General features: G+C 50.6%; 45 protein-coding genes and 1 pseudogene (2 of these 46 running past the window's edge). 24 read left to right on the top strand and 22 right to left on the bottom strand.

All coding sequences use genetic code 11. The features are described from left to right. The 15 genes in view from BMW93_RS04525 to BMW93_RS04460 are tightly spaced (at most 47 nt apart) and all read left to right on the top strand, a layout consistent with a single transcriptional unit that may run on beyond the window. On the top strand, positions 1 to 599 hold the 3' end of the coding sequence (locus BMW93_RS04525) for a phage tail sheath C-terminal domain-containing protein (protein WP_090374023.1). 1,153 nt of this gene lie to the left of the window's left edge; the window shows 599 of its 1,752 coding nt (coding positions 1,154-1,752); its start codon lies off the left edge, out of view; it ends in the stop codon at positions 597 to 599. Between the two features lie 32 nt (positions 600 to 631). Further along, positions 632 to 1,108, top strand: coding sequence for a phage tail protein (locus BMW93_RS04520; protein ID WP_019945384.1), 477 nt, complete (start codon positions 632 to 634; stop codon positions 1,106 to 1,108). 10 nt (positions 1,109 to 1,118) lie between these two features. After that, positions 1,119 to 1,559 (top strand): phage tail protein, encoded by a 441-nt coding sequence (locus tag BMW93_RS04515; RefSeq protein ID WP_090374022.1) that lies wholly within the window; start codon positions 1,119 to 1,121, stop codon positions 1,557 to 1,559. After that, a complete protein-coding gene (locus tag BMW93_RS35375; protein WP_177194000.1) occupies positions 1,556 to 1,732 on the top strand; it encodes a DUF5908 family protein in 177 nt (58 codons plus the stop codon). The genes BMW93_RS04515 and BMW93_RS35375 overlap by 4 nt, the downstream gene beginning before the upstream one ends. Positions 1,733 to 1,734: 2 nt before the next feature. After that, entirely contained in the window at positions 1,735 to 2,487 is a 753-nt protein-coding gene (locus tag BMW93_RS04510; protein ID WP_090374021.1) for a hypothetical protein, read from the top strand. Positions 2,488 to 2,499: 12 nt separating this feature from the next. Further along, positions 2,500 to 4,281, top strand: a complete 1,782-nt coding sequence (vgrG, locus tag BMW93_RS04505) for a type VI secretion system tip protein VgrG (RefSeq protein ID WP_090374020.1) — start codon at positions 2,500 to 2,502, stop codon at positions 4,279 to 4,281. Beyond that, positions 4,278 to 4,574 carry a PAAR domain-containing protein gene (locus BMW93_RS04500; protein ID WP_090374019.1) on the top strand — a complete coding sequence of 99 codons (297 nt, stop codon included), beginning with the start codon at positions 4,278 to 4,280 and terminating at the stop codon, positions 4,572 to 4,574. The genes vgrG and BMW93_RS04500 overlap by 4 nt, the downstream gene beginning before the upstream one ends. Before the next feature lie 47 nt (positions 4,575 to 4,621). Continuing rightward, on the top strand, positions 4,622 to 5,053 hold the full coding sequence (locus BMW93_RS04495) for a GPW/gp25 family protein (RefSeq protein WP_090374018.1): 432 nt from the start codon (positions 4,622 to 4,624) through the stop codon (positions 5,051 to 5,053). Positions 5,054 to 5,068: 15 nt separating this feature from the next. Then, entirely contained in the window at positions 5,069 to 8,776 is a 3,708-nt protein-coding gene (locus BMW93_RS04490) for a hypothetical protein (protein ID WP_090374017.1), read from the top strand. Between the two features lie 6 nt (positions 8,777 to 8,782). Then, complete coding sequence (locus tag BMW93_RS04485; protein ID WP_090374016.1) at positions 8,783 to 12,100, top strand: hypothetical protein; 3,318 nt, start codon at positions 8,783 to 8,785, stop codon at positions 12,098 to 12,100. A gap of 5 nt (positions 12,101 to 12,105) precedes the next feature. Next, positions 12,106 to 14,037, top strand: a complete 1,932-nt coding sequence (locus BMW93_RS04480; RefSeq protein WP_090374015.1) for a hypothetical protein — start codon at positions 12,106 to 12,108, stop codon at positions 14,035 to 14,037. A 10-nt stretch (positions 14,038 to 14,047) separates the two neighbouring features. Then, positions 14,048 to 15,343: a contractile injection system tape measure protein gene (locus tag BMW93_RS04475; RefSeq protein ID WP_090374014.1), complete on the top strand. Its 1,296-nt coding sequence runs from the start codon at positions 14,048 to 14,050 to the stop codon at positions 15,341 to 15,343. Positions 15,344 to 15,363: 20 nt separating this feature from the next. Then, positions 15,364 to 20,115: a DUF4157 domain-containing protein gene (locus BMW93_RS04470; RefSeq protein WP_090374013.1), complete on the top strand. Its 4,752-nt coding sequence runs from the start codon at positions 15,364 to 15,366 to the stop codon at positions 20,113 to 20,115. Positions 20,116 to 20,119: 4 nt separating this feature from the next. Beyond that, positions 20,120 to 20,689, top strand: a complete 570-nt coding sequence (locus BMW93_RS04465; RefSeq protein ID WP_090374012.1) for a hypothetical protein — start codon at positions 20,120 to 20,122, stop codon at positions 20,687 to 20,689. Between the two features lie 5 nt (positions 20,690 to 20,694). Then, positions 20,695 to 22,113 (top strand): ATP-binding protein, encoded by a 1,419-nt coding sequence (locus tag BMW93_RS04460; RefSeq protein ID WP_090374011.1) that lies wholly within the window; start codon positions 20,695 to 20,697, stop codon positions 22,111 to 22,113. A gap of 267 nt (positions 22,114 to 22,380) precedes the next feature. On the opposite strand, the gene BMW93_RS04455 is transcribed toward BMW93_RS04460, so the two are convergent. The 16 genes and pseudogenes from BMW93_RS04455 to BMW93_RS04380 all read right to left on the bottom strand — a co-directional run bounded on the left by BMW93_RS04455 (position 22,381) and on the right by BMW93_RS04380 (position 37,834). After that, positions 22,381 to 23,082, bottom strand: coding sequence for a hypothetical protein (locus tag BMW93_RS04455; RefSeq protein WP_090374010.1), 702 nt, complete (start codon positions 23,080 to 23,082; stop codon positions 22,381 to 22,383). After that, positions 23,058 to 23,864, bottom strand: a complete 807-nt coding sequence (locus tag BMW93_RS04450; RefSeq protein ID WP_177193999.1) for an urease accessory protein UreD — start codon at positions 23,862 to 23,864, stop codon at positions 23,058 to 23,060. Before BMW93_RS04450 ends, BMW93_RS04455 begins: the two co-directional genes overlap by 25 nt. Then, entirely contained in the window at positions 23,861 to 24,496 is a 636-nt protein-coding gene (ureG, locus tag BMW93_RS04445; protein WP_090374008.1) for an urease accessory protein UreG, read from the bottom strand. The genes BMW93_RS04450 and ureG overlap by 4 nt, the downstream gene beginning before the upstream one ends. Before the next feature lie 2 nt (positions 24,497 to 24,498). Next, complete coding sequence (locus BMW93_RS04440; RefSeq protein ID WP_090374007.1) at positions 24,499 to 25,185, bottom strand: urease accessory protein UreF; 687 nt, start codon at positions 25,183 to 25,185, stop codon at positions 24,499 to 24,501. Between the two features lie 7 nt (positions 25,186 to 25,192). Continuing rightward, positions 25,193 to 25,693, bottom strand: coding sequence for an urease accessory protein UreE (locus BMW93_RS04435; RefSeq protein WP_090374006.1), 501 nt, complete (start codon positions 25,691 to 25,693; stop codon positions 25,193 to 25,195). 35 nt (positions 25,694 to 25,728) lie between these two features. Continuing rightward, positions 25,729 to 27,465 (bottom strand): urease subunit alpha, encoded by a 1,737-nt coding sequence (gene ureC / locus BMW93_RS04430; RefSeq protein ID WP_090374005.1) that lies wholly within the window; start codon positions 27,463 to 27,465, stop codon positions 25,729 to 25,731. 59 nt (positions 27,466 to 27,524) lie between these two features. Continuing rightward, positions 27,525 to 27,830, bottom strand: a pseudogene (ureB, locus tag BMW93_RS04425) (urease subunit beta); the annotation flags it as partial. 11 nt (positions 27,831 to 27,841) lie between these two features. Further along, positions 27,842 to 28,144: an urease subunit gamma gene (ureA, locus tag BMW93_RS04420; protein ID WP_090374003.1), complete on the bottom strand. Its 303-nt coding sequence runs from the start codon at positions 28,142 to 28,144 to the stop codon at positions 27,842 to 27,844. An 81-nt stretch (positions 28,145 to 28,225) separates the two neighbouring features. After that, positions 28,226 to 28,891 carry a response regulator transcription factor gene (locus tag BMW93_RS04415; protein ID WP_090374002.1) on the bottom strand — a complete coding sequence of 222 codons (666 nt, stop codon included), beginning with the start codon at positions 28,889 to 28,891 and terminating at the stop codon, positions 28,226 to 28,228. 35 nt (positions 28,892 to 28,926) lie between these two features. Then, entirely contained in the window at positions 28,927 to 30,762 is a 1,836-nt protein-coding gene (locus BMW93_RS04410) for a PAS domain-containing protein (RefSeq protein WP_090374001.1), read from the bottom strand. Between the two features lie 83 nt (positions 30,763 to 30,845). Further along, positions 30,846 to 31,556 (bottom strand): urea ABC transporter ATP-binding subunit UrtE, encoded by a 711-nt coding sequence (gene urtE, locus BMW93_RS04405; protein ID WP_177193998.1) that lies wholly within the window; start codon positions 31,554 to 31,556, stop codon positions 30,846 to 30,848. A 3-nt stretch (positions 31,557 to 31,559) separates the two neighbouring features. Further along, positions 31,560 to 32,315, bottom strand: coding sequence for an urea ABC transporter ATP-binding protein UrtD (gene urtD, locus BMW93_RS04400; protein WP_090374000.1), 756 nt, complete (start codon positions 32,313 to 32,315; stop codon positions 31,560 to 31,562). A 50-nt stretch (positions 32,316 to 32,365) separates the two neighbouring features. Then, positions 32,366 to 33,472, bottom strand: coding sequence for an urea ABC transporter permease subunit UrtC (gene urtC, locus BMW93_RS04395; protein ID WP_090373999.1), 1,107 nt, complete (start codon positions 33,470 to 33,472; stop codon positions 32,366 to 32,368). A 23-nt stretch (positions 33,473 to 33,495) separates the two neighbouring features. Further along, a complete protein-coding gene (urtB, locus tag BMW93_RS04390; RefSeq protein WP_218147656.1) occupies positions 33,496 to 35,133 on the bottom strand; it encodes an urea ABC transporter permease subunit UrtB in 1,638 nt (545 codons plus the stop codon). A gap of 47 nt (positions 35,134 to 35,180) precedes the next feature. Further along, on the bottom strand, positions 35,181 to 36,485 hold the full coding sequence (urtA, locus tag BMW93_RS04385) for an urea ABC transporter substrate-binding protein (RefSeq protein WP_218147655.1): 1,305 nt from the start codon (positions 36,483 to 36,485) through the stop codon (positions 35,181 to 35,183). Between the two features lie 71 nt (positions 36,486 to 36,556). Then, a complete protein-coding gene (locus BMW93_RS04380) occupies positions 36,557 to 37,834 on the bottom strand; it encodes a hypothetical protein (protein ID WP_090373998.1) in 1,278 nt (425 codons plus the stop codon). Between the two features lie 428 nt (positions 37,835 to 38,262). On the opposite strand from BMW93_RS04380, the gene BMW93_RS04375 reads away from it, so the two are divergent. From BMW93_RS04375 to BMW93_RS04365, 3 genes are all read left to right on the top strand, one after another. After that, on the top strand, positions 38,263 to 40,884 hold the full coding sequence (locus tag BMW93_RS04375) for a GEVED domain-containing protein (RefSeq protein ID WP_090373997.1): 2,622 nt from the start codon (positions 38,263 to 38,265) through the stop codon (positions 40,882 to 40,884). Between the two features lie 156 nt (positions 40,885 to 41,040). After that, positions 41,041 to 41,601: a DUF4304 domain-containing protein gene (locus BMW93_RS04370; protein ID WP_143061589.1), complete on the top strand. Its 561-nt coding sequence runs from the start codon at positions 41,041 to 41,043 to the stop codon at positions 41,599 to 41,601. A gap of 344 nt (positions 41,602 to 41,945) precedes the next feature. Then, the gene (locus tag BMW93_RS04365; protein WP_090373995.1) at positions 41,946 to 42,734 is read left to right on the top strand and encodes an alpha/beta hydrolase-fold protein; all 789 of its coding nucleotides are present in this window, start codon (positions 41,946 to 41,948) and stop codon (positions 42,732 to 42,734) included. Between the two features lie 75 nt (positions 42,735 to 42,809). On the opposite strand, the gene BMW93_RS04360 is transcribed toward BMW93_RS04365, so the two are convergent. Further along, positions 42,810 to 43,283: an SRPBCC domain-containing protein gene (locus BMW93_RS04360; RefSeq protein WP_090373994.1), complete on the bottom strand. Its 474-nt coding sequence runs from the start codon at positions 43,281 to 43,283 to the stop codon at positions 42,810 to 42,812. Positions 43,284 to 43,678: 395 nt separating this feature from the next. Here BMW93_RS04360 and BMW93_RS04355 point away from each other — a divergent pair, with 395 nt between their 5' ends. The 3 genes from BMW93_RS04355 to BMW93_RS04345 all read left to right on the top strand — a co-directional run bounded on the left by BMW93_RS04355 (position 43,679) and on the right by BMW93_RS04345 (position 46,888). After that, positions 43,679 to 45,085: a PLP-dependent aminotransferase family protein gene (locus BMW93_RS04355; protein ID WP_090374486.1), complete on the top strand. Its 1,407-nt coding sequence runs from the start codon at positions 43,679 to 43,681 to the stop codon at positions 45,083 to 45,085. Positions 45,086 to 45,171: 86 nt separating this feature from the next. Then, the gene (locus BMW93_RS04350) at positions 45,172 to 45,489 is read left to right on the top strand and encodes a hypothetical protein (RefSeq protein WP_090373993.1); all 318 of its coding nucleotides are present in this window, start codon (positions 45,172 to 45,174) and stop codon (positions 45,487 to 45,489) included. Between the two features lie 205 nt (positions 45,490 to 45,694). Beyond that, complete coding sequence (locus BMW93_RS04345) at positions 45,695 to 46,888, top strand: MFS transporter (RefSeq protein ID WP_090373992.1); 1,194 nt, start codon at positions 45,695 to 45,697, stop codon at positions 46,886 to 46,888. 104 nt (positions 46,889 to 46,992) lie between these two features. Here the strand turns inward: BMW93_RS04345 and BMW93_RS04340 are convergent, their stop codons facing one another. Further along, the gene (locus BMW93_RS04340) at positions 46,993 to 47,841 is read right to left on the bottom strand and encodes a glycerophosphodiester phosphodiesterase family protein (RefSeq protein WP_090373991.1); all 849 of its coding nucleotides are present in this window, start codon (positions 47,839 to 47,841) and stop codon (positions 46,993 to 46,995) included. 230 nt (positions 47,842 to 48,071) lie between these two features. Between BMW93_RS04340 and BMW93_RS04335 the strand changes: the two genes are divergently transcribed. From BMW93_RS04335 to BMW93_RS04325, 3 genes are all read left to right on the top strand, one after another. Beyond that, entirely contained in the window at positions 48,072 to 49,100 is a 1,029-nt protein-coding gene (locus tag BMW93_RS04335) for an aldehyde reductase (RefSeq protein WP_090373990.1), read from the top strand. Between the two features lie 28 nt (positions 49,101 to 49,128). After that, positions 49,129 to 49,935, top strand: a complete 807-nt coding sequence (locus BMW93_RS04330; RefSeq protein ID WP_090373989.1) for an AraC family transcriptional regulator — start codon at positions 49,129 to 49,131, stop codon at positions 49,933 to 49,935. Between the two features lie 459 nt (positions 49,936 to 50,394). Next, a complete protein-coding gene (locus BMW93_RS04325; RefSeq protein ID WP_229240206.1) occupies positions 50,395 to 51,096 on the top strand; it encodes an MBL fold metallo-hydrolase in 702 nt (233 codons plus the stop codon). 180 nt (positions 51,097 to 51,276) lie between these two features. Here BMW93_RS04325 and BMW93_RS04320 read toward each other — a convergent pair whose 3' ends face one another. The 4 genes from BMW93_RS04320 to BMW93_RS04305 all read right to left on the bottom strand — a co-directional run. Next, positions 51,277 to 53,022 carry a RagB/SusD family nutrient uptake outer membrane protein gene (locus tag BMW93_RS04320; protein ID WP_090373987.1) on the bottom strand — a complete coding sequence of 582 codons (1,746 nt, stop codon included), beginning with the start codon at positions 53,020 to 53,022 and terminating at the stop codon, positions 51,277 to 51,279. Positions 53,023 to 53,068: 46 nt separating this feature from the next. Beyond that, the gene (locus BMW93_RS04315) at positions 53,069 to 55,996 is read right to left on the bottom strand and encodes a TonB-dependent receptor (protein ID WP_229240202.1); all 2,928 of its coding nucleotides are present in this window, start codon (positions 55,994 to 55,996) and stop codon (positions 53,069 to 53,071) included. A gap of 346 nt (positions 55,997 to 56,342) precedes the next feature. Then, on the bottom strand, positions 56,343 to 57,203 hold the full coding sequence (locus tag BMW93_RS04310) for an NAD(P)-dependent oxidoreductase (protein WP_090373985.1): 861 nt from the start codon (positions 57,201 to 57,203) through the stop codon (positions 56,343 to 56,345). A gap of 85 nt (positions 57,204 to 57,288) precedes the next feature. Next, positions 57,289 to 57,671: the end of an AraC family transcriptional regulator gene (locus BMW93_RS04305; RefSeq protein WP_229240200.1), read on the bottom strand. Its footprint extends 481 nt past the window's final position; 383 of the gene's 864 nt are visible here — the last part of the coding sequence; its start codon lies beyond the right edge, outside the window; the stop codon is at positions 57,289 to 57,291.

The raw sequence follows: 57,671 nt of genomic DNA, 5'->3' as shown, positions 1-57,671 counted from the left end.
GGGACTTACCTGTACTCATGCCGCCTACCTCGGCTATCGCGGGCATTATGGTGCAGACGGACGCCACCCAGGGTGTGTGGCAGGCGCCCGCGAACGTCGGGGTTGCCGCTACCATTGCCCCCGCCATCGAGATCGACGACGACCTCCACGCTTCACTCAATGTCGACGCTACTTCCGGCAAGTCCATCAATGCGATCCGTTCGTACGAGGGCCGCGGCGTGCTGGTGTTCGGGGCGAGGACGCTCGCGGGCAACGACCTGGAATGGCGGTACATTTCGGTGCGCCGTACTTTCTGCTTTATCGAAGACGCCATCGGACGGGCCATGCAAAATTTCGTCTTTTCTCCCAACACCCGCGACACCTGGATCAAAGCCAAAGCGATGATCGACAATTTTTTAGTCCAGATCTGGCAGGCGGGCGGTCTTTTTGGAAATACAACCAATGAAGCATACCAGGTGAATGTAGGCTTGCCCGAAACCATGACGGATGTCGATATTCTGGAAGGCAAGATGATCGTCGAAATCAAACTGCGCGTGGCAAGGCCGGCCGAATTCATTATCCTGCGCTACGAGCACAAGTTCCAGGCAAATGCTAACTAATCGTTCCACATCCATTATTTATCATTCAAATCATGGCTACTAGCGTTTCTTACCCGATAGCGAAATTCCGTTTCAAAGTAAAATGGGAGGGATTATCCAAAGAAAATGAAATCGGTTTTACCGAGGTTACCGGCCTGGACTATCAGATCGATGTGATCGAATACCGTGACGGCACAGACCCGAATCTGTCCAAACGGAAACTGCCCGGAATGCGGAAATTCAGCAATGTGACGCTTAAAAGAGGTGTTTTCAAAGGTCTGCGCGATTTTTACGACTGGATCGACGGCGGTGATGCCGCGTCGGACAAATCCGTCGTGAAACGCAAAGACTACCGGCGCACAGTCACGATTACGCTCATGGACGAAGCCGCTACCGAAGTGGTATCATGGACACTCCAGAATGCCATTCCCATCAAAGTACAGTTTTCGGATATGAAGGCCGACGGCAACGAAATTTCCATTGATACGATGGAACTGGCGCACGAAGGACTCACGGTTTCCTACATCTGACCACCCGCAAATGGCTCTGTACCCGCCCACAGGTTTTTTCTTCAAGGTGAAGATCGGTGATTTTGAGGACGTCGCGTTTCAGGAAGTTACCGGCCTGAGCATGACGCTGGAAACATTACCCATCAAAGAAGGTGGCCAGAACCGGTTTGTCTATCAGTTGCCCGTGCGCACTTCTTCGGAAAAACTGATTTTGAAACGGGGCCTCGAAGTGAGTTCTCAGCTGGCAAACTGGTGCAAAGAGGCGCTGGAAAATTTTTCGTTCAGCCCGAAAGACCTGGAAATTTCGCTGCTGGATTTTGCAGCGCAGGACAAGATACTCATAACCTGGCAGGTTGTAAGGGCCTATCCTACCAAATGGTCGGTCTCCGGCTTCAATGCCGCCAACAACGAGCTTGCTATCGAGAGCATCGAATTGCAGTACCAGCATTTCTCCAAAATCTTTCCGTCATGATCGAAATCAAAGAACTGGTCGTCAGGGCAAACATCGCCGAAACGCCCATCGACCCCTCTTCGCCGCCCAGGCAGGATGCCCGTAACGGCACGCGCGAGGGTTTGAATGAGGAGGTGATACAAGCGTGTGTCAGGCAGGTGATGGATATTCTGAAAAGACAAAAAGAACGGTAATTATGGGCTACGTCAACAAATTGCGGATCATGTCGGTACACCTCGATTCGGGGTCGCCGCTGGCCATTGCGAGCTCGGTTCTGCAAACGCTCGCCGGCGGGGTTTTTGAATTGCAGATGAATCCGGAAACGTATTCCCGAAATTTCGAGATAGAATACGCCACGCCTATCGACATTGGCGCTCCGCTGGTCCACTCGCAGTTCAAAGGCGTGAAGCCCGAAGCGCTGGAAATCAAATTTACCATTGATGGGACAGGCATTGTACCCGTGCAGCAGCCGGCCATTGACCTGGTAACCCAGGCATTTGCCGCTGCTGGCAGCGATGCACAGGTCGCATTCGTGACTGCCAAACTGCAACAGCTGCAAATCGTTACCTACGGAATCCAGTCGGAAACGCACCGGCCGCCTTTTATGGTGGTCAACTGGGGAAAGCTGGTGTTTATGGGTGTGTTACAAAGCATGTCGCACACATTCACGCTCTTTCACGAATCGGGACTGCCGCTCAGGGTTGATGTTACGCTGAAAATCAATGAGTTCAAAATGCCGTCGGTGGCAACCGCCGCGCTCTCGCTGCTATCGCCCGACCTGACCCGCAAGCATATCGTCAAATCGAGCGATACCCTGATTAACCTCTGCCTGGACACCTACCAGAAGCCCGACTATTATCTGGAAATAGCCAGGGTCAACGAACTGACAAATTTCCGGAGGCTCAAACAAGGCTCCGAACTGATTTTCCCGCCTATTGCCAACTCTTAAACTGCCTGACAGATGGTCGGACTACCCAGCATATCGCCCCAAGCCTCCACCGAACCCACGCATACCGTGAGTACGAAAATATTGGTGGACGGTAGCGACCTGACGAAAAAGCCAGGCGGCCTGCTTTCGATGTCCGTTCAAAAAGAACTGAACCGCATTCCCTCGGCCAACATCGTGTGGGCGGACGGAGCGGTCGAAAAAGGCACGTTTTCCAAAAGCAGCTCTGTGAATTTTGCGCCCGGCAAGATGGTCGACATCCAGCTCGGCTATCAAAACCAGACCGAAAATGTTTTCAAAGGCCTGATCGTCAGGCACCGCATTAAAGCATCGGCGGGCAGCCCGTCGGCGCTCGAACTGGAATGCAAGGACGCCGCGATACACCTCACACTGACGAGGAAGAGCCGTTATTTTGTCGATCAAAAAGACAAATCCGTTTTCCAGGAAATTATCGGTGAATATAAAAACCGGGGCGTGACCATCGGCACGCTGGACGATACCGAAGCCCCGCAACCCGAACTGGTCCAGTACGATTGCACCGACTGGGATTTTCTGGTGATGCGGGCCGAAGCCAATGGGCTGGTCGTGATGGTGAGCAATGGCAAGATAAGCATTGTAAAACCCGCCAAAGCCGCCAAAGCCGACTTCGAGGTCACCTGGGGTACCGACCTCCTCGACCTGGAAGCGGAAATGGACGTTCGCACCCACTATGCCGACATTTCCACATCGAGCTGGGATGCCGTGAATAGTAAAATGGCGACCGAAAAAGGGTCAGGAAATACCGGTGCGCTGGGTAGTGCGGCAGGTGCATTGAATGGGTTGGGACAGGCTGCCAGTGCAGCAGGCAATGCATTGGGTATCGATACCGGGGTCGAAGATACCAGACATCAGTTTCCGGAAGTATTTTATGAATCGCAAAAACCGCAGCTGTTTCATGGCGGAGATATGGACACCAAAGCACTGGGTGCATGGGCCAAAGGGCAGCAGAAACGCGCCGAACTATCGCAGGTGCGGGGCCGCGTGCAGGTAAGGGGCCGCCACTACGTCCCGCTGCACACGCTGGCACTCAAGAAGGTAGCAGGCCGCTTCAACGGCTCGCACCTGATAAGTGGCGTGCTTCACCAGGTCCATAGCGGTACCTGGGAAGTGGATATCCAGTTTGGACTTTCGGCGCAAACCTTTGCCGAAACCAAACCTTACATTACCTCGCCGGAAGCCGGAGGTTTGCTCCCGGCGATCCAGGGCCTGCACGTCGGTATTGTTACCAAAATCGAAGGCGACAAAGTCACTGGCGGGCATCGCATTAAAGTCAAAATTCCGTTTATCGCCGAACAGGGGCGCAACTCGGAAGGAATCTGGGCGCGACAGGCGACCATTTCCGCCGGCGACAAAAGAGGCTCGGTGTTCAGGCCCGAGATAAAGGACGAAGTCATTCTGGGCTTTATCAACAACGACCCCAACGACGCCATTATCCTGGGCATGCTCCACAGCAAAACCAAGCCAGCGCCTATCGACGCTAAAGACAAAAACCTGCAACAAGGTTATTTCGCAAAAAAAGGCATGAGCTTGTTGTTTGACGACGAAAAGAAAAGCATCGAGCTTAAAACCCAGGAAGGTTACAGCATCCTTGTCAGCGAATCCCCGGGAAAGATCGAGCTCAAAGACAAAAGCGGGAACACCGTCACGCTTTCCGAATCGGGGATCAGCCTGGTCGGCAAATCGAACATTTCGATCGAAGCCGAAGGTGAAGTGAGCATTAAAGGAAAAACCATTCAACTCAACAAACCCGGACCATGAATAAACCAGCCGCACGTCTTTCCGATCTTCAGGTATGCACGCTCAACACTGCGGGCGTGGCTCATGTAGGCGGGTCAATCGCCATCGCCGCGCCGCGTACGGTATTCGTCAACGGCATGAAGGCCGCAACTATTCAGGACCAATGTCCCTGTGCAGCGGGCGGGCCTAATGTCATCGCCGCTGGCTCAGGGTCTGTATTTTTTGACGGGCTTGCAGCTGCGCGGCAGACTGATTCCACTGCCCACGGCGGGCGCATTAGCAGCGGCTCTGCCGATGTGTTTATAGGAGATTAAATGCTGGTTTTATATCCGGCGACTTAAAACAGATTTATCACGATCCTATGGAAACAATCCCAATGCCCCCCGAACGCCGCAGTTTTCTCGGAACCGGCTGGGCTTTCCCGCCCGAATTTTCCAAGCCGAACTGCACGCCCAAAATGGTTTCGGACGAGGAAGACATTTGGCAAAGCCTGAAAATACTGTTCAGCACAAGCCTGAAAGAGCGTCGGATCACGCCCGACTATGGCTGCAATCTCGCCGATTTCGTGTTTGCGCCACTGAACGTGTCGCTATTGTCGCTCCTGGAAGAAATGATACGCGAAGCGATTTTGCTCCACGAACCGCGGATCAAACTCAACGAGCTGCGACTGGATGTGGTGGAACTCGAAGGCCGTCTAAACATCCTGCTGGAATACACAGTCCGCGCTACCAATAACCGCTTCAACCGCGTGTTCCCCTACTATCTGAACGAAGGTACCAACGTCGCACCCTAAGCATCATTTCCTGTTATGGCACTTGTCGCACACCCGCTTGCCCGGTCTGGCACCACGCAACAAGAAAGGCTTTTGAAAGCCCTCATTCCGGAAAACCTCCAACTCGACGGCCGTAATATGGTTGAGCTGCTGGCGTTTGCGGGCAAATTCGCCCGCCAGATCCGCTATTGGTCGCCGGACAACACGCCCGACGGCGATTGGACCTGCTTTTTCGAAAAAGACGCTACCACGCTGCTGGCGATCGTCGCGGCCACCCCTCTGCAGGAAATCAGGCTCGACTACCGCCAAAGCGAGCTGGACTTTGTGCAGGCGTGCCGGCAGGAAAAACAGGCCGAAGGAAAAAGTGCCTGCGACCAGGCCATCGATCATTTATATCCGCTGGTAGACCACATTTTTGGCATCGCACAAAAGCTGTTGGATATATGCGAAAAATTCCCGCCGGACCATCCGCTCAAAGCCGAAACACAGGCTTTGATAAAAGAAAAATTGGGGATCCGGTCGCAAAATGGCGCTGTCAAAAACTTTAATGCGCCCATCGGCTTACTGATCAGCTACCACAAGACCATTCACGCGAAGCTCGGCCGCGAGGGGAAGGTGATCGATTTGTACGAACCTTTTTTCAGGCCCACGCCCTGCGCGGAAGCATGGGGTGTTGACAGTCACGATTTTTTGAATTGCATTGATTTCCACGCTCCCCTGGAAGAAGCTGACCGCGAGCGGCTATGGAAGTTGTTCCTGATTTTTTACAAGGCGCTGAGCTGGGTAGTCGGAAAAGCCGAAAAGGCATTTCAAACAGCACTACACGGCCGCAGCGACCACCCGCCGCACATTGCCTTGCTGCTGGCCTTCCTGCAACTGTTCCGCCGGTACCACCAGTCGGACATGAATAGTTTGTTGTCCAGGCACTTGCTATTCTATTACCAAGGCGTACTGCGCCTTCAGCAGCGCCGGGAGATTCCCGACAAGGTCCATATCGTATTCGAGATCGCCCAGAATATCGAAACCTACCGCCTTCAAAACGATACATTGCTGCTCGGCGGCCAGGATGTCACCGGTCTCGACCGCCTCTACGCGCTTGCCGACGAGCTCGTGGTCAATCAGGCAAAACTCATTGAAAAACAAAACCTGTATTTCTTCCAGGGCACTGCCATTGCATTAAGAAAGGCCGATCTGAAAGACGGTATCAAAATCCCGTACGAGGCGGGACAAAAACTGTGGCGGCCACTATCAGGACTTGAATTATTCCGGAAATGGCGGAGACAGACTCAAATGTTTGCCTTCAAAAAGACCGCAGGCAAGGAAGAACTGGCATTTAGTACCAGGCTACGAAATCAGATAGAAACCATTACCGCCAATCCCGGGCTCATTATGATGTCACCCGAATTGTGGCTTGCTGGCGGAGGCGACCGGACGATTACGATTTCGTTCGCCGCGGATGCCCCCATTGAACTGAAAGAATTTTACACCGAGATCAGCACAGCCGAAGGCGTATATACCTTTCCGTTAGACTTCAATAAGCAGGAACCGACTGAGCCGGAAGTGGTGCTGGCGAACAGGAAGTTTCCGTTACGATCCACTTATGTGCACCACGATAACATCACGACCTGGAACATCCAGCTTCCCGCCGATTTTGTTTCCATTTCGTCGCCCAAGGATCCGCAGGCCAACATCGGCGACGGGAATCCATTTGTAACGCTCCGCTTGAAAGACGGCAGTGACTACGATGCCGCCGCGAACATTCATTTGTCCAAAGTCGGCATACTAACTCAAAATCAGCGTCTCCGTAACATCAGCGTACAGCTCGGAAGTACGCCCTACGTGGCCAATGCCGACATTCCGTTAATCGGTTCGATGGCCGACGAAACTACCCTCAAATTGTATGTCACGGCTCCGGAGCTGGCTGTCAAAACCGGAAAAGCGACGTTAAACGTGCCCATCGAAGGACTGGACGACCAGTCGAAGGAACTTACATTGACCGGAACGCGGCAAAAATTGACAGCAGAGGAATTCGAAAAACCAGTGCCGTACGTGACCACCACGCCGTATCCTTTTTTTACAACCACCATCAGCATTAAAAAAGGCCCTGAGAATGCGCCTATCCAAATTTTCAAAATTGCCTCCGAAGCCATTTCGCTCGACTACACTTCCACGGAACAAGAACCGGAGCTGTATTGGAGGGATTTTCTGGGCGGGTATTCGAAAGTACGCGAGCTGGATGGTTCCTTGTTCACAATCGTTCCGCTGCATCGGTTACCTGAGCTGGACAAGCCTCTGATTATGACCGATGAAAGGGGCACACGACTACTGGACAACCAGAATGCCGCAGCCGGACCGGCAAACGCAGCTCCGACCTTTCCGGACATTGCCGACGGCAGCCTGCGTCTGGGTTTTGAAGCATTGCAACCCGGCCAGACATTATCGCTGCTCTTCCATTTTGCCGACGGGACCGGCAACCCCGACCACATAGCGCCCGATGAAATCGTATGGGCTTATCTGCGGCAAAATGAGTGGGTCCGTCTACCGCCACAATTCATCCTCGTCGACGAAACACTCGGGATGCGCCAAACAGGCATTCTTCGGTTACAGATTCCGTTCGATATCAACAATGGAAATACATTAGCGCTGGGAGAAGACGGCCGGCAGGACCTGTTCTGGATCCAGGCCAGCGCGAGCGAAGATCCCGGCAACAACATCTTTGTGGACGCGCTGCCTATGCTGAAAGATATTTTTCCGCAGGCGGGCACAGCCATTTTCCTAAACCGGCAAAATGATCTCGCGCACCTCCCGGATGGGTTGCCCGCGCAAACCATTACAGCGCTTCGTTTCAGGGACGCCAATGTTGTCAAGGTAGATCAGCCGTTCCAATCTTTTGACGGCCGGCTGTCGGAGACTTTCAGCCCGCTGGATTACCACCGCCGCATCCACGAGCGTTTGCGGCATAAGCGACGCGCCGTCACGCTGTGGGACTATGAGCGCATGACGCTCGAACAATTTCCAAAAGTAGCACTCGCCAAGTGTATCACGCACACCCGCGATACCGACGTAACCGGCCCGGGCTATGTGACGCTCGGCGTGGTACCATTCCCCGACCAGATGGTCGGCAACCGAAGATATTACCCCATTTTTAATGCAGGTGTCCTGGAAGCCATCGAACGCTTTCTCAACCGGCACAATACCTATTTTGTGAGCCATCAGGGCGGCGGGGTGAAATGCTGTGGCTCCGACGAAAGCGGTTGCGGATGCGCTCACGAGGGCGGGCTGCTGGTGCGCAATGCGATTTTCGAGCCGGTACGCTTACAGGTTTGTGTCAAATTCAGGGAAGGCAGAGATCCTTTTTTCTACAAAAAACAACTGGATACCGACCTTAAAATATTCCTGGCCCCATGGGCTACGGATTCCAGGGCGCCGCTTGTTTTCGGGACCACACTATATACTGTGGAATTGCTCCGTGTACTCGAAAACCTCGACTATGTAGACGTCATCATGGGACTGAAAGTCAAACACTTCCCAAGCCTGGAAATGGCCGAGATCGCCGAGGACGCGATCGCATTCGAAGTGGTGGAAAGTATTGCCCCCTTTACCTCCCGCTCCATTCTGACCACCTATCTCGATGTCCTGAACGAAGACAACCCCAATACGATAGACCACGACATTCTGGTGATAGATGGCACGGGATGCTGTGCCGATTGTGATGACGACAATTTGAAAAAAGCTAATCCATAATCCGATATGGCCACTTCCCTGACTGTTCCAAAGACGCTCAACTACCCGCCGGGCATGGATTACCAGCTGCTGCGGCGCGAAGGTATGCGCTACCTCGAAAGGCTTGGCTCGGGCATTTGGACCGATTTCAACGCCCACGACCCGGGCGTGACCATGCTGGAAGTGCTGTGCTATGCGCTCACCGACCTGGGCTATCGCACACAGCTGCCGGATGCCGATTTGTTTATACCTGTCGACAACCGGAAAGCCTTTTTCACGGCTGCCAAAATTTTACCTAATGCGCCCGTCACAGCCCTTGATTTCCGCAAAATCCTGATCGATATCGAAGGTGTAAAAAACGCGTGGCTTGAAGGCTGCGGCAAACCCACCGTGTATTTTAACTGGATGCTCGACAGGGAAATAAACCTTCAGATACCCGACCTGAACCGGAAGGGACTGAAAGAAGAGACATTTGACCCCATTCCGCCATTCAACCTTAAAACCTTCAAACTGACCTTGAATGTGCCGGAATCGAGCCCGCCGCAGCCAAAAGAATATACGATCGAGGAGTACCTGCAAACGATTTACCAACTCAAACCGGCACAGCGGAAAACTCCCGAGCTACATTTAAGAGCAGCGATCGGCGACCAGGTCATCAAAGAAATCCTGCCTGAGCAGATCAAAAAATACTGGCTGCTTCTGCATGCCGCTCAATACCTGCACGACGCACAGAAATGGGTCAGTGTAAACGGCATTACCGACCAGCGCATTAAAATCCTGAAAGAGCTGGGAGCGGTGGCGCGTACCCTGAAATTCGTTGAATACAATGCGGACAATGCGGACACGGACATTGCCAAACGTGTAAAAGCCCTCCGGACTTCGCTCACCAAAAAAACGCTGCTGGAAGAGGTCTTGAAAGACCCCGATTTCGCGAGATATTTTTTTGCGGAGCCTGTCTGGCCCCAGCTCATGGATGGTCTGTCGGTCAAACCCACGGATTCGCCCTCGCCTTATTCCCTTTTTAAACCAAAAGGCATTTACAAGGTTTATCTGCAATTGGAAGACGGGTTTGAATACGAAAAAAATACCATTACGGAGCAAGCGCTGAAACGTTTGCATGAGAACCGGGCATTGAGCGAGGATTTTGAAGGTATCACCGTTGTGGACAAAGCCCGCGTATGCGTGCACACACAGATCGAAATCGCGCCGGACGCCGACCCTGTCCAGGTTTATGCGGACTTGCGGTATACCATCGAAAATTTTCTGGCACCGCCTGTACCCATGTACGGGTTACAGGAAATGCTCGACCGGCATGCCGCGTTCACATTAACCGAAACATCCATCACGCAACTGACCGAGGCGGAATTGCCGGACGAAATACTGCAAAACCTACTGCCACTTCAGGAGCAGTTGTGGATCGGGATAGAGGCCTGGCGGAAGGCGGTCACAAATGCCGTCGGGCAGGTGGTGATGGACGATTATGAGGGCCTGCTTTACCAGCATACCATTAAAACCTACGAATCCGACGAGGTATTCCAGGGACCGTTGCTACGACACGGATTTATCGGCGATGCAGAGCTTGCAAACGCTTCCTGGCGGCGTGTGGTTTACAAATCCGACCTTTTCCAGGTGTTGTCGGCTACTAAAAATGTGGTCCGGGTGACGCGTTTGCAAATCCACAAATCCCCGAAAAACGATGAAAATGACGATACAGTCGAAAAAGAATGGTGCCTTTCGTTTGACTGCGACTGCCAGCCGACACTCGATCCGGAATGCTCGGAATTTACGTTCACCGTGAATGGACGCCCGGTCCGTTTCGATATAATGGACCAGTACGAGGCCATCGGCAAGCTGGAACAGCTTCGTGCCCAGGACGCGAAAATCGACCGTACTGGTAATATGGACCTCCCCGTCCCACGCGGTACCCAGCGCCCCGATCTGGACGAATATGTCAGCATTCAGGAAGAGTTTCCGCGCACTTATCATGTCGGCCGCGAAGGCATTGCTTCCAGCCACCCGCCCCTGCGCAAAGCGCAGGTAAAGCAAATGAAGGGGTTTCTGATGTTTTTTGACCAAATCCTGGCCAACTACCTGGCCCACCTGGCCGAAGTCCGGAATATGCTCGCAACGGATATGACCGTAGAAAAACAAGCGCTGTACCAGGCACTCTACGACGTACCGAACGTGCAGCCGCTGCTGATGGCATTCGACGAAAGCAGTTCGTGGGAGGATTTCAAAAAAGACCCCGAAAATGGTTATCTCAAAGCGCTGCATTCGCTTACAAATGGCAGCGATACCTCCCGGCGATTGCGGCAAAACAAAATCATCGACCATTTGCTGGCGCGTTTCGGAGAACAATTTACCGATCATGCCTTGCGCCTTTTCGAGATCGAACAGCCGCTGGACGATGACGGCGAAAATGACGGAAGCCTGGCCGACTGGCTGGAAGACAAACAGAAAATGCTGCGCAAGCTGCCCGGCCTGGGCAGGCGGCGGGGCCAGGGTTTCAACTACCGCCCTGCCGCCGAGGACGATTACCGGCACTTCTGGGACTCGGATAATGAAGTGGGTTTCAAACGCAGGGTGCTGGCCCAAATGGGCGTTGAAGATTGGCGCCGCCGCACTATTACCTGCTCTCCCCGATTTTACACGGACACCAGACTGGAAACCGGCGGCCGGTCCAAGAGATATCGCTTTGGCATAAAAAAAGATGAAAACGCATCTTCTTTCTGGTTGCTAAGCACTGCGCTTTACAGCCGGGAGGAAAATGCCAGCCATGCCGCCGACGATTTTTACGCCCGGGCAGCCGATATCAATCAGTACGGGATCGTCCGGCAGGACAAGGATTATTTTGCAGGTTTTTGGAATGGAAACGATCCCCGCACCCGCGACAATGCATTGCTGATTTCTTCGCCCAAAAACGAAATGCAGGCCAATTTGCTCCTGAGCGAAATCAAAAACTACATTGCCCGCCAATGCCAGGTGAAGAGCTTTTATGTGATTGAGCACATCCTGCTGCGACCTGCGGATGAGTATTATGTTCCTTTGAAGCCGGTAGCGGATATACAAAATTTCAGTCAGTCAGACCCCTATTCATTCCGGATCACGGTGATCGTCCCCAACTGGGTGGGGCAGTTTCTGGATCCTCTTTTCGAAGAACTGGTCCGCAGCGAAGTTCCGGCGCACGTGGCCATTCATTTCGTCAGGATCGACCATAGCGAAATGCTGGATTTCGAACCCATTTATTTTGAATGGCTTAAAGCGAAAACCGACCCGGAAACTTCCGATTTCCACTTGCGGGAAGCGACTAACATGCTGGTAGAGGAACTCAACAAAAAACGGTAGACACAATGAGCACAGCAACTACACCCCAGTCCCCGATCGAAGTCTGCCTGCATGGCCACGGCATTGTTTGCGGGTTGGAAGTACATATCAATCACAACTGCGACATACACCTGAACGGCGGCACAGCCATCACGCCGTCGGGCGGCTTGATCCACATCGGGGACAAAACTTTCAGCTACTACCTCATCGAACCGTCGCCCGAGGTACAGGCATATTTCCCGCACAACACCGGGAAGGAGGAGCGCATCAATCGTACCGTGCTGGAACTTGTTTCAAGTAAAGGCTACAACCCCGGAACCACCGATTCTTTGAAACAACAAAGCCCGGAAGACACACCTACACGCGATCTTCTATCCGATAAAATACTGGTGGTTTTGTTCCGGACCGACGATCCTTCCAAACAATACTTTCTCCTGGTAAGTCCTTCGCTGTTGCTGGAAAAAGGCGATAGCGACACGCTGAACAAGGTCAAAGAACTGTCGAAAAGCGATATTTCCGAAGCCCGCTCCCGGCTGCACAAACGGCCACAGCGCGGCGAGCGCATATACCCGTCTGAATTGATCGATCAGGCATTCCGGCCTTACCTGCAACTTCGGGAGGTTATCGTTCCGCGATTCGGTTACAAAGAGCTGGCCATTGCAGACAGGTCACAGCCATTCGGCACGGATAATTTTGTCAATCCATTTTCCAAAATCAAAACCTTCAAAACTCTTTTTGAAGAATACAAAGCCATTCTGGACGACCTGATACCTGAATTCGCGGAGGCGCTCGAAAAACTGCATGCGATTTACGGCGACCAGTTCACACACAAGGGAAAGCATTATTGGGACAAATACCGCAAGATCCTGACGGGCAAATGGCAGGTATTCCTGGAAAAAGGCGAACATCTGTACTACATTCAATACTATTACGACTGGCTGGTGGACCTGGTGAAAGCGTACGACGAGCTTTGTGAAGAGCTATCGGCGTTTGTCGGAAAATGTCATTGCCACAGCAAGGAGAATCAGCCGGGCGAATTTGGCCTGCTGCGCCTGGGGCCGGTATTGGGCGGCAGCACCAGCTACACACCTCTGCTGTTCCGCGACAGTTTTGAGCCTCCGCTGATCGACGGTCACAATGAAGAAGATTGGAACCGGATCCGGTTTCACCACTGGCGGCTGATGATGATGATCTGGACATTCGATCTTCCGCAGCTCAAACTCGACGAGATCCTGGTCAAAAGGGGTTACCTGGACTCGGCCAAAGAGTTTGAAGACTCGACCGACTATTTTGAAAGAATGCCCCTGGGCGACCTGCCCCTCAAATTTACCCCCAGCCAGACGCCGGACACGCCACTGGCCGGGCAGGCAATCCCCTACTACTATCCGCTCGATGCCGACAGCCCTTACTCGCTGCATCAGTACTGGAATTACCGGCTGACACAAATGCACCGGACGAAACACATCCGCTCCTACAATGCCATTCCCGACAGGGATTCGTATACCGCCGTCGGGGAAAAGAAATACCACCTGGACGCCCAGTTTCCCGTTGCTTTCCATTTACGCCAATATCCGTTTTTACGCGCGGAAGGGCACATTGGGAAACCCGTGGGACTGGTTCAGGTGCCCGGCGCGGTACCCGTCGAATTCAAAGCGGATTTGAAGGCCTGGGCCGAATTGCTCCGCCAGCAGAATCTGAGCTTGCAGGTTATAGGCATCCCGGTTTCCGAATTACCCGATTTTGTAAGTCAGTTCGGCGATATTCCCGGCAATGCGCTTCATTGGGGCCTGGAACACGTTGGCGGCCTTGCCTATGGACACACGTTGGTGCTTGTGTACACCGACACCGACGAGCAGATCGAGCTCAGTGAATGCAAAAAGGACTCTGACCCGGAGGTAGCAAAAAACACGATCATCGCTGATTTTACCATTCCGGTTTTTGTAGGAAAAACGATATAACATTGTTTCAATGGCACACCTTATCCAGCGTCTTACCGTGGAACTTGCCGCGCCCGACACCGCCACCGCACGTCGGCGGCAGGAAGAGGTAAGTCAATGGCTGAAAGCAGGCGCCTGGCAGCTCGCATTGTCGGAGCAACTGGACCGGCTCGTTCCCGAAGAAATGGTACTGCGCATACCGCGGATCGAAATCGACATTCATGCCGGGGACGAAGCGGATTTCCAGAAACAGATGGTCGATGCGATTTTGAATGCGGTGGGCAGATTTGAACAAAAACAGCAGGGCAAAACATTTCACAGGCGGGTTTACATGCACGAGATTATAATTTTCTATCTTGAAAATGGCTACCTCCCGGCAACAGCACCCTCATTCGTCAGGTCTGAAATAAAAGGTTTTATTGAAAACCTGCCTACCGACGAAAACCCCGAATTCTGGCAGGTTATCCGGTCAAAAGCGGGTAGCAGGCCTGCTATTCTCCGTCGGCTTTATCAGTATCTCGGCATTACAAACTTCCGGCAGCTGATTTGTAAAATTCTCGGCATGTCCCCGCTTGTTCCGCAATGGTTAGCCGATTTTCAAGCCCAGAAAACCGGTGGAGAAAATCCTCTGCGCTTTGACAAAACGGTGGAAGTCCATTTTTGGCAAATGATGTTTTTGCAAAAACCTGCGGATGAAACATTTGAGCACCAGACCGTTTTTAAAAAATACCTGACGCAGCAAATCAATGCCGCTAACGCGTCGCCTCAGGCACCTGTACAGTCTCCGGAGAAGGAAAATGACCCAAAAGAATTAACAGAAACTTCCGATGCGTTTTTTATTGAAAATGCCGGGCTGGTGTTACTCGCCCCTTTCCTGAGTACGCTTTTCAATGCATTGGGCTGGGTAAAAGACAAAGAATGGGTTAGTAACGATTTTCAGCAGCAGGCCGTGCGGTTGCTGGCATATATGTCTCACGGGACAACCGACGGTGACGAATTCGAATGGCCGCTGAACAAAGTGCTCTGTGGCTTGCCTGTGGACGCCGAAGTAGACCCGCCCGACGCGCTCACGCCAGACATACTTACCCTCGCCGACGAGCTGTTGGCCGCAGTGATAGCGCAATGGACCGTCCTGAAAACGACCTCCGTAGCCGGACTTCGGGAACGTTTTTTAGCAAGGGAAGGCAAGCTATCCCGCGACCCCGGGGGCGAGTGGCGGATGCTGGTACCGCGTCAAACCATTGATGTACTTCTGGACCGGATTCCCTGGGGATTTTCGGTGATCAAACTGCCCTGGATGAGTAACATTTTATTTGTGGACTGGTAACTTTTTAATGAGGTATTGCTATGCTGACAGCTGTGAAGTCGCCGGTCGCTGACAAAAAGCAGGCCGCCAAAGCACCCTTCTTTCAACCCAAGCTCACCGTAAATGAGCCTGGGGACTCCTATGAGCAGGAGGCTGACGCCGTAGCCGACCGCGTTATGCGCGTCCCCGACCCGACCGCCCATAACAGTCAGTTCAAAAAAGTACCAGTCGCGAGTCTGCAACGGCAATGCGCTTCGTGCGAGGAGGAAAAAATACAGCGAAAAGAAAGCGAAGAGGAAGAAACGCCGGTGCAACTGAAGCCGATCAGCGAATTGTCCGTCCAGCGTAAATGCGCAGAATGCAATGAAGAGGAAAAGGTACAGCGGAAAGAGCTTGTGCAAAGAGACGACCAGGAGACACCTGTCGCGACGCCAGCCTTGTTGCCGCCACTTTCGCTTCCGCGTCCGACTTTGTTTCCCCGCGTGCAACCGGGCTATCTCGCCCCCCTACCCGCCCCTACCCTGCAAATTGACTGGTTCGGTATTAACACGATGTTGCAGTCCAGAGGGGCGTCGCACCTCGGTCCGTACATAAGGAACGATGTGGAAGTGCTTTGGCGCAGCAACTTCCGTTTTTTCAGGAACATTATGCCCGAATCCACCGCTTTATGGGCGACCAATAAATCCATTTCATTAAGCGTAGGGAATTATTTGTCGAGAGACTTTCCCACACAATCGGAACTGTTCGAACGGGGTTTGCCGCCGGGCACATTCAAGACCCCCATTATTCCAGTCTTATGGGGTTCGTTTGATCTGGGCTCAGGCACGCCCCCCAGGCTTTTCAGAAAAGAACAATCTCCCGAAAGCCCCAAACAAAACACCGCCCCGCCCATTGTTTCGGACGTAATCTCGGGCAGTGGCCGCCCGCTCGACGCTGATACGCGGCATTTCATGGAAGCGAGGATCGGCCACAGCTTTGAATCTGTGCAACTTCACACCGACACCCAAGCCGCCTCCTCGGCCGATTCGATCAATGCGCGCGCCTACACGTCGGGGAACCACATCGTATTCAACGAAAACCAATACCAGCCTCAAACGGACACCGGTAAACGTTTGCTGGCGCACGAACTCGTGCATACCATACAGCAGGATGGCGGCATTGTGAGGCGTATCGCCGACAAAGCGTCATCCGTATGCGACGCTCCCCAGGAAACGATCAAAGCCGTAACCGGGCCGGAAAAGGTAACCGACATTCCGGGAAATAATCCATCAAAAACATCCCCGCAACCCAAAGCACCGGCCAATGCAGAACCGGCGGCAGATCCCAAAGCAGCCAATGCGCCGGCCGCCAAACCGGAAGCCATTACAAGTCCTGCGCAGGATACTTCTTTCAAAACGGTGCTTGCCGACACGAGGCGCGCCAAGAAAAGTCAGGGTCACCATAAAAAAGAAGATGTGATCGCCGATGAAGCCAGCCAGAGTGCGGCCAATCCCGCCGGGAAAGACGCGCAAATGGGCCAGGCCAACAAGGTGCTGGGCACCGAAGAAAAACTGGCTGCCGCGCCTGCATTCAGCAAGGAAATGTTCAAGGCTACTATCAAAAAGCGGGTGAACGAAGGGCTGCCCAAGAATGAAGACGACAACAAGGGATTCAAACAGGGAGGCGTGCAGTCGCTCACCAGCTCGGTCGGCCAGGAAGTCGTGTCCCCCCAAGACCCTACCCTGGCCACACTCAAGAATACGGAAAACGCGACTGTCGGTTCCGCTGGCGCCCTGTACCAGAAAGAGGTGGGTGTAACGCAACCCGAAGACCCCGGACGCAAAGCCAAAATTGGTCAGTCGGAGCGGGCTGTTCCCAAACCGCTCCCGCAGGAGTTTATGAAGCTCGATGAAGAGCATGACGCCGATTCGCTCGACAGGGCGATGGACGACCCGAAGCTTGCGGAGTACAATGTCAAGCTCACCAACGACCACCTTGCTTCCTCCGAAGAGCCGGAATTCAAAAAGTTGGACAGCGACGGACAGGCTACCAAAGCCCTGGAAACCAAGCAGGGAGCACAGACAGAGCTTTGCCAGATATCTTCCAAAAACCGCGAGGCCGAATATACCGCCCACCAGGAAGAGGCCGATGCGGCGCAATCGTCGCTGAACAAAACGATGGTTGGCAAGTTTGGTGCGCGAAAGGATAGCTTTGATAAAGTAAATAAAAACAAGGATGAAGCGAGCCGCCAGGACGAAGCTATTCTGAAAGCTTACTATGATAAAATCGCGGGCATTTACACCACGTCCAAAGAGGCTGTCGATACCAAACTCAAGGAACTGGATGCCGTTACGGAGCTATTCTCGACGGCCATGACCAAGGCCAACGACACATTCAGCAGCCGCGTGACGAGCCGGTTGAACGATTATTACGGCGTAGGTGTGTTCAACCTCAGCGAGGAAGACGAAGATGCTTTCGAACGCTCGGCCAAAGAAGGTATTAAAGGGCAGATACACTGGCTGAATGTGCGCAGACAAATGACCACAGACCCGGTACAGATCGCCTACATCGACGAGCGCATCAGGTACCTGACAGGTAGAGGCAATGCTATCGAAACAATTCCTGAAAGGGTTTTCAGGGAAGAAAAGGCGACTTTCATCGCCGCCCTGGACGAATCTCTGGACCAGATCGGGACGATTATCGAGACGACCCTCAATGCCGCAAGAGATATCATTAAAAAAGGGAAAGAGGACATTGACTGCGCATCTCATTGCGTACCAGCCCACCTGCAAGACCAGGCGCGGGAGAATACCGACGAATTCAAGGCCAAGTTTGATGACCTGGACACCGCGCTCACGGACAAACAAAAGGATATCGAAGAAAGCCTGTCGCGCGAGTATGTCAAAAACGTATCAGCGCTCAAAGAAACCTTCGAGAAAATCAGGGCGGAAGCTGCCATGCCGTGGTGGCAGAAAGCGTGGAACGCTATCAAAAAAGTCGCTACGATTCTTTACGACCTTGGCAAACTATTGCTGAATGTCCTGGCCAAAGCGGCCGGCGTGATCGGCGACATTATAGCGCACCCGCTACGGTTTATCGGTAACCTGTTTAAAGCGGTCGGAAAAGGCTTCGACATGTTTGTGGGCAGAATCGGCGAACACCTTGAAAAAATCATCCTGAGACTCGTCCTGGGCATGTTGCCGCCGGGGATCAGGCTTCCGGACACGTTTGATGCCGCGGGTATATTTTCTCTCGCGCTGGATGTGCTCGGATTAAGCAAAGACAAGATCCGCGAAAGAGCGGTGGACAAGCTGGGCGAGCCCGTTGTTCACGCGCTGGAAGAGACCTTCGACCTGTTTATCATTTTCAAAAAAGAGGGTTTTGCGGGCTTATGGAAACACATTAAAGACCGTATCGGCGATTTGAAAGATCAGGTGATCGGCCAGGTGAAGGACTATCTGAGCGAGAGCATTATCAAGGCTGCCATCAAATATTTGCTCAGTGCGCTGACGCCGGTGTCAGGGTTTATCAAAGCCTGCGAGACGATCATCAATATGGCCATTTTCTTTATCGAAAACCTGAAAAACCTGCTTCAACTGCTGGACGCCATTCTCGACTCGTTCATTGACGTAGCACAAGGCAAGATCGAAAATGCGGCTGCCAAGGTGGAAAGTGCATTGCAGGACATCCTGCTGATCGGGATCAAATTCCTCGCCGCATTGATAGGTATCAAATTCGACGTGATCAGCGCCAAGATCGGCAAGCTGTTTGCCGCGATCAAAACCCCTATCGACCGCGCCATCAACTGGTTGTTCGACAAAGCCAAGGCATTTGCCGAAAAAACCGGCCTGACCGCCCTTGCCAAAAAAGGCAAGGCGGCCGTAGAAAAAGGCAAGGAACAGCTGGTAGAGAAAGGCGGGGCCGCGGTTGGAAAAATCCTTGGGTTCTTTGGGATCAAATCCACGTTCAAAGATGAAAAAGGCAAAACTCATTCGGTTGCGTTTGAAGACAAAAACAACCACATCAAACTGATCGTAAGAAGCGAGCCGCTGTCTATTGAGGAGTTTATCAAATTCTATGAAACCGAATATGCGCAGAGCCTGAAAGACAAAACCAACAAAGGGCATTTCGACAATATCAAAACTACGCTCCTGCCGCAGATGAACCAGAAAGTGAAAGACATCGAAAAACCAAACAACAAAAAGGTTCAGGCGGACAAAGAAAGGCTGCTCGAGATAAAAGTCGATATCGCCCGTTCGCTGGGCTTGTTGATGAAAGGAAACAAGAAGGTTGGCCACTCCTTCGAGAGCTATTACCTGGAAGGCATGGTCGGTCAATATGGCAAAATGGCTAATTCGCGCGGCGACATCCTGGAAGGCGACCACCAGCCACAGACCGCGCTTCTGAAATGGTCGACGAAATATCTGAAAAAGAGCAAAATCGACGACTGGATCGGCTCAGGGCACGGCAGCAACGCGTATGTGATCCTGCTGCACAAACGCCGGCATAAGCTGGGGGCTACCCACAGTACCTTCGATCAACCGGACGAAACCGCCATCAAGGCAGCTCCGGACCTCGAACAAAAACGAAAACTGGTCCTGGCGATACTGAAAAAAGCCTTGAAACATGACGCGACTGAAATGCTGAAAATCTACCAGGCCAGCGACAAAGACGATGCCGCCTGGGGCGATATCTGGCACGATACCGAAGGGGACGACAAAGAGAAAAAAGCCTTGATAGCCAAAATCAAGGCCAATGTGAAAGCCGGCGAAGCCTCGATACAGGCCCAGCCGCTACATACCCTGATCGAATAGAACTATGGACACGCAACAAGCATTTACCGAATTCAAAGCCTACCTGGCCGGGCATCCCGATGCATTGGATTTACAATTGATCGATGATGCCTCCGATTTTCCGTTCGACTGGGGGCCCGACGTGATGAAACATCTTCGTCTTTTTGCCAAAACCGGCACCGGCTCTTACATTGGTTTCTGGTCGCCCGACGGCGCGGTTCCGAAAAATCCCGAAAACCTTCCGCTCGTCTGGATCGATCACGAGGGGGTGCCTATGAGTGTGTTTGCGCGTAATACCGACGACTTTTTAGCATTCATGCATTTCGATACCGGGTTCATTTACGAGATTCTGATCGACTACCATTTCTACAAAACAGATCCTGCCGGCTATGATGACCCTGCCAAAAAGTTTACAAAAAAGTACCTGACAAAATATTTGAAAGAAAAAGACAGCTCCCCGGACTTCAAAGCATTGGGGCACTGGCTCTCCGAGAAGCTCGGCGTTTCCATTCCGGCGGACCCGGCGGACATGATCGGCAAGGCGATCGATGCGCATAAAGATTTTAATGAATGGCTCCATCATGACAATTTATAATCCCTATGCCTAATTCATTTTCGCAGCTTCGCTCCTGGTTCAAAACGCCCGAACCTCCCGAGACCAAAGCATTGGTCCTGCACAACCAGCATATGTACGCCGCCACCGGTTTGGCTGTTAACCTTTCGCTGGGGCTGACCCACGTGCAGCAGCTTGCCGACAGTCGCTTGCAGGAATATCTTGGCAAAGGGTCATTTCAAATGCCCGATCCGCAGCTTTACGACGACGGCTCTCCCCTGTTTGTAGCGCTAAGCCACTGGGGGCTGTCGCCGAGCGAATATCTGACGCTGATGATCGCGCTTGCGCCCGCCCTTCAACCCAATTTTTACGATTTACTTATCCAGAAACATTTGTCGAAAGCGGGCGAATTTCCCGAGTTCGGAGGGGTCAAAAACGCTAATACGCGGACGACATTGCCCACCGGCGACACGGTTTTGTTTTTGCTCAACGGCACGGATCTCACAGGCCGCTTAACTACCTGGCAACAAATTCTTTCGCACGACAGCCGGCTGATCAAACAGCAAATTATCCTGCTGGAAGACCCGAAGGATGGAGAACCCGCCACAAGCGGTCGCATTACCGTCTCAAAAGAGTACGTCGAAATGTTCCTGCTGGGCCGGGAATGGCAACCACGTTTCAGCAGCGAGTTCCCGGCCCAGCCGATCACGACGCTGCTCGATTGGGACAATCTGATCGTATCCAAAAACAATTTGCAGGAGCTTAGAATTATCCAGGACTGGCTCGACCATGAACAGACGATCAAGACCGACCCGGCTTTGTCCAGGATGATCAAACCGGGGTACCGGGCACTTTTCTACGGGCCGCCGGGGACTGGTAAAACCCTGACAGCCGCATTAGTAGGCAAACGTCACAAAAGGCCTGTTTACCGGGTAGACCTTTCGCAAATGGTTTCCAAATACATTGGCGAAACCTCAAAAATCGCCAGCAACTTGTTTGACATTGCCGAAAACAGAAACTGGATTTTGTTTTTCGACGAGGCTGATTCCTTGTTTGGGAAACGCACTTCCGTAACATCGTCAAATGACCGTTATGCCAACCAGGACGTCTCTTACCTGCTTCAGCGTGTCGAAGATTATAATGGATTGATCATCCTGGCTTCCAACTATAAGCATAATATCGACAATGCGTTTATGCGGCGTTTTCAATCCGTTATTCATTTTTCGATGCCCGATGCGCAGGAAAGACTGACGCTTTGGCAACAGACAAAGCCCGAAGTTGTAAAAATAGCCGATGATATATCTTTTGAAGAACTGGCACAGAAGTTTGAATTAAGCGGCGCATCTATTCTTAATGTAATGTATATTAGTACGATACGAGGACTGGCCGATGAGCAAAAAATCACACGCGCCATGCTTATCGATGAGATCCGTAAAGAGCTGGCAAAAGAAAATAAAACTATCTGACGATTTGTATCCAGCTCTATGGCCTGCTTTGGGTACAACAGTTTGGTTAGCCCAGCCTATAAAGCCATAGATGTCCGTACAACGTTGAAACAACACTCGATTTCATTTTGGCCTGACCAGATCATTCCAATACGTAAGGACCAAAGGATCAATCAGATCCACAACATCGTTTTCCCGACAACGATCGGTCTGAATCAGCATCGCTGACGGAAGATTTGTAAAATCTCATAAAAGTAATCGCGGGACCACGATCTCGGAAACATTCACCTACCAGCCCAGAAACACCATTCCAGCGCCACAAATGGTGATCGTAAGCCCGCCCAGGGCATGCATATACTTTTCAAGAGAGGACAGGCGGAAAATTGAAATGCCAAAGAAACCCAGAAGAACCATGAGGAGCATCATGGCCAGCGTGCAAACCGTGTAGACGGCGATCATGGTTACCATTGTCGCCCAGGAGCTTTTCGCTGCCGGGAAATAGAGGAGCGGGATCATCGGCTCGCACGGCCCCAGCAGGAATATGATAAACATCACCCACGGCGTGACCTTATGGCGGTCGCCCGGTGCAACTGCCTGATTATGATTATGTTCATACACATACAGCTCCCCGTTGTCACTCGCATCGAAATGCTTGTGCGAATACCCGCGCCGTATTTTCCATAACCCCCATATCCCGTAAACAATCCCGAAACCGAGTAACATCCAGCCCGCAATGCCTCCCCTTACGCCTTCCAGCCATTCTATCCTGTTCAGCGACCAGCCTGCCGCAGCGCCGCCGAGACCAAGCAGTACCGAACTCCAAACATGGGCGCAGCCGCAAAGTACCGTCCAGCCAATAGTCCTGGGCAGCGACCAATTTCTGCTTCGGGACAATGCGATAAATGGAACATAATGATCGGGGCCGCTTAGGGTGTGCAGACAAGCGATGCTAATCGCCGCAGCCATTAATACCTGAAACTCGGTTTGCATAAAATATCGTCGTTTGTAATGATTTCCGATGTGATTTTGAGCGCCTGCATCATCCGTTCCGAATGGTTACCCAGCATCCTCAACGCAAACCCGTTTACCGGCAAACCGGTGATACCGAAGTCGATACCGGGGATTGCAGCCAGCATTTCCGACAAGAGCGGGATCAAGCGCGGCAAATCCAGTTGAGCATCCATGCAGATCAGCCCGCCCTGGTGTGTGAACCCTTCCAAATGCCCGATCCCGCGGGGATCGGTGCGTTGCGGTAGCAGGCGCAGATTTTCTTTTAAAATGAGTTTGCCTTCCAGGAACACCTCGGTCACCGAGCGGTAATTGGAAAACTGGAACACCTCGCCGTTCAATTTACGCCCGCAGGTGACGATCTCGCCCCATATCAACCTGCTGTTTGCAGAGAGGGATATCCGGTTATCAGCCCGGAAATCTGCACCGGCCTGGGGTACGCAGGGATGCGGCAAATAGGTGAATGAAGCCCCGGGCGCCAGGTCCACGCGCACATGCTGCTGCGCTGGCGCGGACATGCTGAACAGGCGCTGATACGATTGCGTATGCCAATGCACGGCCGCACCTTCTTCCAACCGGATGCCGATCTGGTAATGGTCCCCGGCCAGCACGCCCGGCGATGCGCTCATTTGCATTAAATGCAAGGTCGGACGCCGCCTGTCTTCGGTAACATCCGCGATTTTGAAGGGAGGTTGCCAAAAGCTCTTTTTCAGGTAGGTGCGTCCGTCGCGCAGGGCGGCCGTAATGTCCAGTGAGGCGATCATCTGACCAGCTCGGGCTCGTCGATCTCTTCCATCAATGCATACCGGCGTATCCATCCGATCACCTGGTCGAGGCCCTGGAGGGACATCAGGTTGGTGAAAACAAAAGGTGCGCCATTCCGCATCCTGCGCGCGTCACGCTCCATCACCCCCAGGTCCGCATGCACGTAAGGCGCGAGGTCTATCTTATTGATCACCAACAGATCGCTGCGGGTAATGCCCGGCCCGCCCTTCCGTGGTATCTTGTCCCCTTCGGCGACGTCGATCACAAAAATGCTCAGATCAGCCAGGTCGGGACTGAACGTGGCCGACAGGTTATCGCCACCGCTTTCGATGAAAATGATTTCCAGATCGGGAAAGCGCTCCGCCATTTCCTCCACAGCTTCCAGGTTCATGCTCGCGTCCTCGCGGATGGCCGTGTGCGGGCAACCGCCGGTCTCGACACCAATGATCCGCTCCGGCGGCAACAGGCTGTTGACGGTCAGGAACGCGGCGTCCTCTCGGGTGTAAATGTCGTTGGTAATCACCCCGACGCTATAAACCGAAGCCATGTGCCGCGTAAGCCGCTCGATGAGGGCCGTTTTACCCGAACCTACCGGCCCGGCTACGCCGATTTTAATATAGTTACGGGTCATATTTAGGACATATAAAGTCTTGAATACAAAGTTTCATGCTGAATGCACCGGATATCGAACCCGGTGCAGCAAAGTCCGAGCAGGTCGCGGTCGGGGTCCATCGTGCTTTTAACCAGCTCCGCTATCAACGGTTGTAATGAAAATAGCAGCTCCTGGCCTTCCTGCTGACCCAGCGGGACCATTTTGACGCTGTTGGTAACCATTCCCACGCTGGCATTGTAATAAAATCCCGCGAGCATATCTTTTTTAAGAATGCCCATCGCTGCGGCGCACATCCCGAACGCCAGACAATAATGTCCTGAAACGCTCTTTTTACGAATGGCTTTGGCGTACTGGTCCAATACAGGGTTTTGCAAAACAGGCTGGAAGACTTTTAATAACCTGTTGCCCAACTTCGCGCTGGCTTCGCGGATCTCCCTGGGCAGTTTAAGCGCCGTGCATTCGGTATCCAGGCCCATGCATTCGTCGATGTCGTTACTACAAACCGCGTCGTAAGCCAGCGAGGCAAATGCGGCATCGCCATAATGGATATTTTCGGTGAGCATATGCCGGATATAATCGCAGGCGCTATCCCGGCTGCGCACCATGCCCGACTGCACATAAGTTTCCAGCCCGCCCGAATGCGCATACCCGCCGATCGGCAGCGTCGGATCGCTTAATTGCAACAGGCTCAGCATACGCATTTCCATCGCTATTTCAGGAGTTGGTTAACTGCATGATTTTCGAAAACAAACTGCCGCTATTGCCCGAAGCATGCGGCGAAACGGTCGTTTTAAGTGGTTGGAGCAACTTCCGCTCCTCCCGCAGGACGGCATAGCCCTGCGCTACCAGCAAGCGGTAAAGCGGCGCTTCGAAGGGCACCAGCAATGCATCATCTTCGAAAAAAAGCGGCAGGTGCTTGTTGCCAATTTCGTAGCAAAGCGAAGCCGTTTCAAACAGGCTACCTGGTTTTACCACAATACAATCGCAAGGGAGAATCCGGGCAACAACCAGGCGCTCCGCATCGGCATACAACACATCGCCCTCCGTAATTTCCGGGGATTCGGCCAGGAATTTCATGGCTACGGCCACCCCCTGGCTCGTCTTCTTGTGCAGGATCCGTTTTCTGGTCTCGAACCATTCCAGGTCCAGCCAGTCCGGTTCTAAGCAAAAATCCTCATAATCCTCTATACGTCCGGCTTTTTCCCTGATAATCATGCTACAAATGCGTTGAGAGTCAATCGGATATTTTATCAAAAAAGAAAATAACGCTGCGCCAGCGGTACTACCGAAACCGGCTCGCAAGTGATATGCACGCCGTCTACCTTCACTTCATAGTTCTCCGGGTTCACGTCGATCTGCGGCGTCGCGTCGTTGTGGATCAGGTCTTTTTTGGAAATGCTGCGACAATTCCGGACGGGCCTTAGCAACTTTTCCAACCCGTATTGCTGCACAACACCTTCATCCAGCGAGCATTGCGAAACAAAACTGATACAGGTGCCCGTCAGCGCTTTGCCATAAGCCCCGAACATATGCCGGTATATGACAGGCTGAGGTGTGGGAATGGACGCGTTGGGATCGCCCATTCGGCTGCCGATGATCATGCCGCCCTTGATGATCATCTCCGGTTTCGCTCCGAAAAAAGCTGGTTTCCATAATACAAGATCGGCCAGCTTACCCGGCTCTATGGAACCCACATATTCGGAAATGCCGTGGGTAATGGCCGGGTTGATCGTGTATTTGGCCACATAGCGCTTGGCCCGGAAGTTGTCGTTTCCGGCTTCGTTATCCTCGGGCAGAAAACCGCGCTGTTTTTTCATCTTGTCGGCCGTCTGCCACGTTCGTGTGATCACCTCTGCCACCCGGCCCATGGCCTGGGAATCGGAGCTCATCATACTGAAAACGCCCATATCGTGCAAAATATCCTCGGCAGCGATAGTTTCGGGACGGATCCGCGAGTCGGCGAATGCAACATCCTCGGGTACCGATTTGTCCAGATGGTGGCAAACCATCAGCATATCCAGGTGCTCGTCGATGGTGTTAATGGTAAAAGGGCGCGTCGGGTTGGTGGATGACGGCAGGATGTTGGGATACATGGCCGCCTTGATGATATCGGGCGCATGGCCGCCGCCAGCACCCTCGGTATGGTAAGTATGGATCACACGCCCGCCGATGGCTTCCATGGTACTTTCGAGAAAACCGGCTTCATTGAGTGTATCAGTGTGTATTGCCACCTGAATATCCAAACGGTCGGCAACGCTTAGCGATGCGTGGATCACCGCCGGGGTTGCGCCCCAGTCTTCATGGATTTTTAAACCGATCGCTCCTGCCCTTACCTGCTCTTCGAGTGGCGCCTCGGTGGCACAATTTCCTTTGCCGGTAAATCCGAGGTTCATGGGAAAGGCCTCCGCGGCTTCCAGCATTTTACGGATATTCCACGCGCCGGGCGTCACGGTGGTTGCATTGGTGCCGTCGGCTGGCCCAGTGCCACCTCCGATCATGGTGGTAATACCGCTGAACAATGCATGGTCGATCTGCTGGGGGCAGATAAAATGAATATGTGTATCAATACCACCCGCCGTGGCGATCAGCCCTGCGCCGCCATGTACTTCGGTGGCCGCGCCGATGATCATACCGGGCGTTATGCCGTCGGTAGTGTCGGGATTGCCCGCTTTGCCCACGGCTACAATATGCCCGTCACGAATACCGATATCAGCCTTTACGATGCCCCAGTGGTCGATGATCATCACGCTGGTAATGACCATATCCAGCACGCCATCGTCGCGCACCGCCGTCCCCGACTGCGCCATGCCGTCGCGGATCGTTTTGCCACCGCCAAATTTCGATTCCTCCCCATATCCTTCCGGCCCGCCTACCGAAAGATCCCGCTCGATCTCGATGATCAGATCGGTATCGCCCAGGCGCACCCGGTCGCCCGTGGTAGGGCCGTACATATTGGCATATTTGATCCGGTTAATGAGCAGACTCATGGCAGTTCGTTTTTAAAATCCCTGTTTAATGCTTCGGCCAGCGCCGCATCCCCGGCCCCTTCCAGCGGGCCGTCTACCAGGTTATTAAACCCAAAGACCCGGCCGTTCCCCGCTAACGTTACCAGCCATACGTCTTTCTCCTCCCCCGGCTCGAAACGGACCGCCGTGCCTGCCGGAATGTTTAGCCGCATTCCGTATGCCTTCGCGCGTTCGAATGCCAGCTGTTTGTTGGCTTCAAAAAAATGGAAATGCGATCCTACCTGAACCGGCCTGTCGCCTGTATTGACGACCGTGAGCTGTTCGGTGCGGCGGCCGGGATTGGCCATAATGTCGCCTTCCGCCAGAAAATATTCACCTGGTACCATGTTGTGGCTTTTTAACGTATCGGATTGTGGACCGTCACCAGCTTGGTGCCGTCCGGAAATGTGGCTTCGATCTGAATGTCGTGGATCATCTCGGGGATGCCTTCCATGACATCCTCCCGGGCCAGAATGGTAGCGCCAAACTGCATGAGCTGCGCCACCGACTGTCCATCCCGTGCTGCTTCCTGCAACCGGCTGCTGATGAGCGCTATCGACTCCGGGTAGTTCAATTTCAACCCGCGGGCCTTTCGCTTTTCAGCCAGTTCGCCGGCCAGAAACAACATGAGCTTTTCCTGTTCTCTGGGAGATAAATGCATAGCGCTCAGAATTACTTAGGTATTATTACGTACGTAAATATAACTACCTATTCCAAGCGCTGCAAGTTTTTGAAGTATTTTTTAAACCAATAATGAAGCTGCCCGCGCATTTTCCATCGCTTCCTCGATTGTGTTGACCTGAAACTTGCGAAGGATGTTCAAACGGTGCGCTTCGATGGTGCGGATACTGATACCGAGTGTTTCGGCGATATCCTTGTTGCTTACACCCTGATGGATCATGCGGATAATCTGCTGCTCCCGCTTGGATAGCGCGATTTCGGGCGCCCCCGCCGTAGCCGGTAATTCACCCGTGGCATTGCGTTGCTCGTGGTACTTCCGCACGACCGTGTCGGTTACGTCGCCGATAAAATAGAAATGCCCGCCATGTACCGAGCGTATCGCATGCAGGAAGATCTTGTTGCTCGTATCTTTTAAAATGTAGCCGCTGGCGCCCATATCCAGCGCGGTGCTCACATAATCTGGGTTATCGAAAAGGCTAAAAAACAGCAGTTTTGCATTGGAATTAGCCTTAATGACCGATTTGCCGGTATCCAGCCCACTGATACCCTGCATGCGGATGTCCATGATGATCACATCGGCAGGAATGTGTGCAAGTGAGGTGATCGCCTCTTCACCCGAAGAAGCTTCGCCGGACACTTCCATATCGGGTTCGTTGTTGATGAGCTGTTTGAGACCGTGCCTGAATATTTCATGGTCGTCGACTAAAAAGACAGCAATTTTTTTCATGTGATCGGGTCGTTTGTCTGTTGTGACAGATTGGTTTACGCGTGTTTCCGCAAAGGAAGTTCAAGCTGAACGGTGGTACCTTTTCCGGGTTCCGAGCTGATATTCAGCGTGCCCCTCAGCAGGTCGGCGCGCTCTTTCATGCCCCGCAAGCCGTGTGCCTTTGGAAACTTCTCCCGCGAATAAATATATTGGTTATCAAAATAAAATCCTTTCCCATTGTCCTGAATGATCATATTCAGGAACTCGCTGTCGCTGTCCACGTGGATTTCGACCATCGTGGCACCCGAATGCTTGATGACATTATTCAGCGATTCCTGCAAGATCCTGAAAACCCCCACTTCCAGCTCGCGCGGCAATGCTTCGGCTTTGATGTTCTCTTCCAAATAAAAAGTGACCTGATCCGACGCTTCACGGCACATTTTGACCAGCTCCCGGATCGCCGACCGCAGCCCGAAATCTTCGAGTACGCTGGGCAACAAATCCGCGCAAATGCGTTTGGTTTCAAATATAATCGCTGCCAGCAGCTCGTTGACACGATGAATTTCCGGGTCTTTGTGCGCCATCCGGTCGTCGACCTGTTCCAGTTTCATACGCAGACTGGTCAGCATTTGCCCGATCCCGTCGTGGATTTCAGCGGCTACGCGCTCCCGTTCCTTTTCCTGCCCGGTAATGATCGACAGCGAACGGATATGCTGCTCGGTTTCCTGCCGCCGCATTTTCTCGTCGGTCAGTAACCAAAGCTCCTTTTCAGTGTTTTTGCGCTTGGTAATGTCGTTACAAACGACCAGATACTGGTACAACTCGCCCTGGTTGTTGATAATGGGCATCAAAGTCACATCCAGCCAGAAACCCGAACCGTCGGAAGCCGTGTCGTACACTTCTCCCTGCCATACTTCCGTTCGCCGCCGCGGGTCGCGGATGTGATGGTAGATAATGCTCTCATTTCCGCCCTGGTTATTGTAAAAAAGCGGCCGGTCGCGCAGCTCGGAGCTGCTGTATTTGGTCACGTGGCAGTATTTGTCGTTGGCGTAAATGATCTTCCCGTCCTCGTCTGTTTTGACCAGGTAAGTCGCTTTTTCCAATGCATAATTCGTCTCCCGGAGCTCCTTATGCGACTTTTCAATGGAAATGCTGCTTTCCTGCAATTGTTTCGCAAGTTGCTTGGAACGGTTTTCAGAATCGATGAGCCCGGTCATCGTCTGCCGGATGCGGATCGAAAGCGGGAAGAAGATCAGCGCCGCTTCCAGGAGCAGCGTAAACAGCACCACGCCGAGCAGAATGTATTCGATCTCTTTCAACGTACGTACCTTCTGCCGCCAGAAACGGTCATAGTCGAAGACGATCAGTTCCATGCCCAGCAGGTACGACTTTTCGTATTCCAGTATTTTCTTCACATAAGGTTCGATATGGAGCGAATCCCCGGCTTTGTGATTGTCCATCACAGCCACCATTTTGTTGGCAGCGGCCAGTATTTCCTGGTAAGGGTCTTTCACCATGTCGTACATCATGGCGATTTCCTTACGGTTATTGGGAGGTAGATTTAAAAAGGAATTGCCGCTGATAAGCGATACGTGCGCCTTCTGCCATTGTTTCAGGGTGTTGACAAATTCTTTTTGATTGGATTCCACGTCCCTCCCCGACTCGATGAGCAATGCGGTCTTACTTAGCGTCTGGCTGTAAGTACGTAAGCGCCCGGCGTAGTTGATAATGTGGGAATCGTCGCGCTGGGCGGTAAGATAACGCTGGATCAGGATCTGGCTAAGGATCGAGATCACCGCCACAATGAGCAATGCCGACACATACAGCCAGGTGAAGTACAGAAATGTCTTCCGTTCCTGGGTTTCGTCCTGGACAACTTGTTTTTTTAGCATGGGCTGAAACTGGAAAATCTCGTGTACCTACGCGTAAAGATACGTAGGTACACGAGCATATGCGTTATGCGAACCTGTAAAACTTACAGCGAAATGTGGTTTTGCAGCTCTTCCATGCTCATTTCCTCCGCGCTCCCCTCGGATACCACCGCGCCCCGGCTCATGAAATAGTAGTAATCCGTTACCGGGCTGGCGAAATCGATCTTTTGTTCTACCAACAATACCGAAATACCCCTTTCCCGTGCCAAAGTCTTCAAAATCTGCCCGATTTCCTGCGAAATGGATGGCTGAATGCCTTCGGTAGGTTCGTCGAGCAGCAACAGCGACGGCCTTCCCGTGAGTGCGCGGGCAATAGCGAGCTGTTGTTGCTGACCACCGCTCAGGTTGCCGCCCAGGCGATTGCGGAAGTCTTTCAGGATCGGGAACAAGGTGTAAATCTCGTCTTCTGGAATCTTTGCTTTCCGGTCGGCTACCGCTTCGAGGCCAAGTTTCAGGTTTTCATAAACCGTCAGTTTTGGAATAATTTCCCTTCCCTGCGGCACGTAGGCAATACCCATTCTCGATTTTTTGAATGCAGGCAGCTTCGTCACCGGTTCTCCATTGTATTCGATGGTCCCGTCTTTCGGCGGCACAATGCCCATAATGGTTTTCAACAAAGTGGTTTTACCCACGCCATTACGGCCCATTACCGTGGTAACTGTTCCTTTTTTCACTTCCAGCGACGTGCCCCAGAGGATCGTGCTTTGCCCGTAAGCGGATGTGAGCGAACTGACTTTCAAGATCGGTGTCCCCATTTCTCAGAAATTTTCAAGTTGAACATTGGCCCGGCCCAAATAGCTGTCAATCACCCGCTGGTCATTACGTACTTCGTCGAAAGTGCCTTCCATCAGCAGCTTCCCGCGCACGAGCACCGTCACCAGGTCGTGTGCGATTTGCTCCACAAACTTCATATCGTGCTCGATGACGATGATGGCGTGCTGCCGGGCGAGTTGCAGCAGCAGTTCACCGGTTTTCTCCGTTTCTTCGTCCGACATCCCGGCGGCCGGCTCGTCGATCAGCATCAATTTTGGGTCCTGCAAAACCACAATGGCGATTTCCAGCCATTGTTTCTGACCATGCGAGAGTTCTCCCGCAATTTTTCCCAGACATTTTTGCAAACCTACTTTTAGTGCCACTTCATGAATGCGCCCGTCGATCTCCTCGCTGGGCTTGAAGAAAAGCGAAGCGAAAATGCCCTTGTTCATCTTGAAGGCAAGCAACATATTGTCGTACACCGTGAGGCTGGGAAATACCGAAGGTTTCTGGAATTTCCGGCCAATGCCCATATCGGCGATCCGCACTTCGCTTTTGCCCAAAACCGAATGGCCGTCGAAACTGACTTCGCCTGCATCCGCTTTGGTTTTGCCGCACAGGATATCGAGGAATGTCGATTTGCCCGCACCATTAGGCCCGATAATAACCCTGAGTTCGCGGTCCAGCAAATTGAAATGGCTCAGGTTCAGCGCGTGGACGCCCCCGAAAGAGACGGATAAGTTCTTCACTGTCAATAGCATGATTATGGCAGTTTTGTGATTTGAAATAACAGATAACCAGCAATGCAGCGTTACGACTGCACTACTTCCTGCCCTGCGGGCTGAGCCTTTGGCCTACGCTTTCCGCCCAGTTTGGCCATAACCGTTTCGAGCATTCCCCACAGTCCTTTATCAAAATACAATACCGTGGTAATGAACAGGAAACCGAGGATAAACAACCAGGAGTCGGGAAAGAGGCTGGTACAAATGCTGTACAGGAAATTGACGATCAACGAACCTAGAATAGCCCCTTTCAATTTCCCCCTGCCGCCTATCGCCACCCACATCACCATTTCAACCGATGCCCTTACATCCATTCTTCCGGGCGTAATAATGCCCGTCTGGGGCGCGTAGAGCATTCCGGCAATGGCCGCTAGCAATGCCGCTACGATGAATATGGCCAATTTGTAATGCATGACGCGATAGGCCGTGTAACTCGTCCGGGATTCGCTGTCGCGGATGGCTTGCAGTACTTTGCCAAACTTGGAGTCGACGAGCTTCGTGCTTAACCAGAGTGCTATTCCCAGCGTGACGAGCGAAAGCAGGTAGAGGCCCAGCTTCACACCCGGTACGGAAAGGCTGAGCCCGAGCAGTGTTTTAAAATCCGTGAGGCCATTGGTGCCGCCGAGCATGGTTTCGTTGCGGAGGAAAATGAGCCACATCGCCAATGCCAGTGCCTGGGTGATAATGGCCATATAAACACCCCGGATACGGCTTCGGAAAATAAAATACCCGAAAACCAATGCAAATGCGGCCGGAATGAGCAATCCCAGCACGACCGCGAGCCCAAAAGACTGGAATGGCACCCAGAAAAACGGGAGCGATTCCACCTGGTTCCAGGCCATGAAATCCGGCATCGGAATGCCGTTACTACCCGAGGCTGTCGCCCCTTTGAGAACAACGTGCATGGCTACGCTGTATCCGCCCAGACAAAAGAAAAAAGCCTGGCACATGGAAAGAATGCCGGTATACCCCCAGATGAGGTCTACGCCCAGCCCGACGATGGCAAAGCAGAAGTAGCGGCCCCAGAGCGAGATGGTGTTGCCGGATACGAAACCCAGCACATTTCCCAGCGGCAAAATGATCAGGAACAATGCAATGCAGCATGCGTACAACCCGAAATCCTTTTTATTTCCCATAATCGAAGTGAGATAAGATTGGTTTAATCCTCGGCAACACGCCCCTTGTCGGGAAAGAGCCCGCGAGGTTTGAATTGCAGGAAGATCACGATCAGCGCCAGAATGAGCACTTTTCCATAAACGGCTTCGTAAAACGATTCCAGGACTTTGGTCAGGAAGCCGATTCCCAGTCCGGAAACAATGGCCCCGGCGATCTTCCCGACACCGCCCGTCACCACCACCAGGAACGAGTCGACGATGTAGGTCTGGCCCATATCGGGCACCACGTTACCGATCAGCGTCATTGCACAACCGGCCAGGCCAGCCAGCCCCGACCCTAAAAAGAATGTGATCGCATCCACCCGGCGCGTCTCCACGCCCAGGCACGCGCTCATCGTGCGGTTCTGGGTTACCGCACGGATGCGGATGCCCAGGCGGCTGCGGTAGAGCATCAGGTAGGTAAGCGAGACGACCACGATCGTTAATCCAATGATAAATAACCGGTTAAATGGCAATACCAAATGCGGCATCAGCTGCCAGCCACCCGCCAGGAATGCGGGCGCTTTCACGGCGGTAAGGTCTCCGAAAATACTTCTGGCGGATTGTACCATAATGAGGCTTACACCCCAGGTTGCCAGCAGACTTTCCAGCGGCCTGGCGTACAAATGCCTGATAACAAGCCTTTCAAGCACCAACCCGAACACCCCTGCCACCACAAATGACGCTGGTAACGATACCCAGAAGTATAAGTCGGACTTCATCCCGAGCATGTCGATGAAAAGCGATTGCATACAAAAGGTCGTGTAAGCGCCGATCATCAGAAATTCGCCGTGCGCCATATTGATGATCCCCGCCAGCCCGTACACAATCGCCAGGCCGAGTGCAATGAGGATCAGTATGCTACCCAGGCTGATCCCGCTGAACAGGTTTTGCGCCTTTTCGATACGGCTTTGCAGGCTTTCAAGCTCCTTCACTTTCCCAGCTGCATAGGCCCTTGCGGGCACGACTTTTCCATTTTTCTGGTATTCACTCAGGATAAGCTCTACGTTTTCACCCCAGTTGCTGTCGAGGCTATCGATATAGGCTTTGGCCTGATGCCCGGAAGTAGTTTCGTTCAGTTTCATCTGAAAAAACACCTCCCTGCCTGCCGTGCGCGCGCCGGGGTCCGTTTCCTGCCGCAATGCTTTTTCGAGCAATGCGATCCTGTCCGGATCCGGCGCGTTCACAAGCTGACCGTACGCCATGATCCGCTTTTGGGGATCAGGGCTGGTCAGGTTCAGATACGGCAAAACAACGTTGAGTAATAGTCTTTCGGATCGGCTGATCTCTACTTTTTGCAGTTGATCGGCTGACAGCTTCGTGGCTGCCTGCTGGGTTTGGGGATAGAGGTAAAAGACCGTAAAAACCTCTTTTCCGCCGGAAGTCTCCGCCTCGCCCGTGGTTACGGGTTTGCCGCCCAGCATATAAAGTTTCTTATCATTGATCGCCGCGAGCAGCGGGAAAGTTGCCGGGTCCTTTTGCGCCGCCAGATACCGGAGCGCCTGGCTCCGGGCCGTGTCGTTTGGCGGGTTCAGGACAGCTGCAATTTGAATGGAAATGCTGTCTGCCTGCTGTGCAATCGCCCCGCGGCCCATTCCTATGGCCAAAAGGATCACCAGCCACACCTTTTGAATGCAGTTCATAACCAGGAAGTTAAATGCGGCCGCGATGGCCGCGTTGAAACGGATGCCTATTTGCTTGCGACCGTGTACGTTCCGCCGTGCGCCACGTGGTCGCAGTCTTTGTCGGGGGAAGTCAGTTTGGACCAGGGCTCAGGATTCACCAGGCCCGTGGATTGCCAGATAATGTCGAATTGTCCGTCGGGCTTGATCTCGCCGATCATCACAGGCTTGGCCAGATGGTGGTTTTTCATGTCCATTTTCACCAAGCCATCCGGCGAATCGAATTCCAGGCCGTACAATGCGGGGCGCACTTTGGAAACTTCGAATGAACCGGCTTTTTCGGCTGCCTTCGCCCACAGGTACACGCCCGTGTAAGCCCAGCAGATCGGATCGTCGGTTACCCGTTTGTCACCGCCCGGGAGGTTGTTTTTCTTGCAGAATGCGCGGAAATCTTCGACAAACTTCTTGTTTTCAGCCGACTCTTTGGACTGGAAATAATTCCACGCCGCCAGGTGGCCGACCAGAAATTCGGTATCCGTTGCGCGCAGTTCGTCTTCCGCTACGGAAAATGCCATGATCGGGCAGGTAGCAGCCGAAAGTCCCTGATTTGCAAACTCTTTATAGAACGGCACGTTCGAATCGCCATTGATCGTCGATAACACGCAAGCCTTGCCGCCTGCCGCGAATTGTTTCACTTTGGAAACGATCGTCTGGTAATCCTGGTGGTGAAATGGCGTGTATTCTTCCACTATATTCTCCTTGGGAACACCTTTCGAAAGCAAAAACGCTTTCAGGATCTTGTTGGCTGTTCTTGGAAAAACATAGTCGGTACCCAGCAGATAAAACTTCTTATAGCCACCACCGTCTTCGCTCATCATGTATTCGGCGGCGGGTATCAGCTGCTGGTTGGGCGTAGCGCCCGTGTAGATCACGCTGGTGGAGCATTCTTCGCCCTCGTATTGAACGGGATAGAAAAGCAAGCCGTTGTTTTCCTCAAAAACAGGCAATACCGATTTGCGGGAAACGGAAGTCCAGCAACCGAAAACCGCGGACACCTTCTTATCCAGCAATAATTCCTTCGATTTTTCAGCAAAAAGGTCCCAGTCGGATGCCGGGTCTACGATGACGGGCTCGATCTGTTTGCCCAGTACGCCACCTTTTGCATTGATCTCGTCGATCGCCATCTGCACGACATCTTTCAGCGAAACTTCGGAGATCGCCATCGTTCCGCTCAGCGAATGCAGGATACCGACCTTCACGGTCTCTTTTTTACTTTCTTCGTTCCCTTTTGAGCCCGAACCGCCGCAAGCCGCCAGTGCAAGCACCAGCACAACCATCCATACTACCCGGTAAGACATTTTGAATGTTTTCATCGGTAAATTTTAATAGTGATATGAGTGAAAATTAAGATCAACAGAAACACTCCGGACCGCGCCGGAACGGATCAAAATAGGAAAAACTGCACTTGCAACCAAACCTGGCCGTACGTCTTCGAGCTGTATGCGCCGCCCGCATCGGCCACATTGTGCTTACGCGCTACGTAGGAAAGACGAAGATTGGTGGCGCTTCCATTAAAGAAGTAGTTCAACCCGCCGCCATAAACGCTGCTTGATTTAGCCTTATCGAAATTATCGATCAGCTCCGAGCCGACCTGTTCTTTGCTGGCAGAGATATTCTGGTTTTCGTAGCGCACCCACGGCTGAATACGCGATTTTTTGAAATAGTAACCGAGTTCGAGGAACTGTACGGTTTGTTTGGGGATCTGGCGTGCGAACGAATATTTCGAGTTGACATTCGTCCCGCCCGTCATGTATTGAAATGCCGCATTCAGGGTCACAGAACCTGCCTCACCCGCTTTTTTGTCAATGAAAAGGTCGGTTCCGACATTGTAATAAGAACCCTGCGTATCGAAGCCCGCGCCCCAGGCAATAGTGTTACCGGCGCCGAGTTTGGTACCGGCATAGTAATAATCTTTTTCAGGATCGAGGAAGTTGTAAGCAACGCGGCCCACTATACGTAACGGTGCCTGGCCATCCAGGTTTCTTCCGGTGAACAAACCCAACCGGTATTCCAGCTTGTCCTTCAAGAGAAACCCACGTGCATTCACACCCAGGTCGCGACCGAAATTCCCTTGCAAAGGGCTGTTGGCAAACAGGTTATAGGGATATTGAAAATACGTAAAATCATTGGCCATTAACCCTGCCGCACCTTGCAGGCCGTTCCGGTTGCTTGAAACGAGCTGCATACCTGCAATGAGCTGGAATGCATTGGAAAAAGCGTATTCGTATTGGCAGTCGAGCAGGATTGGCGCCACTTTTACATTCTTGGTGCTATCGCCCAGCTGGATGCCGATCGGCGAAGGAAGATCCGTTTCCATAAAAAAGCTACCCTTCCTGGAAAGCTGCCCGCCCACCAGCACCCGTGCCCTGTAAAGCGAAAACCCTTTGTTCCAGTCACTTGCCTTGTCGGTCACATTCCCACCAAAGCCCGATTGCTCCGCGGATGCAAACATATGCACGATCGCGCCTACGTGAATGGACGGTTTGAAGTCGTCCTCTGCCGTCAACACCGAATCCTTCGGTGCCAGGTAGCCGGGAAGCTCACGCAGCACACGCACTTTCCGGGCTACCTTTCGATCCCTCGCACCCGGACCGTCGTCGGCCAGCGAGATGCCCTGGCAAAGCATCAGCAGCAAACCTGCATTTAGGAAAAGTCTTTTCATGATGGTCGTTGGTTATTTACGTAAGTAAGATGATTCAAAAATAGAAACAAATTACGTACGTACAAACAACTGGTCGATTTTCATGAAAAGTTTACAATTATCCTTAATATAGGAATAAATTACTTCAAAACAGAACCTTGCAGATTAGATGAAGCCTAAATCTTGATGCCTACCAGACCACCCTTTAACTACCTAAGTAATACCTAAGGTGGTTAACGGGCTTTGTGGCCCAATTGCGCAATGTCCTTACAGTAGCAGCAAAGCCATTTGTAGAAATATATCTAATTGAAGCATCACTGCCACGTACAACATCCTGAGGATGTGAAACTTAATTTTGACCAATCACTCGACAAACTAACCCGCACTAGTTAGCCGATTCACATTCCCTTGTGCAGAAAATATTCTTCAAACATTCAATCTTTTTAAAAATGCGAAAACTTTTACCAAATCACATTCTTGCATGCTTGCTTACCCTTTGCGGTTTCTTCGCAGCAGGACCGGTTCTCGCACAATTCGAGAACCACATCTGGTATTTTGGAAATTCAAAAGCTGGATTAAGCTTCAATACTGTAACAAAGGTCCCCACGGCTTTGAACAACAAGTACACGCCTTTTGGCGCCGAAGGCTGTTTTGTAGCAACTAACCCAAATACCGGAGAGCTGCTATTTTACACCTCGGGAAATACGATCATCAATAAGAACCATGTGCCAATGCAAAATGGGAACCTTGTATTTCCAGCCCCTGCACCGATTGTCCAGCCAAACGATGGGCCATTCAACACATCGGTCAATGGCGCGCAGAGTGTTGCCGTCATCGAAAAACCAAATGCTGTGGCCAACGGTGAATGCGGCACGTATTTCTACTTTATCAATGATGCCAACGAATTCGGGTCTTCGGGAAAGCCAGGGTCAATTTATGTGGGGCAGATTGATATGAATGCCAACGGAGGGCTGGGCGCGGTCACGCAGCAGCCCGTTCGTGTATTTTCCAACCGATTCACTGAATCGATGTACGTAGTGGCCCGGCCCGATAATCAGGGGGCATGGATGATTCTCAATAGTGTAATCTCTAACAGTATCGAGGTCTATTCGATTTCCGCCGCAGGGGCGATTTCCCCCACCCCTGTGTCGGTATACGCAATCCCCGGCGAAAATTGGGCAGCAACCTGGGGCACCCAGAATGCTGCAAAATACAGGCAGTTGATCGGGTCAATGGCCTATCATCCCAAAACCGGCAAATTCGCTATGGCACAAAGTTACGGCGATTACTACCAGTTATATGTTGCCGATTTCAATGCTTCGACGGGCATACTATCCAATGTAAGCTTGAAAGAAAACTTTGGGGCACCAAACATCTATACCGCTTACGGATTAGAGTTTTCGCCTAGTGGCAAATGGCTTTACAACTCGATAGCATCGAATACGGTGGGAGCTGGTGCAATCAGGGCATTCAACATGCTTACCAACACTGATCTGGGAAATATCAATACGGCAGGCGGGTATTCCGGCTTACTTTATAATGGTTTAAAGGCTGGGCCAGATGGACGTTTATGGGTTAACGTTAACAACTATGGAACAGATAATGCCAATCGCGTCTTACGCTCTAATTTTAATATCGAAAACCCGGTGCTTGGCAACAATTTCAACTCCTTTCCACTGCCGGTCAACTCGTTCAGTTATCGGTTTCCCGACTTTTTGTCGCTACCGCAGTCCCCTGATGCCATAGATGACGTCGCATCATCGATGATTAACTGTCAACAGCAGACAACCAGTACCCAGGTTCTTTCAAATGATATCAGCAATGGGGCCGGTAATTTGTACGTGGAAAGGCTTGTCAGAACACCAGAGCACGGAACTGCCCAGGTAGTAGGAGGCGCCATAGAATACACATTGACCGATCTGAATTTTGCAGGCACCGATACCATAACTTACCTTGTCAGAAGCGACGCAAGTTGCCTTGCCGCAGGCTCGATCGGCACGCTGGTGATTCCTGTCACTCAATGCCCACGCGATTACGGCGACGCGCCTGATTCCTACCAAACCTCTATCTCGGCCAATGGCGCGAGCCATAATGTAGTCCCAGACTTGAATTTGGGAACAAACGCTCCCGACATTGACGCAGACGGTGTCCCCGATACAAATGCGAATGGCGATAATAATAGTGGCTCCGACGATGAAGACGGCGTACCCCTGTTTCCTGAGATATTGGGTGGCAATACTGCCGAAATTACCAATTACACAGTTGAAGTGTCAGTAAACAATACGCTGGCCGCCACAGCGAATCTTTGCGGCTGGATCGACTGGAATAGTAACGGAACTTTCGATTCAGGCGAAGGAAGTTGTTCCACAGCCGGGCCAGGGGCAAAGACAATAACACTAACCTGGCCGTCGGCGACACTTTCGGGCGGCGTCGGTACTCAAGGTGTATTTGCCAGGTTCAGGATTACTACGGATGCATTAACATCGTCTAATGCGTCTGGTGTCGCATCGAATGGTGAAGTTGAAGACTACTTTATCAGATTCCGGACGCCGCTACCCGTAAAACTGATAGGTTTTGATGCGGCCAGGCACGAGAACACCGCATTACTCAGATGGAAGACGACGGAAGAATTGGCAAGCGACCGGTTTGAAATAGAGCGCAGCGCCAATGGAAACAAGTGGACTAAAATCGGAACGGTTGCATCACATGGCACTACCACCGAGACGCAACAATATTCCTTTACCGATATGGCCCCTTTGGAAGGCCAAAACCTTTACCGCCTCAAAATGCTCGATCTGGACCGGACATTTGCGTTTAGTAAAATCGTTTATGTACAATTCGATCACAATCAATTCGCTTATCCCAATCCGGCAACCGAAAAGCTGGAAATCAGCGGTTCGGCGAAAGTTCAAAGCATAAAGATCACAGACGTTAACGGCCGCGTTGTTCTGGTAAAATTATCTGAACCCGACACGCCAATTGACATTAGCAAGTTGCAGGCGGGAATTTATATTGTGCAAATACATTATACAACTGGCTCGGTAAGGTCCCAGAAAATAGTAAAGAAGTAATGATTATTAACATCGTCGGCACCTTTTCAATTTGGAAGGGTGCCGTTTTTTTTGTTTGCGACAGATTGCAAATCAAAGAGAAGGAGATCCGGTTGCTTTAAGTATATTACATCAAAATATTTGCGTACCATTCATTCGAGACTGAGCATTGACAAAATGACCGCTAAAGAGAAGCAGATACAGTTTATAAAAACCTTCTTAAAGCCCACTTTAAAGAGCTTTAACTATCAGACTAGCGGGCAGACCTGGTGGCAAGATAAGGGAGATTTTTTTACACTAATTAACCTTCAAAACTTCTCCTGGAACAATAAGGATAGCGTCGACTTCTGTTTTAACATTGGGATAGTATTGAAAGTCACAATGAAGGATTTAGGAAACAAAAGTCCGACATATCATAACCTAACAGTTTATCTAAGAGAGGGTTATTACTTGCCCCCCAACAGGTCAGTGCATGAATTTAGGAACAAAACAGGTTATAGGGTAAACGGCCAGACAGATTTTAATGCCTTTATGAATGAGCTTAGAATAGATTTTATTGATCATATATTACCAGCATTGGAAGAATTAAATTCTATTCAAAGTTGTGTTGACAACTTTGGTGACGTGCCATTTTGGGGGGAACACTTGAAAAAAGTGCTTACGCTACCCGAATTGAATTTACACGATAGAACTCAGACCACCGATCTCACCAAACCCAATCAATTTGCTAAGGGTTAACGGTTGACAGCACAACCATGCTTCCGTATGTCGACATCGCAGATTAACAGTTCACCTATCAAATGCTTTGATGGACAGGGAAAATCTGTCACACATTTCCCAGGCTATCTGAGACTCAAAATCCCATGGCTTCTAATTAGCAAAATTTGGACTCATATTGAGCTACTTTACTTTTTCGACAACGATTGATCTGGTCAATAATTATGTGCTACTCATATGCCGTAGTAAGGCAGTCGTCAATCTTATTTTAAAAAATCTCTGGTGTTCCTAACTTCGCAGGAAACATTAACTGTGTCCTGTTACGCGCATTCACCACGTTCAAAAAGCATTTCTAAATATTTCAAATGAAAAACTTCGTATCGCTAATTACGCTATTGATTTGTGTTCATTTCGCACATGCGCAGGATTTCAGTGCCTATAAAAAAGCGCTTTTTATTCAAGGTAAAGACACGTTGCGTTACAGAGTATTATATCCGGAAAGTTATGATCCCGGAAAGTCATACCCTTTGGTAGTGTTCCTGCATGGTGCGGGCGCAAGAGGAAATGATAATGAACGTCAATTCATCGATGGCGGAAGTTTGTTTTTAGATGATTCAGTCCGGAAAAAATTCCCTGCTCTGGTAGTTTTGCCGCAATGTCCTGCGGACAGTATGTGGTTTAAAATCCCGCCGGGGCCGCCCTACGATACTACGGCAGCATTTAACCATAGAATGAACACCCTGGCACTTTCAACACCAGAACTGATGGTCAAACTTTTAATGGATAGTTTAGCTGAACATAAAATTGCAGACAGAAAAAGAATTTATTTGGGCGGCACTTCGCTTGGCGCTTTTGGTACTTACGATTTGATAATTCATTATCCAGATTATTTCGCCGCTGCCTTCCCGATATGCGGACAGGCTAACGTAGAATTATATCCTAAAATAGCAGTCAATGTTCCGCTGTGGATTTTTCACGGTGAAATTGATGATGTAATCAATCCATGGCCCGATAGAAGCCTGATTAAAGCGTTACGGCAGAGCGGTGCAAAAAATGCAAAATACACGGAATACCCGGGCTTAAAACATAATATTACGGGGAATGTATTTGCTGAGCCGGATTTGCTCCCATGGTTATTTTCATTTGAAAAATAAGGTTTAGTTCTAGGCCCACACCGGAGCGCTAGATTATAAAGAAGCCTGCCCTGTTCGGAGCGGCAGCCCGGCATGTTAGTCTTCCAGATATTGCGCCAGGTTTTCCAAGGTTGAGTTAATGCCTTCAAGATGGTCCTTAGGGCTAATTCCTTTCGGTACATTCTCGGCAGTGATCGTCACCAGTGTAGCTTCACCCATGTTTGCGAGCTCGTAAGTCATGCTCATCGTGCCGGCAAAATCAGGGTTTTCAGAGACAAATTCCACCGACTGAGATACCTGCCGACCCGGCAGCAGCTTTAAGAATTCCCCTTGCGTGATATCGGAACCGTCAGAGGATTTTGCAAATTTCTCTTTGTCTTCGGGCCTGTTATAGCTCAGTGTGATCTGGTATCTGCCACCTTCCCAAGGCTCAAATTGATTGATTCGGGCTTGCATACCCTTGGGCGCAAGCCAGCTGGCGAGGGCATTCGGATCGATAATGGCCTGGTAGATTTCATCGACAGACGCGTTGATGATCTTTGAAGCAACATCTTTTCTCTCTGTTTCCATATCAAGTGCAGATTACCGCCTGAAAGCATTTATCAAAAGTAGCAAACGCCGTAGGTTCTCATGCGGGTGAATCCGGCCATTTAAAAGGGGCATCCGCGACGAAATCGGTGGCGAATATGTAGCCCACGCCAGTGAGACACTTCCATACTTTCCTTCTATTTAGCGTTATGCTTGTCTTTTGTATTGCTGCTTGTGCAGATAGTCGGAAGGACGTATCTCCCGAAAAATCCGAAAATCAATCGTGCCCTGGCGGCGAGATGGTTTAAAAGCCAGAAATCAAAAGGAAGCAGTATGCTACAACGCGAATGAACAGCGGTTTGCGACAATGTCCGGATCGTTAATGCAAAACTAAAATTTCCAATATGAGGTATATATTTGGTAAAGCAGCAGTTCAGATGAAATCCTATAAATTCGAGGCTTTTGCCACTCAATTTGAAACCAACATCAGGGAAGGCATTTTTAAGCCCGGGCAGAAATTGCCGTCAGTCCGCACGTTAAAGCAAGAGTACCAAACAAGCATCAGTACTATACAAAATGGTTACGAATACCTGATTCTACGCGGACTGGTGCAAAGCGTGCCCAAATCGGGTTACTATGTGACCAGCAGGGTAGATATCGAACCCGAGAGGCCAAACGTAAAGCTCCACCCAGTCGTAAGAGATCCGATCTTTAAGCATCACCTTGAGCTTACGACGTCCAGGAAAGCAGGTCCTAAGGTTTCAGAATTCAACGTCACCGCCCCGGGGGACTGGATGATTCCACAAAAATTGCTGCTCCGCACAATGCAGCACACGATCCGGGAGCAAGGGGCAGCTTTGCTGCGATATTTCCCCCCAAATGGATCAGTGGAGCTGCGAACAAACATTATCCAACGAGCCTCAAGATATAATACTGTTATCGGACTTGACGAGTTGCTGATCTCCGACGGCGCATTGCAGGCACTCTACATCGCACTTGCATCCGTATGCCAGGCCGGGGATATTATTGCCGTAGAGAGCCCATGTGTATTTTCGGTACTGGAGGTTATCAGGGTGCTTCGTTTGAAAGTCATTGAAATCCCTGTTGACCGGCAATCCGGGTTTGATGTCGACTTTCTGCAAAAGGCCTGCCGAAACAATCCTGTCAAGGCAGTAGTTCTTACCCCTAATTTCCACAATCCGACAGGTTTGCTGTTAAAGGACGACCAAAAACAAGCATTGCTATCGGTTGCGCAGAGGTTTAATGTAGCAGTTATTGAGAACGATATCTATGGCGAACTGTATTTTCAGGGACCAAGACCTGCCACAATCCGCAGTTTTGACGAGAGTGGTATTGTGATGACCTATTCTTCCTTCGCCAAAACCCTCGCCCCTGGAATTCGACTAGGCTGGCTCGCCGCCGGAAAGTTCATGCAACGTGCAGAGCAGATCAAGTTTGCATTGGGCAGCACAGTCTCACCGCTGTATCAAATGACTGTTAACCAGCTATTAACCGGCAATTCTTACGAGCGGCATCTTCGTACGTTTCGAATGCAACTGGCCAGAAATGCATATCAAGCCATTCAGTTACTCTCTGAAAACTTCCCGAAAGAAGCTTTCGTAATCACACCCTCCGGTGGCTATAATTGCTGGGTCAAAATGCCCGAATACACGGAAATGGAGCGATTTTACAATCAGTGTGAACAAATCGGCGTACGGTTTACGCCGGGCTATACCTTCTCATTTTCAGGGACTTTTGACAAGTATTTCCGGATGGTTTTTGCCGATAAATTTTCAGAAGCAAGAGTTGCCGCCATACGACTGGCAGGTCAAACCTCAAAGTGAAAACTGTACTGGTTATTTTGTCAAAATCTGTATGATGTATGCCTGATAAGGACCCCATAAATTTGCCCTGAAACAATTAGTGGGAAATGAATATCATCACAAAATTCACAATAGCTACGGATCAGGGCGTAGAAATCTTATTAAAGCTCACGCGCGAGCTAACCCTGGAAAAATACGTCTCCTTTTTGAAGCGTCCTGTTTTGGACCGTTACATAGCCGAGAATTTCAATAGGCAGACGCTGATTGCTGAAATCAACAGCATGTCTAACCAATGGCTGGTCGTGTATGCGGACAACGTGCCCGCCGGATACGCCTGTATTACCACCCGCGGTCTGAAACCGCAGCAGCTGGATGGGAAGCGTGCCGTCCGGATCGCAGATTTTGGCATACTCAGCAAATTTTAGGATCCGGCTATCCGGCAGTCCCTGTTGGAAAAGTGTTTGACAGTCGTTGGACTCCATGATGAAGTTAAGGTCTGGGTGAACGAACATATCGAAAGTCCACTGATCGAGCTTTTTGAAAATAAGGGATTTACCAGACAGCAGGGTGTATTTGAGCTGGATGGGTTGCCGCTGGTGTCGCTTTGTCTGATCTTATAAACTTTCGGTCATGACAGAGCTCCGAATTGGCTACCGGAAAACCGGGAAGGCCTACATGCTACCAGTATATATTATTTCGCTGGCAACCTTTATAATATTTTTTCAGGGGTTCATGGTAGCCCCAATGCTTCCGGCACTAGCCGAATATTTTGGTACCACCGCCAGGCACGTTAGTTTTATCGAACCGTCCTATTTGCTCGGATACGGCCTTTTTACGCTGTTTTATGCACCCCTAAGTGACCGTATCGGAAGATTCAGGGTAATCGGCTTGTCGCTGTTCCTATTTTCGGTATTGACCACCATAACCGCTCTCACAGGAACCATCAACCAGATGATTTTTCTGCGATTGCTGACCGGGATCGGCGCAGCCGGGGTAGCACCCACAACCATTAGCTGGATTAGCGATCGCTATCCGTACGAGCAACGTGGACATGCGCTCGGTATCTTCTTTGGTGCCATGGCAGGTGGCACAGCTTTCGGGTCCAGCCTGGGTGCATTGCTTTGCTCTCAGGTTGGCTGGCGATACCTGTTTTTGTGTGTAGCTGTGGCCGGCTTTGCCATTATGGTTGTTATCATGATGTGCAAAAATTGGCTGTTCGGCGACAATCTCGCAGGCTCTGCTATCAAAAGGAATATTTGGTCGTCTTTCGGTGAAATCCTTGCATTGCACCGCGCCCGCAGAACGTATTTCTTTGTGCTGATAAATGCAATGTTCCACAGCGGGATCTTCGCCTGGCTCGGCTATTATTTCTACGAAAATTTCGGACTAAACGAAATGGAAATAGGGCTCGCACTCCTGGGCTATGGCATACCAGGCCTCGTATTGGGCCCCTTGATAGGAAAATTGGCGGACCGTTTGGGCAGGAGTAAAATTATCCCGTCCGGCATCCTGATCAGCTCACTTACTGTTTTGATTCTAAGCCAGAATCCCGGATTGACAATCTCATGCGTTCTGATAGGCTTTCTTTCGCTTGGCTTCGAACTTTCCCATCCGCTTTTTGCCGCCATAATCACAACTTTCAGCGCCAATAAGGGAGCCGCGACCGGGCTCTTTGCGTTTTTCTTGTTCACAGGATACGGACTTGGCAGTCTGCTGCTAAGCTTGATTGTCGGCATCGGGCTACCACTCGCGTTCGAAATCTACGGCATTTGCGCATTGCTCACTGCAATCCTGGCAATTCCGGGCTTCCGACATGAACGATAGCCGGCCCCAGCTGTAATTCTTCCGCCGCAGGATGAATATGACGAAATAGAATGTTCAATTTTAGAAAAAGCCACGCTCTCATTGTCCAGTCGCAAATAAAGATGCTAATCGTGCAAATGTTTCGAGCGTAGATAATGGAGGATTTTTTCAGGCTCATCGGTCTGGATGATATTTGCCCCTTTGCTGATCAGTTCCTGAATGGCGGCGTCCTCTTTCCCTGCCCTGATTTGCTCGTCCGGTTTGCCGAGCGCATTGATCCAGATTCTGGCATTCCCTTTTTTAATCAATCCCGTCACCTGTGCGGTGTAAAATTTTGAGTCGATGTGGATGACTTCGGGATGGTAAAGTCTGAGCGCCGAGTCGGCCATAGCCTCATTGTACGCCCTCGGCATAAGCATGAAGTTTTTCGAAGCCGAATCGACCTTTGAAAGCATGGCATAGTTGCTGTCAAAAAAGAATGCGTTATTGTCCGATCCCGTCTTCTTGACGACTTCAATAACCGGCCCGATGCGATCGGTTTTCAGGTCAAGGTCCACCATGATTTTACCTTTCGCCAGCCGCAATGCTTCTTCAAGGGTTGGGATTTGATGTTCTGTCAATGAGCCGTTTACTTTGAGTCGCAGCTTCCTCAAATCTTCATAAACGACCTCTTCCAGGCTACCTATTCCATTGGTGGTGCGGTCCATTTTCTGGTCATGCATGAGCATCGGAATACCGTCTTTGCTGACCTGAACGTCGATTTCAACGATATCGACCTTTTTATCGATGGCCGCCTGGATTGCGGCGAGTGAATTTTCCGGAAACGTGCTGTGCAATGCCCTGTGGGCAGCGACAAGAATTGTTTTGGAATCGGGCCTCAGAAATTCCGCCCGGATTTTTTCAACCTGATTTTGGGCAAATACAGATTGTGACAGGATCAAAAGGGCAATGACGGCAAATGGTAGGCGCTTCATCAACAGTTTATTTAAATGAAAACAAGGGAGGATTGGAAGAACCACCCGAAACATTACCCCCCTGAATGTTATTCAGGCTATTTGCCAGTCTTTTAAATGAAGACCGGAAAGCATATTTACCAATTCATACGGATTGTTGACTCTGGCCTCTACAACAAGTGGATTTGGACTTTACAACAAGTTACCCCTGGCTTCCATTGCTGAAATTTGGGCTATGAAACTTTCAAGAAATGGAAAATAGAGAAACAGTTTTAGTTACAGGCGGTTCGGGGTTCATCGCTTCTTATTGCATGATTACTTTGCTCAATAATGGATACAAAGTGAGAGCGACACTACGTTCCCTCCGAAAATCGGAGTTGGTAAAAGAAATGCTGAAAGAAGGAGAAATCACTTCTTTCGAAAATTTATCGTTTGCAGAAGCTGATTTGGAAGATGAGGCAAGCTGGGAAAAAGCGGTTCAAGGCTGTCAATACGTAATCCATGTGGCATCGCCCACTCCAAATACCAGTGCCAGGACAGAAGATGATTTTGTCATTCCCGCAAAAAACGGCGTGCTGTTTGTGATGCGTGCTGCCAAAAAAGCAGGTGTAAAAAGAGTGGTGCTCACATCTGCTTTCGGCGCTGTCGGTATGGGAACAACAAAAACAACACCTTATACTGAGGAAGACTGGACGGTCATCAACGATAAGGTCGCGCCATACCAACGCTCCAAAACAATTTCGGAGCAAGCTGCCTGGGATTTTATCGAAAACGAGGGCGCAGGAATGGAACTTTCGGTAGTCAATCCAACGGGTGTTTTAGGCCCGGTTCTGGCAGATGATTACTCGCATTCCATTCAAACCATCAAACAGATGCTCAACGGTGAGGTAAGCGGATGTCCCAAAATGAGTTTCGGCTATGTAGATGTACGTGACGTCGCTGATTTGCATTTTAAAGCGATGACCATGCCACAAGCGAACGGTCAACGTTTCATTGCCGTGGCTGGCAAGTCCATATCGATACTGGATACCGCCAAAATTCTTCGAGAAAACCTGGGCGAAAAGGCAAGTAAGGTTCCGACTAAGGAACTGCCCAATTGGCTGGTAAGATTATTGGCTGTTTTCATTCCCAAACTCAAAATGATCGTGCCGCATTTGGGCTTGGTAAAGGAAGCCAGCAATGAAAAGGCAAAAACGCTTTTGGGCTGGAACCCCAGAAGTAACGAGGAAGCTGTTATTGCCACCGCAAAAAGTTTGATACATTTGAATTTAGTAAAATGAAAGAGATGAAAGTAATAAAATTGGCTGAATGAAAATTTCGGAAATAAAATCCTGTTTCATTGGTCCTGCTCTTTCCGCAGAACAATTCATCGCCGAACATTTCTTTTTGTTTCTGGCCAAGGGGACTATGAATGGATATGACGGTAACAAACATTATGTTCTGAAAGCGGGCGAAAGTTGCCTGGTACGCAAAAACCGGCTGGCCCGATACAACAAAGTGCGTGATAACAATGAATTCGAGAAGGTGATTATCTTTTTAGATGAGGCGTTTTTAAAAGCTTTTCAGAAAAAGCATTCCATAGTGTTTAAAAATTTTGCTTCAAAAGACGCATTCATCAGGCTGAAAAAGGATGACCTGATCAATAGTTTTTTATTGTCGTTGGAACCATACTACAACAATTCCGGAAACATCAGTCCCATGTTTTCTGATGTAAAAAGAGAAGAGTTGCTGCTCATTCTACTACAACTACATCCTGAGTTATCAGATATTCTTTTCGACTTTGGCGTTCCCGGCAGATTGGATCTGGAAAAGTTCATGCAGCAGAATTACAAGTTCAATGTCGGCATGGAGCGGTTTGCTTTCCTCACCGGTCGTAGCTTATCGGCATTTAAGCGGGATTTCAAAACCATATTCAATGAAACTCCGAGTCGCTGGCTGGTAAAAAGACGTTTGCAGGAAGCCCGGTTTCTCATCGAGGAGAAAAAACAAAAGGCTGCTGACATTTATCTTGATTTAGGCTTTGAAGACATCACCCACTTTTATTTTGCTTTCAAAAAAGAGTTTAGAACAACTACCAGTGAAATGAATGAAGGCAAAGAAAAGTCAGGCTACTAAAAAAGCATAGCTCGGCCTTTGATCGTATTGACAACCTTTGTTAAGGTACCTGACGTCCCAACGCCCTAAAAGGTTCTGATTCCTGTTCTGCTTGTACATTAAAACCCTGAGACGCAATCAGCAGATAACGATGCGTGCTGGTTACCTCTTACTTTTTGACGTACAACAAATACCGAAGTCGGCCCATGTACTTTGATTCGGGCCACCCGTAGCTTTGGCAAACGATTCAGCATCGTATTTACATTTTCAAATCATCAACCATTAAAAACAATATGATGTACCTGCCGTAAAGGTGGCAATGTTGCAAGCTGGTGCGGTGATCAGGCAGGTGCTCGCCCACTAGTCGGCGCGATGCCTTCCCGGTTCCGAATGCGGAATAATTCAATTTCAAATTTTCGATTTATTAAGATGCAAATTACAAGATTATCATGGGCCGGCCTTATGCTGGAAAGTGGGGCCATGACCCTATACATTGATCCGTTACAGAATGTCGCCGCCATGGCACCGTTTATCGGCGAGCCGATATTTCCGGTGCTACCGGTACCTTCCTCTAAAACGCCGGGAAGGGCGGCGCTCATTACGCATGTTCACCAGGATCATTTTGACCAGCCGCTACTTCGCGAGCTGATTCGGGAAAACGGCGACATTTACGGTCCCCCCGCCGTTCGCGCGGCAGGGCTCGAAAACGGGTTATTGATCAATAGCGTGCGATTACACGAAACATTCACGCTGGGCGTATTTGAAATTACGCCTGTACCGGCGGTTGACTGGATAGGTGACGAGCAGGTCTCTTATATCGTCAGTGACGGCACGGACACCATCTTCCATGGCGGCGACACCAACTGGCATGGCCACTGGTGGCCTATTGCCCGGCATTACGGCCCATTTGATGCCGCCTTTTTACCGGTAAATGGTGTTGTAGGGGGTGTTCCCGGGGTATTACCGCTAGCTGAAATGCCTGGAACCATGACTCCCATTCAGGCGGTGACCGCCACACGCATACTCGGCTCGAAAATGCTGGTACCTATGCATTACGGGCAATTTGACAACCCTCCCATGTATACCGAATTTCCCGATCTCGAAAACACTCTGAGCAAAGCGGGAGCGGATCAAAATGTTGAAATCAGAAGACTCGCAGACGGAGAGGTGTTGCGATTCTGATCTTGGCAACCTTCAAATTTGAGTTGATAATCAAGGTTATTTTAACTACGAAAGTGTATAAAATCCACCTTTGTAGTTAAAATAACCTTTGACAACTTCTTCTTTGGCGCGAAATGCTTTTCGTCCAATCAGCCTGCCGGCGATAATCCCTCAGCCCTTTCAAAGCTGGCCAGATTGGATTTAATATCCCTGATTTTGTACCAGGAATCCTTCCTCGCTGGAAGCTCCGTCGATCGCTCTCTGTGGGATCGGGAATAGTCGTTTGTTGACATTGCTATCCGTTTTTTCCGTCCATTTGCCCTCGTATTTTCCGAAACGGATCTGGTAATTTCTTCTGAATGCTTCCCAATACAGCTCAAATCCCGACTCGCGGAACAATATATCGAGGTCGATTTTGGTCAGCGCTTTTGGCGTCTGGGCCGGTCGGGCATTTCTTGAAGTTCTCAATGTGTTGATGTCGGCCAGAGCCCCGGCATTGTCGCCGTTCCTCAGCTTCGCTTCGGCGCGCATCAGGTAAATCTCTCCAAGCCGTATCAAAACCAGGTCGACACTGCTGTAACTGCAGCAGTTGTTACCGGTATGACTAAACTGATACTTTGAAAACCGGTAGCCCGTGTTGTGCAAGCTGCCCGGGCCGGTAAAATCGACATTGCGTATATGATTTACGTAAGTCAGGTTAGCGCCGCTCGTTCTTCTGTTGATCACCGGGTATATTCTTACCTTACCGTCGCTGCATTTCAAAATATTACCGCTGCCGTCCTTTCTGGGACCCCAGATAATTCCACGAAGAATTCCCCTGTCCATTTCAAACTGCGTGTCCTGAACGCAATAATAATGCTCCGCATCATTCAGCGGGGTAACTCCGGTAAGGTCTTTCAGATTCTCAGGTACGATTGTATTTTTCTTAAAGAAGCGAGCGTCGGCATCGGCCGGATCTACACTTCCATTGGCATCCACCCAGGTTTGATAAAAGTCGGGCGTCACCGCTACCGCGTCCGTCCCGCGCGTGTTGGGAAACTCAGGTCTTGGTATCTGGTCACCGGATATCGACCAATATGCCCAGCGCTGTTGATCGGTTTCCAATACTCCCCGCTGGTCAAGCGCAAAAATAAGCTCCTTGTTGGTATGGTTATCGTCGCTGAACAAATCGAAATATTCAGAAGCCAGGGAGTACGGTCCCGCAATGATTTCATTGGTATATTGAATCACCTTATCCATATCCTCCTTCTTGAATTCAGGCTTACCGTATGGATCGCGATAGACGGCAGCATTCAGATACAAACGCGCCAGCAAAGCTTTTACCGCATTTTGGTTTATCCTGCCCGGGTCATTGTTTTTGCTGATTACATCCACCACCGATAAAAGCTCGCTTTGGATGTAATTGATAGCTTCCTGTCCTCTCAGGATTTGAGACACATCACCCGAAAGCTCTTTTTTGAAAACCAGGCCCCAGTTGTCAAGTAACATCATATTGAGGTATGCCTTCATGGCAACCATTTCGTAGTAAGCGGCCTGCGCACTTGCATTACCGTCCTTAGCCGCTGCATTTAATCTTTCTGCTGCAATGACGGCTCTCGATAAAGTCAGAGTGATATTCGTCCAGGTATCGCCAACCAGGGCATTGCTCGGGGTCGTCAAATGCTGGTAAATCGCGATATACTTGCCACCATCGTACCAGTCGGTACCTCCGCGGTAAGGGAGAATACCTTCATCGGAAGCAACCTCCTGAAGTCCGAACTGCGCAGTATGCAACCACACGCCAGATCGGAGAAGGCCATATACCGGAGCTATCGACCCACTTACAAGCTCCGCCTGGCCCGTTCCCGTGAGAGACTCATCCAGAATTTCCTCATCCAGTGTAGTACAACCGAAAAAAGCCAGTAAAGCGACTATGGGTAACGCTTTATTAAATCCTATATTTTTCATTACAATTTGATTATCAATGTATTACTAAATGACCCGTCTATTTTTACTAAAATGTCACATTAAGACCGAGCAGGAAAGTTCTTGCCTTCGGATAGGTAAACCGGTCGATACCAAATGTCTGGATTCCGCCGGAAGCAGATCCTGTATTAACCTCCGGATCAAAACCTGAATAACTGGTTATGACGAACAAATTCTGGCCCGTTAGCGTAAGACTGGCGCGCTGGATGGAACTCCCCAGCTTCGTACCGGCCAAATTCAGATTGTAAGCCAGCGTAGCATTGTTCAGCCTCATGAAAGAGCCGTTTTCGAGATAACGGGTCGACACAACATTGGCATTGCTCAGCGCCTCATTCGGATATTTAGTGGCAACATCAGTAGTGTTGTTAGACTTCGCCAATTGTGCCCTGCTGAACAAAGTCATGGTCGTGTGGTTAAAAATCTTATTGCCAGCTACCCCATTAAAATTCAGGCCCAGATCAAAAGCCTTGTATTTGAAATTAAGGTTATATCCATAGATGATTTTAGGGATCGCGCTGCCCACCACGACACGGTCGTTGTCCAATATCGCCCCGTCTCCATTGGCATCTCTGAATTTATTCTGACCATTGTCCGGATTAATTCCATCAAACTGGTACATATAGAATGCGCCCAAAGGCTGACCATTGATGTAGCCGTTGATAGTCGCCCCCGATTGGCCGGCACCCTGAGCGGCCCCGGTAGCCAAAACCGCATAAGGTGACTTCTTAACGACGTTTTTAATGTAGGTCAGATTACCTCCGATAGTGTACGAGAAGTCACGTTTCGGGTCGCTGCTGTAATTCAAAGTCAGCTCGACACCATTGTTCTGGATTTTCATATCCGGGATATTCGTCCAGTATGTGGAAGTAGGCTGAATAGGATCGGCAGGAACAACTTCCAGAAGTATGTTGGAAGATTGCTTGTTAAAATAATCGAGGGTCCCGCTCAATCTGGATTTGAATAGTGCGAAATCTATACCTAAATCTGCCTGCGTGGACACTTCCCATTTCAAATTAGGGTTTGCCAATCTCGTGTAAATAATCCCGTATGGATAGCCTTGCAGCGAAGTAGCATCGGTATCGATAGGATACGTACTTACGCTTCCTGTACCTGTTTGCAGGCGCTGCTCCAAATAGCTTGCTTTGGTAATTTTTGACGGGATCTCCTGATTACCGGTCTGTCCCCAGCTTGCGCGTAGTTTCAGGTTGCTGAACATCGAATGGTTCATGAAATCCTCCTTGCTTATATTCCACCCCAGGGCGAAAGAAGGAAAATACCCGTATTTGTTGTTCTGTCCGAACTTGGAAGAACCATCGGCCCGAAACGTACCCGTAACCATATATTTATCCGCATATATATAGTTTACTCTGCCGAAGAAAGATTGCAGCTCATTTTTTAAAGCATCCGAACTGACCGCGGTCGGCAGTGCGGTTGTGCTCGTGTGGTCCTGGTAAATAGGATCGATATTGTTGTTTGCAAAGCCGCGGTAGGTCGTGTTTCTGCCTTCATCCAAAAACTTTTGGAAAGAATGGCCCGCCAGGAGCGTAACACTATGATTATTACGGAACCAGTTATACGTCAGCGTATTCTCAACAAGTTGATTGGTATTTCCGCTTATCGTATTATCCAGAACGCCATTGGAAACATCGGACTCGTTAACAACCGCCGGGAAGGGCTTGTACTGCTGATTTCTGGTTGTAGTGGAATAATCAACACCAAAATTCAGTTTGTAAGTCAGGCCATCGAGGATTTCTATCGACGGTGAAATATTGGCGAGGATACGGTGATTGATAGCCTTGTCACTGAACAAATTATACCGGGCAAGCGGATTCAATGCATTGGTATTCAGCAAGGTAGGCACACCATTGGTGTAAGGAGCGATCGTCGGGTTCAAACTAAGCATATCACTCATGGTAGAAGTGATATCCGGTCGCAAATTTTCCGTGCGGGAAGCCGTTAAATTGTAGTCGATTTTTAACCTGCCGTTGAATGCCTTCTGGTTCAAATTCAATTTGCCTGAATAACGTTTCAGCCTGCTGTTTTTCAGTATCCCTTCCTGATTCTGGTAACCTACGGAAGTGAAATACGAGAAATTTTCGCTGTTGGCTCCACTCATGGACAAGTTGAGGTTGTTCGAAGCGCCTGTTTGCGACAATTCATCCTGCCAATTCGTATTGGCTCCGAAATCCTGCAAAGTCCCGCCTGTGGCCACAACCTCCCTGCGAAAATCGTCAGCGCTGAAAACATCTATTTTATTAGCCATGGACGATATCGCCGTGGACGCCGACAAAGTCATTTGCGGTTTTCCCTTACCCTTTTTTGTGGTAATTACGACAACCCCGTTTGATGCCCTCGACCCATATACCGCTGTCGCACTGGCATCTTTGAGTACATCGATACTTTCAATATCGCCGGGGTTGATGAAGTTCAGCGGGTTGGTGGGAACACCGGTGGAGGAGTTGTCAAGCAAAAACCCGTCGACTACGTACAGGGGCTGCGTTCCTGACCGTAGACTACCGATACCCCTGATAATGATATCCTGCGCGGCCCCTGGTTCACCGCTATTTGCGGCGATGGAAACACCGGCCAGCTTGCCTTGCAGTAATTCACCCGGGTTCGTGACAACGCCCCTGTTGAAACCCTCACTGCTGATGGAAGAGATAGCGCCGGTAATGTCCGACCTTTTCTGAGTGCCGTAGCCAACTACAACCACCTCATTCAATTGGGAAAGGTCCTGACGTAACTGGACAACTATCGACGATTGCCCGCCTACGGAAATTTGTTTGGTGGCGTATCCGACAAAAGAAACCACGAGAACGGCGTCAGCATCGGCATCCATAACAAATTTCCCTTCGGCATTCGTTGAGGTACCTTTTGTCGTGCCTTTGACGACAACAGTTGCTCCTGGCAGCGGCGCCCCGGCCTCATCTGTAACCGAACCCGAGACGGACTGCATAACAGGCTCAGGATTTGAAACAGAAGCTTCTACCTGTAACGAAAGTTTTGTATTAACACCCGCGGGAAACGCCTGGGCCGGATAAGTATTTAGTACAACCCAAGGCAAACACGCGGAAAGACCTAGGAGTCTTGATAGGGGTAATTTTGAACGCATAAAATTGAAGTTTTACTTATGATCCGGGTTCAAAATTACTTTCGGGGAGGTAAGAGGTCAGTTAATACGCATTACCATTGTATTAACAAAAAGTTACCTGGTTTTCGAGGTTGAGCGCCACAGACCCTGGTAACAAATCCGGGGAAAAGGCATCCGAATTTTTCAATGCCGCTAAGCACACGGTTTACGGCTACAAAATATCAAGATCGCGGGCCACGTAGTAGCTAGGTACCAATGGCCGGAAGCCGGTTTTCCTTCGTAGTTTGGAAATATCCTGAACGCCCTGGAAAGGGTCTTGTAGCGGCCCTTCCGTTTCCTCAAAGGTATCTGCTGCTTTTCCGACAGAATCAGCCAGTTCATACAAAGTGATCGGTGCATCGTCGGCTACGTTGAAGATCTCGCCATCCAACCCTTCGATGGTGAGCAGCAGGATCAGTGCCTGCGCGACATCCAGGTGATGTACCATATGCATTCGCGAACCAGAATGCATGTTCAGCTTTTTAATGTATGGGATAATTTCGGCGATATGCGGGTCTTTATCTCCGTAAACAAAGCCAAGACGCAGGATACGGACATCAAATCCCTGATTTTGCTGCATCCCGATCAATTCCCTTTCTGCGGCGATCTTGCTGGAAGAGTAAGCGCGCGGATCGTTGATATCCACCCGTTCCTCTTCTGTTGCCGGCCGGTGGTAACCTGAACCGTACACATTAGAGGTGCTGGTAAAAACAAATCGTTTGACACCTGCCTCGTGTGCAGCCTGGGCTAGTGCGATACTTCCCTCGCGGTTGGTTTTGATGATACCTTCGTTATCTGTAAAGGTCCGGAAGAGCGCGGCAAGGTGGATCACGGCATCCATGCCGTAAACGGCCGCTGGCAGTGTGGCTGGTTCATACAGGTCGCCGGTGATGGGTGTCGCACCGAGTTCAATCAGTTCGACGGCCTTTGCAATGTCCCTGACCAATATCGATACATCAAAGCCTTTGGCTATCAGCCGCGGCACTAAACGGCTGCCTACTTTTCCTGTTGCTCCTGTTACTAAAATTTTCATTGTTGAATGATTTAATATTTACAAGGCAAAATTAGGCCGCAGCTGGGCGGACAGCCAATCAATATCAAACCAATAACTATGATTTTCAAACCTTCCGGAAAGCGTTCGGTGTGCTGCCCGTCAGGCGTTTAAAATAGTTGTTAAAGTAGGCTGGGTATTCAAACCCAAGCGCGTAAGCGATCTCGGCCACGCTCCAATCACTATGTTGCAACAGTGCTTTCGCCTCGGCAATAATGCGTGCGGATATATGCGCCGAAGTAGTTTTGCCCGTCGTTTCCCTGACAGACCGGTTCAGGTAATTGACATGTACATTTAAATGCCTGGCATAGTCCTGAGGAGTGCGTAAGCGGAGCGGTTCGTCGCTGCGCTCTATCGGGAACTGTTTTTCTAGCAGGTCAATAAACAGGTGTGCGAGGCGGCTTTCGCCATTTCGGAAGGTGGAGCTGTGCTGCGCGGGCTGTATTCGAA

The sequence above is a fragment of the Dyadobacter sp. SG02 genome (assembly GCF_900109045.1).
GTDB lineage: Bacteria > Bacteroidota > Bacteroidia > Cytophagales > Spirosomataceae > Dyadobacter.
Note: the sequence above shows the minus strand (reverse complement) of the source record. Positions and strands in the feature narration are given on the sequence as shown.

Excerpts from the sequence above, each read along its gene's own strand:
- BMW93_RS04520 (WP_019945384.1), top strand. The coding sequence starts at position 632 with ATGGCTACTAGCGTTTCTTACCCGATAGCGAAATTCCGTTTCAAAGTA.
- BMW93_RS04515 (WP_090374022.1), top strand. The coding sequence starts at position 1,119 with ATGGCTCTGTACCCGCCCACAGGTTTTTTCTTCAAGGTGAAGATCGGT.
- BMW93_RS35375 (WP_177194000.1), top strand. The coding sequence starts at position 1,556 with ATGATCGAAATCAAAGAACTGGTCGTCAGGGCAAACATCGCCGAAACG.
- BMW93_RS04510 (WP_090374021.1), top strand. The coding sequence starts at position 1,735 with ATGGGCTACGTCAACAAATTGCGGATCATGTCGGTACACCTCGATTCG.
- vgrG (WP_090374020.1), top strand. The coding sequence starts at position 2,500 with ATGGTCGGACTACCCAGCATATCGCCCCAAGCCTCCACCGAACCCACG.
- BMW93_RS04500 (WP_090374019.1), top strand. The coding sequence starts at position 4,278 with ATGAATAAACCAGCCGCACGTCTTTCCGATCTTCAGGTATGCACGCTC.
- BMW93_RS04495 (WP_090374018.1), top strand. The coding sequence starts at position 4,622 with ATGGAAACAATCCCAATGCCCCCCGAACGCCGCAGTTTTCTCGGAACC.
- BMW93_RS04490 (WP_090374017.1), top strand. The coding sequence starts at position 5,069 with ATGGCACTTGTCGCACACCCGCTTGCCCGGTCTGGCACCACGCAACAA.
- BMW93_RS04485 (WP_090374016.1), top strand. The coding sequence starts at position 8,783 with ATGGCCACTTCCCTGACTGTTCCAAAGACGCTCAACTACCCGCCGGGC.
- BMW93_RS04480 (WP_090374015.1), top strand. The coding sequence starts at position 12,106 with ATGAGCACAGCAACTACACCCCAGTCCCCGATCGAAGTCTGCCTGCAT.
- BMW93_RS04475 (WP_090374014.1), top strand. The coding sequence starts at position 14,048 with ATGGCACACCTTATCCAGCGTCTTACCGTGGAACTTGCCGCGCCCGAC.
- BMW93_RS04470 (WP_090374013.1), top strand. The coding sequence starts at position 15,364 with ATGCTGACAGCTGTGAAGTCGCCGGTCGCTGACAAAAAGCAGGCCGCC.
- BMW93_RS04465 (WP_090374012.1), top strand. The coding sequence starts at position 20,120 with ATGGACACGCAACAAGCATTTACCGAATTCAAAGCCTACCTGGCCGGG.
- BMW93_RS04460 (WP_090374011.1), top strand. The coding sequence starts at position 20,695 with ATGCCTAATTCATTTTCGCAGCTTCGCTCCTGGTTCAAAACGCCCGAA.
- BMW93_RS04455 (WP_090374010.1), bottom strand. The coding sequence starts at position 23,082 with ATGCAAACCGAGTTTCAGGTATTAATGGCTGCGGCGATTAGCATCGCT.
- BMW93_RS04450 (WP_177193999.1), bottom strand. The coding sequence starts at position 23,864 with ATGATCGCCTCACTGGACATTACGGCCGCCCTGCGCGACGGACGCACC.
- ureG (WP_090374008.1), bottom strand. The coding sequence starts at position 24,496 with ATGACCCGTAACTATATTAAAATCGGCGTAGCCGGGCCGGTAGGTTCG.
- BMW93_RS04440 (WP_090374007.1), bottom strand. The coding sequence starts at position 25,185 with ATGGAAATGCGTATGCTGAGCCTGTTGCAATTAAGCGATCCGACGCTG.
- BMW93_RS04435 (WP_090374006.1), bottom strand. The coding sequence starts at position 25,693 with ATGATTATCAGGGAAAAAGCCGGACGTATAGAGGATTATGAGGATTTT.
- ureC (WP_090374005.1), bottom strand. The coding sequence starts at position 27,465 with ATGAGTCTGCTCATTAACCGGATCAAATATGCCAATATGTACGGCCCT.
- ureA (WP_090374003.1), bottom strand. The coding sequence starts at position 28,144 with ATGCATTTATCTCCCAGAGAACAGGAAAAGCTCATGTTGTTTCTGGCC.
- BMW93_RS04415 (WP_090374002.1), bottom strand. The coding sequence starts at position 28,891 with ATGAAAAAAATTGCTGTCTTTTTAGTCGACGACCATGAAATATTCAGG.
- BMW93_RS04410 (WP_090374001.1), bottom strand. The coding sequence starts at position 30,762 with ATGCTAAAAAAACAAGTTGTCCAGGACGAAACCCAGGAACGGAAGACA.
- urtE (WP_177193998.1), bottom strand. The coding sequence starts at position 31,556 with ATGGGGACACCGATCTTGAAAGTCAGTTCGCTCACATCCGCTTACGGG.
- urtD (WP_090374000.1), bottom strand. The coding sequence starts at position 32,315 with ATGCTATTGACAGTGAAGAACTTATCCGTCTCTTTCGGGGGCGTCCAC.
- urtC (WP_090373999.1), bottom strand. The coding sequence starts at position 33,472 with ATGGGAAATAAAAAGGATTTCGGGTTGTACGCATGCTGCATTGCATTG.
- urtB (WP_218147656.1), bottom strand. The coding sequence starts at position 35,133 with ATGAACTGCATTCAAAAGGTGTGGCTGGTGATCCTTTTGGCCATAGGA.
- urtA (WP_218147655.1), bottom strand. The coding sequence starts at position 36,485 with ATGAAAACATTCAAAATGTCTTACCGGGTAGTATGGATGGTTGTGCTG.
- BMW93_RS04380 (WP_090373998.1), bottom strand. The coding sequence starts at position 37,834 with ATGAAAAGACTTTTCCTAAATGCAGGTTTGCTGCTGATGCTTTGCCAG.
- BMW93_RS04375 (WP_090373997.1), top strand. The coding sequence starts at position 38,263 with ATGCGAAAACTTTTACCAAATCACATTCTTGCATGCTTGCTTACCCTT.
- BMW93_RS04370 (WP_143061589.1), top strand. The coding sequence starts at position 41,041 with ATGACCGCTAAAGAGAAGCAGATACAGTTTATAAAAACCTTCTTAAAG.
- BMW93_RS04365 (WP_090373995.1), top strand. The coding sequence starts at position 41,946 with ATGAAAAACTTCGTATCGCTAATTACGCTATTGATTTGTGTTCATTTC.
- BMW93_RS04360 (WP_090373994.1), bottom strand. The coding sequence starts at position 43,283 with ATGGAAACAGAGAGAAAAGATGTTGCTTCAAAGATCATCAACGCGTCT.
- BMW93_RS04355 (WP_090374486.1), top strand. The coding sequence starts at position 43,679 with ATGAAATCCTATAAATTCGAGGCTTTTGCCACTCAATTTGAAACCAAC.
- BMW93_RS04350 (WP_090373993.1), top strand. The coding sequence starts at position 45,172 with ATGAATATCATCACAAAATTCACAATAGCTACGGATCAGGGCGTAGAA.
- BMW93_RS04345 (WP_090373992.1), top strand. The coding sequence starts at position 45,695 with ATGACAGAGCTCCGAATTGGCTACCGGAAAACCGGGAAGGCCTACATG.
- BMW93_RS04340 (WP_090373991.1), bottom strand. The coding sequence starts at position 47,841 with ATGAAGCGCCTACCATTTGCCGTCATTGCCCTTTTGATCCTGTCACAA.
- BMW93_RS04335 (WP_090373990.1), top strand. The coding sequence starts at position 48,072 with ATGGAAAATAGAGAAACAGTTTTAGTTACAGGCGGTTCGGGGTTCATC.
- BMW93_RS04330 (WP_090373989.1), top strand. The coding sequence starts at position 49,129 with ATGAAAATTTCGGAAATAAAATCCTGTTTCATTGGTCCTGCTCTTTCC.
- BMW93_RS04325 (WP_229240206.1), top strand. The coding sequence starts at position 50,395 with ATGACCCTATACATTGATCCGTTACAGAATGTCGCCGCCATGGCACCG.
- BMW93_RS04320 (WP_090373987.1), bottom strand. The coding sequence starts at position 53,022 with ATGAAAAATATAGGATTTAATAAAGCGTTACCCATAGTCGCTTTACTG.
- BMW93_RS04315 (WP_229240202.1), bottom strand. The coding sequence starts at position 55,996 with ATGCAGTCCGTCTCGGGTTCGGTTACAGATGAGGCCGGGGCGCCGCTG.
- BMW93_RS04310 (WP_090373985.1), bottom strand. The coding sequence starts at position 57,203 with ATGAAAATTTTAGTAACAGGAGCAACAGGAAAAGTAGGCAGCCGTTTA.